Source organism: Saccharibacillus kuerlensis DSM 22868, assembly GCF_000378145.1.
GTDB lineage: Bacteria > Bacillota > Bacilli > Paenibacillales > Paenibacillaceae > Saccharibacillus > Saccharibacillus kuerlensis.
This window is the reverse complement of sequence record NZ_KB899286.1, coordinates 1-42,582: the sequence shown is the minus strand read 5'-3', so window position 1 is coordinate 42,582 and position 42,582 is coordinate 1. Positions and strand designations below refer to the sequence as shown.

Below are 42,582 nucleotides of genomic sequence, written 5' to 3'. Positions count from 1 at the left end.
TACCCGCCGCGTACAATTGTGGAAGTGGACCGCTTGAACCAAGACGACATCGTCGAAGTTGAAGGTACGTTCTATGCGCCTGAAGCGACCAACAACGCCTCTGAAAAAGAAGTTAATTAAGAAGCAGGCCTGACTTCGGTAGACATTTCTAAAATGTATGGTTTATTATCGAAATCTTCTTGTTTGCCATGCCGTCTTCTGCCGCATTTTGCGGCGGAGGGCGGCTTTTTGGCGTTGCTTTTCCTCCGGAAGCTAATCTTCGTGATCAGGGATTAGAGACCGCGCATCCCGGTTAAGAATCGATATAATGAGAGGAGGAGAAGTGATGAGGGGATTTCGCATGAAGAAAATCGCTCAGACCGCAGTGCTGACTTTGGCCGCTGCCGGACTGATTGTGCCGCTCGCAGCAGTTCCATCAGAGGCTCTGGCTGCAAAGCCCGATCCCACTGTGTACATAAACGGGAGAATAACGTCGGGAGATGTACTGGTCCGCAATGGCGTTACTTATTTGACGCTGACTGATCTTCGGGCGCTCGGCAGCTACACCTTTCGATATGATAAAACCCGGCGTACGGTGACCATTAAAGATGGGAGAGAAAACGACACGTATGTGCTGACGCTTGGCAGCGCGAATGCCAGACAAAACGGGGAAACTATCCGTATGAATGCCGCACCGCTGCTCTACGGAAACAAGACCATGATCCCTGTCCGAGCCGCCGCCGATCTGTTCGATGCCGAGCTGCAGTGGGATCAAAATGGCAACCGAGTGATGCTAACCAAAGAAAATGAATCCGGAAGCGGAGGTTCGACAACGATGCCTTCCCGGCCATTCCAGCCTCCAGTGTCGCCACCGGGCCCTTCCGGTCCAACCGTTCCGACACCGCCCAAGCCGCCAACGCTGCGATAATGAAAGGCTGCCAAATTAAAGACCGCCTCAATTCGGTTTATTCCGAATTGAGGCGGTCTTTTGGGTGAGCAAGAAGCGGTTTGTTTTGAATGCTAAGTTTGAATGTCAATTTGAATATCAAATAGGAACAAAAAAGGCTCTCCCAGAGGGAGAGCCTTTACTTTTACGTCCCAGGAGGGATTCGAACCCCCGACCGTGCGCTTAGAAGGCGCATGCTCTATCCAACTGAGCTACTGGGACAAGAAGTGAAAAACAGAACAGAAATTAATATATCATAAATGCTTGGTTAGTGCAAGTTTTTTTAGAAAAAACCTCTTCAATAAATAACGAGATATTTTTCTTACATCTTATGCTTTTTAATTCCGCTTTTTCACTTCAAGCGCAAGGGTAATGAATATGATATAATTTAGCCTCATAAAGATCTTGCGAGCGGAAGCTGGCTGGACGCTAAGGAGGGGTGACCTATCGATCCCACACACAAAAAAGGCAAAGGCGGCGTTGTTCTGCTGCCAAAAACGCTGGATCATTACCAGAAGCAGATTACCCGGTTGTTGGAAACCGAGCGTTACGGCGAAGCGATAGAGACACTGGAATTTCTGCTTGGCTGCGAAGGACAGAACGAGCAGCGGCGGGAAGAATGGAACACGCTGCTCGAATGGCTTCGTGTTGCTTTTCCGGGCGGTGCCACAGATGCTTATAACAATGAGGCGGTATTGGCTGGGCAAGAGGTGGAGAGCGAAGCGCAGGCGCTTAGACGGCGTACGTTGGAGAAGAAGCAAGAGAACGAAGGCTATGAACGTGAGCTTCTCCAAAGAGCAATGGAGCAGCCGCTGACAGAGCGGGGACAGATTGCCATGGAACAGCTGGCGTACCTTGACGATCCCGAGACGGATGTCCGGCTAAAGCATTGGTTGGAGACCGGAGACCTGCATCCGCTGATTCAATTTCGTGTGCTTCAGACCCTGAAGCGCCGAGGTGTTTCGGGGGTAATTCCCATGCTGCGCGACGGAATCCCGCTGGAGCTGGAGATCGAACGAACCCCGTTGGAACCGGCGGACTTCCCGCCTGCGGTAGACGAGGTACTGGAGCGGGTCGCCGATCAAGCAGACAGCGGCGATCCCTCGCTGTTTTATTTCGCACGCGAGCTGTGGATGCAGTTTATGATGGCGGCTTACGGAACAGCCGACTACGTTAACCTGGTCCGAGGCGAAGAAAGCGAATTGGATGCCTGGGCTGCAGCTTTGCATGCCCAAGCATCCGAAACCCTGGAAGGGGCAGGCCGGGCGGAACAAATCCGTGAGGCTTACGGTATTACGGGGGAGCTGCGTTTTCGCTGTGAACGGGCAGAACGGTCTCTCCGGGTATTCTCTCGCGGAGGCTCGAAACGATAAGGGACGGAAAACTGGTTGTTTTTTTGACAGAAAGCCTCCCCTTTGGCGCTGTATCGGCATCGACGCTTGAAATCCGTAGGGAATTTGGTTATGATGGAATGGTTATTGCGAACGTGGAAGTAGTATGATAAATTCACTTACTGATAGCTAATTGTTGGAGGGGAATACTTAATATGAAAGCAAGTTGGGAAAAAACGGAGAAGAACCTTGGTGTTCTTGAAGTCGAAGTAGAAGCGGAACGCGTAGCGTCTGCGCTTGATAAAGCATTTCAAAAGGTCGTAAAGAAAGCCAGCGTTCCGGGCTTCCGCAAAGGCAAAGTGCCGCGGTCTATTTTTGAAGCTCGCTTTGGCGTAGAAAGTCTGTACAATGATGCAATTGATATTTTGCTGCCAGAAGCTTATGGCGAAGCAGTAGAAGAAGCTGGGATCTTCCCAGTTGATCGTCCTGAAATCGATATCGAGCAGTTCGGCAAAGGCCAGTCGCTGAAATTCAAAGCGAAAGTTACGGTTAAACCGGAAGTGAAACTGGGCGAATACAAAGGCGTGGAAGTGCCTGTATCCGAAATCAGCGTAACGGACGAAGAAATCGCATCCGAACTGGAACGTCTGCAAAGCCGCCATGCCGAGCTGATCGTCGTAGACGAAGAAGCGGCAGCTAACGGCGACACAGTATCCATCGATTTCGACGGATACGTAGGCGACGAAGCTTTCGAAGGCGGAAAAGCAGAGAACTATTCTCTGGAACTGGGATCGGGTTCGTTCATTCCTGGATTTGAAGAGCAGGTTGTCGGAATGTCCACAGGCGATTCGAAGGACGTTACCGTAACATTCCCGGAAGCTTACCATGCTGCCGAACTGGCTGGCAAAGAAGCTGTCTTCAAAGTAAAACTGCATGAAATCAAGCGCAAACAGCTTCCTGAGCTGGACGACGAGTTCGCCAAAGACGTAAGCGAATTTGAAACGTTGGAAGAGTACAAGGAAGATCTGAAAAAACAAATCACCGACCGCAAACAAAACGAAAGCAACGCAGCGCGTGAAAACGCAGTTGTTGAAGCCGTAGCAGCAAATGCGGAAGTTGAAGTTCCGGAAGCAATGGTTGAAAGCGAAGTTGAGAACATGATGCGCGACTTCGACAACCGTCTGCGCCAACAAGGCATGAATTTGGAAATGTACACAAGCTTCTCCGGTCAAACGGCTGAAGATCTGCGTGAACAGATGAAGTCCGATGCCGAGAAACGCGTACGCAACAACCTGGTACTGGAAGCGATCGCGAAGGATGCAAACATTTCGGCTTCCGAAGAGGATGTTGAAAAAGAATTGCAGACGATGGCTGACATGTACAAACGCAGCGTAGAGGAAATTCGCGGCATCCTGGGAGCGAACGGTTCGCTTTCCGGATTGAACGACGAAATTACTCTGCGCAAAACAATCGAGTTCCTGCTGGAAAACAGTAAGGAAGTTGCGGTTTCGGCCGAAGAGTCTGCCGAGTAATAGGCAAAAGCGAATAGCTTGACTTGCATAGGCAAGGCACGTATGATCTTATGCGTGCCTTGTCCTTTTGTTTTTTTATGCAAAAATCAGGTTTTCTTCATTGGGTTTCGGCCCAGTGTGTGAATTGTTTCGCTGAAAAATGACATTGGCATTTGAAAATGGTAAACTAGAAGAGTACGATAAAAGCAAAGTCGATCAAGATCAATTTGCTTTAAGATAATGCCCTGATGAAAGAGAGGTTGATCGCATGAATTTAGTCCCTACAGTTATTGAATCAACGAGCCGCGGTGAGCGTTCTTACGATATTTATTCGAGACTGCTCAAGGACCGGATTATTTTGCTTGGCGATGCGATCGACGATCATGTAGCCAATCTGATCATCGCTCAACTGCTGTTTTTGGCAGCGGAAGATCCCGAGAAAGACATCTATTTGTACATTAATTCCCCCGGTGGTTCTGTAACTGCGGGCATGGGTATATATGATACAATGCAATACATTAAGCCGGATGTATCCACGATCTGTGTTGGTATGGCGGCAAGCATGGGATCACTTCTGCTGACGGCCGGAGCACCGGGTAAGCGCTTTGCGCTTCCGAACAGCGAAGTCATGATTCACCAGCCGCTTGGCGGTGTCAGCGGTCAAGCTTCGGACATTTTGATTCATACAGATTGGATCATCAAGACCAAGCGGAAGCTGAACCAGATTTATGTGGATACGACAGGTCAGCCCCTTGAGAAAATCGAGCGGGACACAGACCGCGACTTCTTCATGAGTGCCGAAGAAGCGAAGTCTTATGGACTGATCGACAAAATTCTTGAGCGACCGATTAATTCTTAAACCTCGAAGGGGTGGTTAGATGTTTAAATTTAATGAAGAAAAAGGTCAGCTGAAGTGCTCCTTCTGTGGTAAAACGCAGGAGCAAGTACGCAAGCTGGTTGCCGGACCCGGCGTATACATCTGTGATGAATGCATCGAACTGTGCACGGAGATTGTCGAAGAAGAACTGGGCCATGAAGAAGAAGTAGATCTGAAAGATATTCCTAAGCCTCAGGAAATCCGCGCAATTCTCGACCAGTATGTTATCGGTCAGGAACAAGCGAAAAAATCGCTGTCCGTTGCCGTGTACAATCACTATAAGCGCGTAAATGCGCAGAGCAAGTCGGAAGACGTCGAATTGTCGAAGAGTAACATTATGCTGATCGGACCTACAGGTTCGGGTAAAACGCTGCTTGCGCAGACGATGGCCCGTATTCTGAATGTTCCGTTTGCCATTGCGGATGCGACTTCCCTTACGGAAGCCGGCTATGTCGGCGAAGACGTAGAGAACATTCTGCTCAAACTGATTCAAGCTGCCGATTACGATGTGGAAAAAGCCGAACGCGGCATTATCTATATCGATGAAATCGATAAAGTAGCCCGCAAGTCAGAGAATCCTTCGATTACGCGCGATGTATCGGGTGAAGGCGTACAGCAGGCCCTGTTGAAAATTCTTGAGGGTACTGTCGCTTCCGTTCCTCCGCAGGGCGGACGCAAACACCCACATCAGGAATTTATCCAGATCGATACAACAAACATTCTGTTCATCTGCGGCGGAGCCTTTGATGGTCTTGAGCAGCTGATCAAGCGTCGTATCGGCAAAAAAGTCATCGGCTTCAATGCGGAAGGCGAAGGTCAACGCGAGCTTAAAGCAGGCGAATACCTGATGATGGCACTTCCGGAGGATCTGCTCAAGTTCGGTCTTATTCCGGAGTTTGTAGGCCGTCTGCCGGTTATCTCGACTCTGGCTCCGCTGGACGAAGAGACATTGGTTCGTATCCTGTCCGAGCCGAAAAACGCTCTGACCAAGCAGTATAAGAAGCTGCTTGAAATGGACAACGTTAATCTGGTCTTCGAAGATGCGGCACTGCTTGCTATTGCGGAAGAAGCGATCAAGCGCAACACGGGTGCCCGTGGTCTGAGAGCGATCATTGAGGGACTGATGCTCGACGTCATGTATGAAGTGCCTTCGCGCGACGATGTGACAGAATGTGTCATTACCGAGAAAGTCGTCAAGGAAAAGGTTGTTCCGGAACTTGGCGCCAAAGATAAAAAGCGGGAAGAGAGCGCCTAAGGCTCTCTCTTCGGTCACATAGGTCTCCTGCCGAGCCGGTCAACCTACATGGTTTGGCCGGTTTGCTGTGAGTATGGGGAAGTCGAGAGGACTTTGAAAGCTGCACTGCGCGTCTATTGCAGACGCTATCTTGCTTGTTCCGATTTGGAGGTCGAATGAAATGTATTTAAGACATCAGACACGGCCCGTAAAAGTGGGCAACCTGGTTATTGGCGGCAGCGATGAAGTTATTATTCAGAGCATGTGCACCACCAAGACGGCCGATGTGGAAGCGACGGTTGCAGAAATTCTTCGTCTGGAAGAAGCAGGCTGCCAGGTCGTACGCGTCACCGTCAACAACGATGAAGCGGCGGATGCGATCAAGGAAATCAAAAAGCGTATTCATATTCCTCTCGTTGCGGATATTCACTTTAACTATAAGCTGGCGTTGAAAGCGATCGAGAACGGCATTGATAAAGTCCGGATCAACCCGGGCAATATCGGCAAGCGCGAGAAAGTCGAAGCTGTCGTTAAGGCGTGCAAAGAAAAAGGGATTCCGATCCGGATCGGGGTTAATGCCGGTTCGCTCGAAAATCATCTTCTTGAAAAATACGGTTATCCTACAGCGGATGCGATGGTCGAAAGTGCCTTGTTCCATATCGGTATCCTGGAGGAACTTGATTTCCACGATATCATCGTCTCGCTGAAAGCGTCCGATGTACCGATGGCTATTGAAGCTTACGGAAAAGCGGCACAAGTGATTCCGTATCCGCTGCATCTCGGAATTACCGAAGCGGGCACGCTGCATGCCGGTACGATCAAGAGCTCTGCCGGCATCGGTGCACTATTGTCTATGGGGATCGGTTCAACGGTCCGTATCTCGCTCAGCGCCGATCCGGTTGAAGAAGTTAAGGTAGCCCGCGAGCTGCTGAAGACTTTCGGTCTGATTACCAATGCGGCAACACTTGTATCATGCCCAACCTGCGGACGTCTCGATATCGACCTCTTCTCGATTGCGAACGAAGTCGAAGAGTATATTTCCAAGATCAAAGTTCCGATTAAGGTATCGGTCTTGGGATGCGCAGTTAACGGACCGGGTGAAGCCCGCGAAGCGGATATCGGCATTGCCGGCGCGAGAGGCGAAGGCCTGCTGTTCCGCTACGGGAAGATGATCCGGAAGGTACCGGAAGAGATTATGGTTGAAGAACTGAAAAAAGAAATCGATGCAATTGTAGTGGCGTACGAAGCGACGGGGAAAATTCCGGGGCGAGAAGAGCGTCATCAACCGAAAGCGTCGAAAATAGAAGCGGAAGCTGCACAGTAAGGCGGCGGAAGCATGCAATACAGGCGGCATGCGGGATAAACCCGGCAGGCCGCCTTTTTTCACAGGAGCCGTTTAACCTTTCTGTTTTGCGGGGCGAAGCGGCAGTATGCTACACTGAACTCACGCGTAAGTGCCGCATGCCGTTTATTATATTGAGCGCATTCAATTTGGCTCGCTCAACGTATCATGCGCGATAAGCCTTTTGGGGGTGTGGAAACGATGGGATTGAACAAACAGAAAAACCGCCGTTTTCCGTTGCTTCCTTTGCGGGGACTGCTCGTCTATCCGAGTATGGTGCTTCATTTGGATGTCGGACGGGAACGATCGGTCAAAGCATTGGAAAAGGCAATGGTCGACGATCATTTGATTCTTCTCTGCTCGCAGTCCGAGGTGAATATCGAGGAACCGGCGCAGGATGATATATTCCGAATGGGTACGGTAGCAAAAGTCAGACAGATGCTCAAGCTGCCTAACGGCACGATCCGAGTGTTGGTAGAGGGCCTGGAACGGGCGGAAGTGTTGGGGTACGTTGAGGAAAACACAGAGTTCTACGAAGTGTATGCCCGAGAACTTCAGGAGCCCAATACGGAAGATCCAGAAGTTGATGCATTGATGCGCACCGTGCTGACTCAATTTGAGCATTACATCAATCTGTCCAAAAAAGTAACGCCGGAAACGCTGGCTGCCGTATCAGATATCGATGAACCAGGGCGTCTGGCGGACGTCATCACCAGCCATCTTCCGCTCAAGATCAAGGACAAGCAGGCGATTTTGGAAACCGTACCTTTTCGTCCGCGTTTGGAAAAGCTGCTTGATCTGCTCAACAACGAGCGCGAAGTGCTGGAGCTGGAGCGCAAAATTGGCCAGCGTGTGAAGAAGCAGATGGAGAAGACGCAGAAGGAGTATTACCTGCGCGAACAAATGAAGGCGATTCAAAAAGAGCTTGGCGAAAAAGAAGGACGGGCCGGGGAGGTCGAAGAACTGCGGGAGCAGTTGGAGAATGGCGAATTCCCCGAGAAAGTCTACGAACGTATCAAAAAAGAAATCGATCGGCTGGAGCGTATGCCGACAAGCGCTGCAGAAGGAAGCATTATCCGCGGCTATGTCGATTGGCTGCTTGCTCTTCCATGGGGTAAAGAAACCGAGGATGTATTGGATATTACCCGGGCTGAGGAGATCCTCAACGAAGATCACTATGGCCTGGAGAAGCCGAAGGAGCGTGTGCTGGAATATCTGGCCGTACAGCAGCTCGTTAAGAAGCTGAAGGGACCTATTCTCTGTCTGGTAGGACCTCCAGGCGTCGGTAAAACGTCGTTGGCCCGTTCGATTGCCCGTTCGCTGGGTCGTGAATTTGTACGCGTTTCGTTGGGTGGGGTGCGTGACGAAGCGGAAATCCGCGGTCACCGCCGGACTTACGTAGGCGCCATGCCGGGACGTATTCTCCAGGGTATGCGGACAGCAGGCAGCTCAAATCCAGTATTTTTGCTCGACGAGATCGACAAAATGGCTTCGGACTTCCGCGGCGATCCGTCTGCGGCGCTGCTTGAAGTACTTGATCCCGAGCAGAATAATACGTTCAGTGACCATTTTGTTGAACTTCCTTACGATTTGTCCAAAGTGATGTTTGTGACGACGGCCAATATGCTGCAGGGCATTCCGAGACCGCTGCTTGATCGAATGGAGATCTTAAATATTCCGGGGTATACAGAGCTGGAAAAGCTGGAAATCTCCGATCGCTATCTGCTGCCTAAGCAGAAGCGCGAGCACGGTTTGAGCGAAGAACAGCTGAATCTGCCGCAGGAAGGACTGCTGCAGATTATTCGCCAGTATACACGCGAGTCGGGCGTTCGTAATCTGGAACAGCAAATTGCGGCAATCTGCCGAAAGGCAGCCAAGCGGCTTGTATCCGGAGAGAGCGAACGAATCGAAGTAACTGCGGATTCGTTGAAAGACTATCTCGGTAATGCGAAATTCCGTTATGGGCTTGCCGAAGCGGAAGACCAGGTAGGAAGTGCAACAGGGCTGGCCTGGACGGAAGTTGGTGGCGAAACGTTAACGATCGAAGTCAGCGTTCTGCCGGGCAGCGGTAAATTGACGTTAACCGGCAAACTGGGCGATGTGATGAAGGAATCCGCTCAAGCGGCATTCAGTTACACACGTTCTCGGGCAGATCAGCTTGGGATTGACGGCAGCTTCTATGAGAAGAACGATGTGCATATTCATATTCCAGAGGGCGCTGTGCCGAAGGATGGGCCGTCAGCGGGGATAACGCTGGCGACTGCGCTGATCTCAGCGCTCACGGGCCGGGCTGTATCCAAGGACGTGGCAATGACTGGAGAAGTGACGCTGCGCGGGCGAGTGCTGCCGATTGGCGGGCTCAAAGAGAAGTCGCTCGCTGCACATCGTGCAGGGTACAAGAAAGTGCTGCTTCCAATGGATAACGAGCGCGACCTTCGGGATATTCCCGAAAGTGTAAAAGAAGCCATAGAGTTTGTACCGGTCTCTCATATGGACGAAGTGCTGGAGCATGCGCTGACACCTGAAGTGATTGAGCCGCCTGCGGCGGAAGCATCCGAGTTTCAAGCAAAAACGCATTAAAATTATGGCGATTGGGGCATTTCGATGATCGGAGCCCCGATCGATCCCAGAAGCTACAAGGGTTGCGGGGAGATTCTTCCGAGAATGGCCCCGCGAAATCCGGGAGAGGAATTTTTAAATCATGAATGTTACAAGTTCGGAATTCAAGCTCAGCGCCGTCGGACCGGCGCAGTACCCTGAGGATGGCCTGCCGGAGATTGCACTGGCCGGACGTTCCAATGTAGGCAAGTCGTCGTTGATCAATCGTTTGCTGCGGCGTAAAAACCTGGCGCGAACCAGTTCTGTACCCGGAAAGACGCAGCATATGAATTATTATCTGATTAACCAATCGTTCTTTTTTGTCGACTTTCCCGGCTACGGTTTTGCCAAGGTGTCGAAGCAGCAGCGCGAAGTATGGGGACAGATGATCGAACGCTACATGCTGGAGCGCGAAACGCTGAAGCTTGTGCTGATGGTAGTCGATCTTCGTCATCCGCCGAGCAAAGACGATATTATGATGTACGAATGGTTGACTCATTATGATCGCCCGATTTGCGTGGTGACGACCAAAGCCGACAAAGTGCCCAAGACCCGCTGGCAAAAGCACGCCAAAGTCATCAAGCAGGATTTGGGCATGCGTCCGGGAGATCCGTTTGTCATGTTCTCTTCGGAAACCGATATGGGCAAAGAAGAATTGTGGACGATTATTGAAGGTTACTTGGGCACACTGAAGACGCTTGAAGAGCGTGCGGTCGAAGCTGAAGAGGCGGCTGGTGAAGAAGAAAACGGTGAAGAGATCGGTTACGAAACAGAAATGGAAGAATAAAAGAGCAATTGGGAGCGAAAAGAAATAAAACGCTTTCAAAAACGGTTTAACAGCTTTGAATCGGCGAATATGCAGGGTAGACGGTTCCGCTAGTGGAGCCGTCTTTTTGCGTGGAATGGGTATAATAGTAATAAACTTCTTTGCCCATTCTGAGGAATCGAGGAGAACGCCATGGCGCAGCGATTAGCTACAGAATTTGTGAAAGCCCGTTTACTGCTGCCGGAAAGCCAAATGTCGAAATTCATTCAGCATATTCAAGATCCGCATGTTCATCATCGTGTTCGGATACTGGATAACGGAAGCCGTGAGATTGTGCTTGAAGATGAGAACGGTGAGGCAGCGAATCTGCCGCTTGATCGTTATCGCAACCTTTTTGTTTGCGAGCTCTCTTTTCGTCTCAGCAATCCCCGTCTGACCTCTCTCATCCGAAGACTGTTTGTTGCGTTCAAAGGAGACGGTATGGTTCGACGGATTTATCCGGGCTTCGTCATGCTCGATTTCTACGCGGAAGGTGCGGTACGTCGCATTATCGAATTGAATGCCGGCACAAGCCGGTTGGTGTTCGAACATCGCGATCAGATCCCGGAGCTTGAATATCGCTTCCGGTCAACCGATATTGAAAGGGAGATCGAGCGTATCCGTGCACGAGTGGATTTGCTGCTCGACTGCAGATTATCGGCTGTGGAAGCCGCAGAGATTATGGGCATCGATAAGCTGCTGCACGAAGAGTGCAGACGTTTATTTATATTGGAAGCGTGAATCAGCGGTTAAGCTTCGCTAAACATTCATAAACATTTCATTTAATTTGCCAAAATGAATCAAAGTGTTGTGATATACTTTATATAGTTTCCAGTTCAACATTCCAGTAACTACTCAGTAGCAATTTCAGATCAGGCGGTGAACTTTTTATGCACATCATGGTAGTCGGGTTGAATTACCGAACAGCTCCAGTCGACATCAGAGAACGGTTTACCATTGCGGAACAGGACCTTTCGGAGGCGCTGTGTCGGCTGAAAGAAACGAAAAGCGTCCTTGAAGGCGTTATTGTGGGGACCTGCAACCGGACCGAGTTGTACGTCGTAGTGGACCGGCTGCACATGTGCGCTTTTTATATTCGCAATTTCATGGAGCAGTGGTTCGGTATTCCCAAAGCCGATTTTACACAGCACCTTTATATGCACGAAGACGAGCGAGCGGTTGAACACTTGATGAAAGTAGTCTGCGGACTCGATTCGATGGTGCTTGGCGAGACGCAGATTCTCGGTCAGGTTAAGCAGGCGTTTTTGACTGCTCAAGCCGAGAAAGCGACCGGTACGTGGTTTAATATGCTCTTCAAACAGGCCGTCACATTGGGCAAGCGTGCTCATTCGGAGACGTCAATCGGTGAAAATGCCGTTTCGGTCAGCTATGCGGCGATTGAACTCGGCAAGCGGATTTTTGGTATGTTTACAGATAAAAAAGTACTGATCCTCGGCGCGGGAAAAATGAGCGAGCTGACGGTCAAGCATCTATATTCGAGTGGAGCGGCACAGGTGATCGTCGCCAACCGTACGTTGGAGAAGGCGCGTGAACTTGCGTTCAAATTCAATGGTATTCCCTGTACGCTGGACGAAGGCGTCGCCATGCTTGGGGAAGTCGACATTGTGATCAGTTCTACTGGAGCTTCGGACTATGTGCTGACTCGTGAGCAGGTGAAGGCTCTGTCGGCGGCAAGACGTTCGCGTCCGCTGTTTATGATCGACATCGCTGTGCCGCGTAATATCGATCCCAAGATTGCCGAACTTCCCGGCGTGTTCCTGTATGATATCGACGACCTGGAAGGCATTGTAGAAAGCAACATGGAGCTTCGTCGTGCCGAAGCAGTCAAGATTGAGCGGATGATCGCGCAGGAATCGGACCAATTCTACGGTTGGTTGAAGACGCTGGGTGTACGTCCGGTGATTCGCGCCCTGCAGGATAAAGCAACCGATATTCATCAAGAAACGCTCGAAAGTCTGTTCAACAAGCTGCCGGAGCTCGATGAGCGCCAGCGCAAAGTCATCGGTCGATTGATGAAGAGCGTAGCCAATCAGATGATGCACGATCCGATCAATCGGGTCAAAGAGATGGCGGCGGAGCGGGATGGTGCCGAAGCTCTCGATATGTTCACAAAGATTTTCGCATTGGAATCGAGGCTGGAAGAAGCTGAGCCGTCCAAAACAAAGGAAGCGGTAAAATCGACTGCGGACAATCCTGTTTTCAATCTGCGTTCGGCAGTCCTCTAGGCGGGTGAACGGCATGCTGCTGCTTGCGAGTTTAATTGAGTTAATGATTTACATTTATGCCCTGAGCCTTCTGTTCTATTTCTCCGACTGCGTAAGCCGCAGCGTGAGATCCCGGCGGATCGGCACAGGGCTTCTTGGTTTTACAGCACTGCTGCAGTTCTCGGTTATTATCGTACGTGTTGTACTTGAAGGCCGGATACCGCTTTTCTCCGTATATGACTTTTTGTTCTTGTTTGTTTTTGTACTGACAGCGGCAGGTTTTGGGCTTGCACTGACGCAAAAAGCGGAATTTGTTGTCCTGCTGCTCGGCATTGTTGGTTTTACAGCCAGTGTGCTAAACGAGTTTTGGTTTCCGGTCGGCGAGCATGCCGAACACATTGGCTATACCCAGCAGCTGCTGCTGATTTTGCATGTGGTACTGGCGAATCTCAGCCTTGTGGCGTTGACGATTGCGGCCGTATTCGGCATTCTTTATCTCTTTTTATATGCGATGCTTAAGAAAAAGAAATGGAATGACACGATTCGGCGGCTGCCAAGTCTTGAACAAACAGAGCGCTGGGCGCATGTATCCGTACTTACGGGAACGCCGCTGCTGATTGTGTCTCTGTTGGTCGCATTTTTGCTGATTGTGGCACAGAAGCGCTGGGAAATGCTGCTTGACGTGAAAGGGATCACGACTTTTGCGGCGCTTTCGGTTTACGGATTGTATTTTATGCTGAAGCGCACGCGCAAGTATTCCGGTTTTTCAATTGCAAAGTGGACGTTGGTCGGTTATGCGCTCGTCATTATCAACCTGCTGAGCAACGCATTTTCCGAGTATCACAAGTGGAATGGGGGCTGAGCAGCGTTGACGGAGTATATGCCAATTATGCTGGATGTACGGGAGATGAAGGTGCTGCTTGTCGGCGGCGGGAAAATTGCGGGCCGTAAGGCGGGACAGTTGGTCGCTGCCGGCGCGGATCTTACCGTGATCAGTCCTCATGCGGGGTCCGATATTTTGAAAATGGAGGAAGCCGGACAGCTGCGATGGATCAGACGGGAAGCTTCGGAAGAAGATATTTCGGATTACCGGATTATCTACGCAGCCAGCGGCGACGAGGCATTGAACGAACGTTTGGCTGAGGCGGCGCACCGGGTGGGAACGCTTGTGAATGTGGCCAGCCGCGCTCAGGCAGGGAATTTTATTCATCCGGCCGTACTGCGGAGAGGAAGATTGATTGTAGCGGCTTCGACCTCCGGAGCCGGGCCTTCCGCAGCGTCTGCGCTGATTCGGGAACTCGACGAACGTTTCGGCGAAGAATACGAAACGTACGCCGAGTTTCTTTATTTTATGCGCTGCAAGGTCAGAGAAACCGTGGATGAACCGGAAATTCGGCATCGTTTGATGCGAAAACTGACGGAAACCGATATACTGAACCAGATTAGACAAGACAGATTCGTGCCGTGGAGCGATATAGAGGCTGCCGCATGGATTGCGAGAGAGCGGGAGGAGTAGTGGGATGCGTACAATTATAGTAGGATCGAGACAAAGTGCACTGGCTTTGACTCAGACGAATCAGGTCATTGCGGCACTGGAAGAATTGGCAGGCGAATTGAACCTGGACGTTTGTTTCGAGGTGAAAAAGATTGTAACCAAAGGCGACCGGATTCTTGATGTTACCCTGTCCAAAGTTGGCGGCAAAGGGCTGTTTGTAAAAGAAATTGAACAAGCTTTGCTTGATGGAGAGATCGACATGGCGGTGCACAGCATGAAAGATATGCCTTCCGTGCTGCCGGAAGGATTGATCAACGGTGCCGTGCCGCTGCGCCAAGACCCGCGCGATTGTCTGATTTCCCGCGAAGGCGTCGATTTGGACGGTCTTCCCCTTGGGGCGAAAGTCGGTACAAGCAGCCTGCGTCGTTCCAGTCAGCTTCTGGCTTACCGGCCGGATTTGAAGTTGGATTGGATTCGGGGCAATATCGATTCCCGTCTGCGCAAGCTGGAGACCGAAGGGTTCGACGCCATTCTGCTAGCTGCCGCCGGTCTTAAACGGATGGGCTGGGAAGATCGGATTACCTCCTATATTCCTGTAGATGTCTGCCTTCCGGCCGTTGGTCAGGGGGCGCTCGGCATCGAATGCCGCGAGAACGATCATGAGCTGCTGGAGCTTCTCGGCCGTTATCAGGATGGAGATACAGCTCGTACCGTAGCGGCCGAACGTTCGCTGCTGGCTTCGCTCAATGGAGGCTGTCAGGTACCGATCGGCGCTTATGCTGTATTGAGCGAAGACAGACAATCGGTCCATCTCACAGGTATGGTCGGCAAGCCTGACGGTAGCCTGCTGCTGAAAGAGTCTGCAAGCGGAACTGATCCCGAAGCGCTGGGACGTGAAGTTGCCCGTATGCTGGCGGATAAGGGTGCGGACGAGATTCTCGAACAGGCAAGGGGCTGAGCGTATTGTTGAAGGGAAAAGTCTATTTGGTCGGAGCAGGTCCTGGGGATGCGAAGCTTATTACGCTCAAAGGACTGGAGTGCATCAAGAAAGCGGATGTTATCGTATATGATCGCTTGGCAAGCCCACGCCTATTGCGGCAGATGAAGCCCGGCGCACGTAAAATCTACGTCGGCAAGCGAACAGAGCGCCATACAATGAAGCAGGAAGACATCAACAAACTGCTGGTTGAATTGGCGCTCGAAGGTCATATCGTGGTTCGACTTAAAGGTGGAGACCCCACCGTATTCGGACGTGTCGGAGAAGAAGCTGAAGAACTGCGCAAACATGATATCGAATACGAGATCGTACCGGGCATTACCTCTTCGATTGCTGTTCCCGCTTATGCTGGTATCCCGGTAACGCACCGGAATATCGCTTCATCGTTCTCCGTTATTACAGGACATGAGCATCCTGATAAAATGGACAAAATGATTAAATGGGATAAAGTGACGAACGCGACGGGGACATTGGTATTCATGATGGGCGTTGCACAAATTGGACATATTTCAGCGCAGTTGTTGAAGCACGGCCGTCCGGCTTCGACGCCTGTGGCACTGATCCGTTGGGGTACGCGTGCCGAACAGGAGACACTGGTCGGCACGCTTGAAGACATTGCGGATAAAGTTGCCGAACGCGACTTCAAACCGCCGGCTGTCATTGTGGTCGGCGATGTGGTCGGTCAGCGGGAACGGCTGCAGTGGGCGGAGCAGATGCCGCTGTTCGGTCGTCGTATTCTTGTTACGCGTGCGCGCAGTCAGGCCAGCGAGTTGGTTGACCGGATTGAGGAGCTTGGCGGAGAACCATACGAATTTCCGGTCATCGAGACAATTATGCCGGAAGGCGAGGACAAACTTCGTCCGATCCGCGAAGCTTTTGATGCGATTGAAAGCTATGACTGGCTGTTTTTCACCAGCGTTAACGGCGTCGAATACTTTTTCCGCCACCTGGACAACGAAGGCATGGACGTCCGCTCGCTGCATCGCGCGCGTATCGCGGCTGTCGGTCCGGCAACGATTGAGGCTTTGAGAGCGCGAGGTATTCGCAGCGAAGCGCCGCCGGAGCAGTTCGATGCGGAAGGCATGATCGCGGCTTACGGCGAGCACCTGCTTGCCGGTCAGCGTGCTCTGCTTCCAAGAGGCGACCTGGCGCGCGGTTGGCTGCCGGAGACGCTGCGGAGCCGGGGGCTGAACGTTACAGAGCTGGATACTTACGAGACGATTTTGACCGGGGAAGACGATGAGGAACTGCTGGATCTACTGCAGGACGGCAAGATTCACGCAGTGACTTTTACCAGCTCGTCGACTGTGCGCAATCTGCTAACTGTTCTGAAGCGTATGGGCGAAGAGAATGCCGTAGAGCTGCTTAACCGGACAGCGATTGCCTGCATAGGCCCGCAAACGGCGAAAACGGCGCAGGAAGCTGGCTTAAACGTCGAATTGATGGCAGAGGAAGCGACAATCGAAGGTTTGATCCGCGTTCTGTGTGATTGGAAAACGGGTAAGTAGAAATGAACGTACCCGGGTCCGCGGACTCGGGATTCTTGATGAAAAAGGGGTCTTTTCACATGGCATTTCCAACAGTCAGACATCGTCGTCTCCGCCGTACGGCGGCTTTGCGCAGTATGGTACGCGAAACGGCGATCAGCGCGGATGATTTTATTATGCCGATCTTCGTTACTTACGGCGAAGGCGTCAAAAACGAAATCGGATCCATGCCGGGTGTATATCAGTTTTCGTTGGATACGCTGCGAGGCGAAGTGGATGAAATTGTGGAACTGGGTATCAAAGCGGTTATTTTGTTCGGTATTCCCGAAACGAAGGACAGCCTGGGAACGGAAGCTTATGCGCAGGACGGAATTATTCAGCAGGCGACACGCAAAATCAAGGGATGGTATCCGGATCTGCTGGTCGTAGCGGATACATGTCTGTGCGAATTTACCGATCACGGTCACTGCGGCATGGTGCATACGTTCGAACGCGACGGCCATATTCACGGTGACGTGCTGAACGACGAATCGCTGGATCTGCTTGTACGTACAGCGGTAGCGCAGGTGGAAGCGGGAGCGGATATTATTGCGCCGTCGAACATGATGGACGGTTATGTTCAGGCGATTCGCGAAGGTCTAGACGCCGCAGGATATGAGCAGATTCCGATTATGGCTTATTCGGTCAAATACGCTTCGGCATTCTATGGTCCGTTCCGCGAAGCTGCCGAATCGACGCCGCAGTTTGGCGACCGCAAAACGTATCAGATGGATCCCGCCAATGCCCTGGAAGCGATCCGCGAAGCGGAAAGCGATGTATTGGAAGGTGCGGATATGCTGATGGTTAAGCCGGCATTGGCTTATATGGACATTATTCGTACAATCAAAAACGAATTTGATCTTCCGCTTGTTGCGTATAACGTCAGCGGCGAATATTCGATGGTCAAAGCAGCTTCGGCCAACGGCTGGGTCAATGAAAAAGGCATCGTACTGGAGCTGTTGACCGGCTTGAAACGCGCGGGAGCGGACATTATTATCACGTATCATTCCAAAGATGCGGCCCGCTGGCTGCGCGAGGAACGGAATTGATCTTTGATCGCATCCTCTGATGAGCAGGGAACAAAAGCGATAAACAAACAATAAATCAACACAAGCCCGCTTCGGCGCGAATTGCGTCCGGGCAGAAGAACGGCGCTAGGCGTTCAGTCCGAAATGATTGGACGTCTAACGTCTATAAACCCGAAGGAGTGATCCTATGAGCGAATCCGTATCCAAGCGTAATGATGCCCGTTCAAGCGCCGCTTTTGAGGAAGCGAAAAAATACATCCCCGGCGGCGTTAACAGCCCGGTCCGGGCCTTTAAATCGGTTGGTCTGACACCGGTGTATATCGAGCGGGGCGAAGGCTCCCGTGTCTACGACATCGACGGCAATACTTTTATTGACTATGTAGGCTCGTGGGGACCGCTGATTATGGGCCATGCACACCCTGAAGTGGTTCAGGTACTGCAGGAGACGGCAGCTAAAGGTACGAGTTTTGGGGCGCCTACGCTGCTTGAAACGGAGATGGCCAAACTTGTCGTGGAACGTGTGCCTTCGGTCGATATTGTCCGTATGGTTAACTCCGGTACGGAAGCGACCATGAGTGCTATTCGACTGGCGCGCGGTGTAACCAAACGCGACAAAATTTTGAAATTCGAAGGTTCGTATCATGGACATGGAGACAGTCTGCTGATCAAAGCCGGTTCCGGCGTTGCAACATTGGGACTGCCCGACAGTCCGGGAGTACCCGAAGCGGTAGCGACCAACACGATCACGGTGCCCTATAACGATCTGGAGTCGGTACGGCTTGCATTCGAAAAGTTCGGCGAGCAGATCGCCTGCCTGATCGTCGAGCCTGTGGCCGGCAATATGGGTGTCGTGCCTCCGCAGGCCGGATTCCTGGAAGGACTGCGTGAAGTGACGGAACGCCACGGCAGCCTGCTGATCTTTGACGAGGTTATGACCGGCTTCCGCGTCGGTCTGAACTGTGCGCAGGGGCGTTTCGGCGTAACGCCTGATCTAACCTGTTTCGGCAAGGTTATCGGCGGCGGTCTGCCGGTCGGCGCTTACGGCGGCAAACGCGAAATTATGGAGCAGGTCGCACCGAGCGGCCCTGTCTATCAAGCGGGGACGTTGAGCGGGAATCCGCTGGCCATGGCGGCAGGTTATACGACGCTTAAGCTGTTGACGCCTGAAGTATATGATCGGTTGGAAACGGCAGGTGCGCGTCTGCAGGCCGGCTTTGAGAAAAATGCGCAGGAAGCCGGTATTCCGGTAACGATCAATCGGGTCGGTTCGATGGTTTGTCCGTTCTTCACGGAAGGTCCGGTCGTTAATTATGATTCAGCCAAAAACAGCGATCTGGATTTGTTCCGCCGTTATTTTGCAGCAATGCTTGATCGCGGTGTCAGCGTAGCTCCGTCGCAGTTTGAAGGGATGTTCATCTCCGGCGTACACAGCGACGAAGACATTGATGCCACGATCGCAGCGCAGCGCAGCGCGCTGCTGTCTCTCTGATGGCGCGTTCCTGGACGCGCCGGGGCGAATGGATCGAGACGGCGCTGCCTGCGGGAATCGCAGGCGGAGCAAATCCGGACATGTTAAATGAAGTGTCCGGAGAAGCAGCTGTACGCGAAGACCGCCCGGCACTTGAGGGGGCGTCCGCGCGGGACAGCCGCCCGGCGCCCAGCGCCGCCGGGCCCGAAGCTTCGGCCGCCGCTGCGCTCGGCGTGCCGGAAAAACTGGCCCGCCGCCTGCTGCACGCGGGCGAAGTACAGGTCCGGGGCGGCCGCGCACGGCTGCGGCTGCGCCCGGACGAGCCTTACGGCTTCGAGCCCCTCTGGACAGAGGAGGGGCTCGAAGCCCTGTACGAGGACGACTTCTGCTTAGTCGTCCACAAGCCCGCCGGGATGCCTGTGCATCCCGACGGCGGCGCGCAGCGCCTGACGCTGGCGAACGCAGTCGCCTCGCATTACCAACTGCACGGCGAAGCCTGCGCCGTGCATCACGTGCACCGGTTGGACGAGCATACGTCCGGGCCGGTGCTGTACGCCAAAGGCGAGTACGCGCGGCTGGCGCTTGATGAGCAGATGCGTGAGAAGACGATCGGCCGCGTCTATCTCGCGGTTGTGCAGGGCAACGTTCCACGTTCCCTGCGCATAATCGACGAACCAATCGGCCGCGACCGCCATCACAAGAGCCGCCGCCGGGTTTCTCCCGGCGGACAGGAGGCCCGTACGCGTGTTGAGCTTGTAGATACCTTGGGCGGCGGTCGTGCAAGCCTGGTCCGGCTTGTTCTGGAGACCGGACGTACCCATCAGATCCGCGTGCATATGGCACACGCCGGATATCCGCTGATCGGCGACGTTCTCTATGGCGGCAGTTCCGATCTCCTGAACCGGCAGGCGCTGCATGGCGAACGGCTCGAATTTACCCATCCTTTTACCGGAGAACGGATCGAGATTGCGGATCCTATTCCGAGCGATATAGAGACCCTGCTGAATCGTCTGACATGAGATGGCATATTTCGTGAACAATTATTGACGAGCAGGGGTCCGCACGGTATGATAAAGGATATTCATAAACTATTCAAAAAGACGTGGAACGGGAAGAGTAGGCAGCAGACCCTTCAGAGAGCGGAATCCATAGGCTGGAAGATTCCGTAGGACGCAAGCTGGCCGAAGTCGCCCGGGAGTCGTTTTCCTGAACCTTTTTCGGTATCCGATCTCAAATCGGCTGCGCGAGAGCTAGGGAAGACCGGTTTACGGCCGTTATCCGTACGAGTGCCGCAGCAAGCATTGTCTAAGAAACGTCGATTTCCCTACGGAGAGATACCGATAAGGATAGAGAGTTTTACAGAAATGCTGAGAAGGTTGCTGATTTTCCTCCGGAAGTGTCCTGACAAGGATGTCAATTTCCTGCGGAAAACGCCCAGCTGTGGAACAAAGGTGGTACCGCGAAAGCAAGTCCTTTCGTCCTTTGCGACGAAGGGCTTTTTTTATTGCCTTTTTTACAGAAGTGAGCATTTTTAAAAATTAATGAACTGAACCTAAAAAAACGAACAATGGGGGGCTGTCCAATGTCGGATATTCAAAATAACGAAAATCAAACGTCGCTGCCGACGACCTACGATCCGAAGTCCGCAGAGCAAAAGTGGTACACATACTGGATGGAGAACGGATTTTTCAAAGCTGGCCGGGTGCCGGAAGCGAAGCCTTACACCATCGTAATCCCACCGCCGAACGTAACAGGCGTGCTGCATATCGGTCACGCGCTTGACTTCACCCTGCAGGACATTCTGATCCGCACCAAGCGTATGCAGGGATTCGATGCGCTCTGGCTTCCGGGTACCGACCATGCCGGTATCGCTACACAAGCGAAAGTCGAGCAGAAGCTGCGTGAAGAAGGCGTAAGCCGCTATGATCTGGGCCGTGAGAAATTCCTGGAGAAAGCGTGGGAATGGAAACATACTTATGCGGCGAACATTCAATCCCAGTGGGCGAAAATGGGCCTGTCGCTCGATTACTCGCGCGAACGCTTTACGCTGGACGAAGGACTGTCTGAAGCGGTTAAGGAAGTGTTCGTCAAGCTGTACCAGAAAGACTTGATTTATCGCGGCAAACGGATCATCAACTGGGACCCGGCTGCACGCACGGCGCTGTCCGATATCGAAGTTGAATACAAGGAGACGCAGGGTCACCTGTATCATCTGAAGTATCCGCTCAAGGACGGAAGCGGTTCGATCACCGTAGCTACAACACGTCCGGAAACAATGCTGGGCGATACGGCCGTTGCCGTTCATCCAGAAGACGATCGCTACAAAGACATGGTCGGCAAAATGCTCGTACTGCCGATTATCGGCCGCGAAATTCCGGTTGTCGCTGATGAATACGTTGAAAAAGACTTCGGCAGCGGTGCGGTTAAAATTACGCCGGCCCATGATCCGAACGACTTCGAAGTCGGTCTTCGTCACGATTTGCCTCAGATCAATGTTATGGACGAAAGCGGCACAATGAATGGGGAAGCCGGACCGTATGCGGGTCTTGATCGTGCGGACTGCCGCAAAAAGATCGTAGCCGATCTCCAGGAACAGGGTGTTCTGGTCAGCATTGAGGATCATGTGCATCAGGTAGGACACAGCGAGCGGACCGGTGCCGTTGTCGAGCCGTACCTGTCCACGCAGTGGTTCGTTAAGATGCAGCCTCTCGCCGATCGCGCGATTGAGGCGCAGAAGTCGGAAAACGGCGTTCGCTTTGTACCGGACCGTTTCGAAAAAACATACCTGCACTGGATCGAAAATATTCGGGACTGGTGTATTTCCCGTCAGCTGTGGTGGGGACACCGCATTCCGGCTTGGTACTGCGACGAGACAGGTGAAGTATTTGTAGCGAAAACGGAAGAGGAAGCACGCCAATTGGCAGGCCGCGACGATTTGAGACAGGACGAAGACGTCCTCGATACGTGGTTCAGTTCGGCACTGTGGCCGTTCTCCACGCTCGGATGGCCGGAGAAGACCGAAGATCTGGAACGCTATTATGCGACGGACGTGCTCGTAACAGGCTACGATATTATCTATTTCTGGGTAGCCCGCATGATCTTTACGGCGCTTGAATTCACGGATGAAGTTCCGTTCAAAGACGTGCTGATGCACGGTCTCGTTCGCGACAGCGAAGGACGCAAGATGTCCAAGTCGCTCGGCAACGGCGTCGATCCGCTTGAAGTCATCGATCAGTACGGTGCGGACGCTATGCGCTTCATGCTGTCCACGGGGATTACACCGGGGCAGGATCTGCGCTTCCGCTTCGAACGCGTCGAACAGATCCGTAACTTTGCGAACAAGATCTGGAACGCTTCGCGCTTTGCCCTGATGAATCTCGAAGGCTTCACGTACGACGAGATCGATATCACCGGAGACTTGACGACGGCGGACCGCTGGATTCTGCATCGCATGAACGAGACATCACGCGACATCACGCGCTTGATCGATTCGTACGAGTTTGGAGAAACCGGCCGTCTGCTCTACAACTTCATCTGGGATGACCTGTGCGACTGGTATATCGAATTCGCCAAGCTGTCGCTGTACGGCGAAGACGCCGCAGCGAAAAAGAAAACGCAGTCGGTTCTGGCTTACGTGCTTGATCGGACAATGCGGATGATTCATCCGTTCATGCCTTTCATCTCCGAAGAGATCTGGCAGCACCTGCCGCACAAAGGCGAAACGATTACGCTGGCTCAATGGCCGACGTACGACGAATCGTTGGAAAACGCCTCGGCCGCGCGCGAAATGGAACTGCTGATGGAAATCATCCGCTCCGTTCGCAACATCCGTGCCGAAGTCAATGTGCCGATGAGCAAAAAAATCGAGCTTAACGTTAAAGCGACGTCGCCGGAAACGCTGGAGATCCTGACTGCGAACGAAGGATATATCCGCCGTTTCTGCAACACGTCCGAATATGTCAGCGGACTGGATCTGCAGGCTCCTGACAAAGCGATGACGTCGGTGATTACGGGAGCGGAGCTGTATCTGCCGCTGGCCGGCCTGATTGATATCGCCCAGGAAATTGCGCGTCTCGAAAAAGAAGTCAAAACGCTGAACTCGGAAGTAGAACGCGTCGACAAAAAGCTGTCGAATCCGGGATTCACGTCGAAAGCTCCTGCACATGTTATTGAAGAAGAACGTGCCAAGCAGGCGGATTACTCCGACAAACGCGACAAAGTATTGGCCCGTATTGCCGAGTTGAAAGGGTAAGGTGGGTCAGCGATGGACAACAACGATTGCGGCGCTTCGGCGCCTCTAACTTCTTATGCGGAAGCGGTAGAATGGATCAACGGACTTATTCCGTTCGGTATTCGGCCCGGTCTGGAAAGGATCGAAGCTCTGATGGAGCGCTTCGGTCATCCGGACCGCCGGCTTAAATTTGTTCATGTCGCGGGAACGAACGGTAAAGGCTCGACCTGTGCTTTTCTGACCAGCGTACTTATTCATAACGGCTATGACGTGGGGACGTTCACGTCCCCTTATATTACAAAGTTCACAAATCGGTTTCAGTACAACGGCAGAGACATTCCGGAAGAAACGCTGCTTCAGCTGTCGAATCGGCTGCATCCCGTTGTCGAGGAACTTGCGGCAACCGAACTCGGTTCGCCGACCATGTTCGAAGTATCGACTGCGCTGGCGATCCTTTACTATGCCGAAGTCTGTTTTCCGGACGTTGTAATTTGGGAAACGGGGCTCGGTGGACGGATGGACGTGACCAACGTTGTAAATCCCGTATTGTCGATTATTACGAACGTAGGTCACGATCATATGGATATTCTCGGGGATACGCTCGAAAAAATCGCGGCGGAAAAAGCAGGAATTGTTAAACCCGGTGTTCCGGTTGTAACGAGCGTCAGCCAGCCGGAAGCGCTGCAGGTGATCAAAGACGCCGCAAGCCGATGCAAAAGCACTTGCTACACGGCAGGCGAACAGTTTTCTTACGAGAAAACAGAGACCGGGGAAAATGGGCAGAGTCTGCATTTCGTAGGACCGTTTCGAGAATTTGATCTGTCTCTCTCGCTGCGCGGAGAATATCAGCTGGAAAACGCCGCAGGCGCTTTTATGGCACTTGAAGTGCTGCGTCAGTATATGGCTTTTCAGCTTGACGATGAGAAGACCGCTGCCGGTTTCCGCGAAACGTTCTGGGCGGGCCGGATGGAACTGGTCCGCCGGGAGCCTCGTATTCTGATGGACGGTGCGCATAATCCCGAAGGTGCTGCCGCATTGGCTCAGAGCCTGAACAGCGGATGGACGTACGACAGATTGGTGCTGATGATGGGCATGCTTTCTACGAAGAGCCACGAAGATTATTTCAAGGAAATTCTGCCGCTGGTCGACGAATTGATTATTACAGAACCGGATTTTCGCAAAAAAATGGATGCATCGGCGCTTGCTGATATTGCGGAAGGACTGCGGGCAGAGTACGCCAAGGCAGACCTGCGCATTGTCGTGCAGCCCGATTGGAAAACGGCTTTGGGAGAGTTTGAAACTTCGATTGGACCGAGAGATCTTGGGGTTGTCTCGGGTACACTATATTTGATTTCCGACGTGCGTGCGCAGCTGCTGCACCAGGCCGATTCTGAGAAAGGTTGGTGAAACACATTATGAAAAAGACAGAGCACATCCATTTCATCGGCATCGGCGGTTACGGCATGAGCGCAATCGCCCGGGTATTGCTGGAAATGGGGCATAAGATTACGGGGTCCGATGTGGCCGAACAAGGATTGACGAAAAAGTTGGTTGAAGGAGGAGCGCTTATTCACTACGGCCATAAAGCCGAATACGTGCATGGCGCCGATACTGTCGTTTATTCGACGGCGCTGCCTGAAGACAATGCAGAACGTGTGGAAGCACAGCGTCTTGGTATTTCGACGCTGCACCGTTCACAGATGCTGGCACGCCTGCTGAACGAGCGCAAAGGAATTGCCGTTGCCGGTGCGCACGGGAAAACGACGACGTCGTCGATGACCGCATTGGCGATGGAGAAGTGCGGAGCCGATCCGACCTATATTATCGGAGGCGAGATTGTAGGTCTCGGCACAAATGCGAAAGCTGGATCAAGCGAATTTGTCGTAGCGGAAGCCGACGAGAGCGATGGCACTTTCCTGCAGTATCATCCTTATATCAGCATCGTGACTAATATCGAAGCGGATCATTTGGAAAATTACGACGGCAGTTTTGAGAAAATTAAGGAAGCTTATGTGCAGTTCCTGAATCAGACGCGCGAAGACGGATTTGCGATTGTCTGCGCCGACGATGAAAATCTGCGGGAGCTTATGCCTCGCTTGAACAGCAAACTGATCACGTACGGAATGGGCGAAGATGCGGATTACCGGATTTCGGATATGGAGCTGGGCGATCGGCGTGCGGCCTTCACCGTGAGCAGCGAAGGCCGCGAACTGGGACGAGTAGAGCTTTTTGTTCCGGGCAAATATAATGTCTACAACGCAACAGCAGCGCTAATCGCCTGCATCAAAGCGGGCATTCCGTTCGAAGAAGCCGCAATTGGGCTTTCGCAGTTCCATGGAGCCAAGCGCCGCTTCCAGGTACTGGCCGATACGGCCGGCGTGCTGGTTGTAGACGATTATGCGCATCATCCGACGGAAATCGAGGCAACGCTGCGTGCGGCGAAGTCTACAGGCAAGCGGATTGTTGCAGTATTCCAACCGCAGCGCTATACGCGTACCTTCTTCCTGCTTGATGCGTTCAGCCGGGCGTTTGCGGAAGCAGACGAAGTCATTATCGTCGACATTTACTCCCCAGCGGGAGAAGAGCCGATTGAAGGCGTCAACTCGGCAGTGCTGACCGATCTGATCAAGCAGAACAGTAACTCCAATGCCCGTTATCTGGCAACGAAAGAAGAAGTGCTGGAAGATCTGACAGGCCGTATTCAAGATGGCGATCTGGTTATTACGATGGGAGCGGGTGACATTTGGAAAGTGTCGCATGCTTTTGCGGATGATTGGAAAGGTAAAGCGCTATAAGTCTTGGCCTGACGAATTACGACGGGATTAAAGAGCGATAGCCGCTCCGTGACTGCTGAAAGCGGTACGGAGCGGCTTTTTAATGTCGGGTTAAGACAGTAAATCTATTTAAGTTTGTATTGCCGCTGAATAGCACGTATAATAATGTTTGTTCAAAATGCCTAATTGCATTGTCTCGGCAGGATCTGTAATTTCTGCATATACGATCCGTATAATCGAGGAAGTCGGTTGACGACAAACGCGATATCGGAGAGAGACGATACACTCGGGCATAGAATAGTTATCCGGAGCTGCGCTTCGCTTTGGCGAAGGCTTGCCGCAGCTGTGTTCCGGTTGTGGAGCGGACCGTAAGACGGTTCGTCGCGTGGATGTCCAAGCCGTCCCGAAGCACCGGTTGAATGTGCCGCGAATCCGCAGCATCATTTCGATCGGCTAAAAGGAGTAATCTCCATTTTGAACAATCAATCGAATGAAAGAAAAACACGTCAAATCATACTTGCTTCTACCTCTCCGAGAAGACGAGAGCTGCTGGCTTCGCTTGGAGCGGATTTCATTGTGGAGCCAAGCGGCGCCACTGAGGAGATAGAGGGCTGCCGGACGCCCGAGCAAATTGTTGAAGAGCTTGCGCTGCGTAAAGCCGAATGGGTATTGAAGCGTCGCTTCGGCTCCGAGGGCGTTATTGTCGGCAGCGATACAATTGTCGTACTGGAAGGCACAGTACTCGGCAAGCCCACGGACGAACAGGAAGCGGTTCGCATGCTTACAAGACTGCAGGGTAGAGAGCACCTCGTGTATACGGGAGTGGCCTGCATCGATGCGGGGAACGGACGCCAAATGGTACGTCACCGGTTTACGCGTGTGCGGATGAAAGAATTGAGCGAACGGCGAATTGAAGATTATGTGAGAAGCGGAGAGCCGATGGATAAGGCTGGTGCTTATGGGATACAGGGTCTTGGAGCGCTGCTCGTCGAGTCGATCGAAGGCGATTATTTTACGGTAGTCGGTCTTCCGGTAGGTCTGTTGGGCGAAATGCTCGAGAGCTTCGGGATACATTTGATACCGTCCAATCCATAAGGTTCCGTATTTTCGGTTGTCATGCGATACATAATTGGATTTTGCTTATCATACGCATAAGGACCCGTTTGCGGATATCCGCGAAATGAGGGAAATCATGGAGTCTCATTTTACTCATCTGCTGCGCAACCTGCCGAGCGAAGAGCGGCCGAGAGAGCGCATGCTGCAGTACGGAGCGGGAGCGCTCAGTCATTCTGAACTGCTCGCCATTTTGCTGAGAACGGGAGTTCAAGGCGAATCGGCCGTTCAAGTGGCGCAGCGCGTCCTGAACGAATCCGGCAGTCTTAAGGGCTTGGCCGATCTTGGCATCGAAGAGCTGACGAAGATCAAGGGAATCGGACCTGCCAAAGCCGTGCAGTTAAAGGCCGGTATTGAGCTTGGACTGCGTTTGTCACGCAAGAGCTTCGGAGAGAAAGTGATCGTACGCAGTCCGAGAGATGCGTACGAAGCGGTTCGCGAATCTCTTCGCGATCTGCGCAAAGAGCATTTTATCTGCTTGTTTTTGAATACCAAAAATCATATCATCGGACAGGAGACGCTGTCGGTCGGAAGTTTGAACGCTTCGATTGTACATCCGCGCGAAGTGTTTCGCGCCGCGATCAAGACCAGCAGCGCCTCGATCGTCTGCGCTCATAATCACCCAAGCGGCGATCCAGCTCCAAGCCCCGAAGATATCGCCCTGACCAAAAGACTGGCTGAAGCGGGAAGAATCGTCGGCATCGAAGTGCTCGACCATATTGTGGTAGGAGACGACACGTATGTCAGTCTTAAAGAGCAGGGTCTAATGTAAACACCTCCGTCCATAGTCCATAACCGGACGGGTTTTATTTGCGCATGTACAAATAACAAACACATAAAAAGCGAATTTCGAACGAGAAAGGGAGTTAAGTAGAATGATGGGCAATAAGGATCTGGGAATCGATTTGGGAACGGCAAACACACTGGTATATGTACGAGGTAAAGGAATTGTAGTGAGAGAACCTTCGGTAGTAGCCATTCGTACGGACACAAAAACGATCGAAGCGGTAGGCGAAGACGCAAAAAAAATGATCGGACGTACACCGGGCAACATTCGCGCAATCCGACCGATGAAGGATGGCGTTATTGCCGACTTCGATACAACGGCGACAATGATCAAGTATTTCATCAATCAAGCGCAGAAGAAGCGTTCGTTTTTCCAGCGGCAGCCAAATGTTATGGTCTGCGTACCTTCCGGCATTACTGCGGTTGAACAGCGTGCTGTCGAAGACGCGACGAAGCAGGCGGGCGCACGCGAAGCCTATACGATCGAAGAGCCGTTTGCGGCAGCAATCGGTGCGGATCTTCCGGTTTGGGAGCCGACAGGCAGTATGGTTGTCGATATCGGCGGCGGTACAACCGAAGTTGCAGTCATTTCCCTCGGCGGTATCGTAACGGCTCGTTCGGTACGCGTTGCCGGAGACGAGATGGACGAGGCCATCATCCAGTACGTGAAGCGTCAGTACAACTTGATGATCGGCGAGCGCACATCCGAAATGCTGAAAATGGAGATCGGTTCGGCGATTCAGGTCGAAACGCCGGAAACAATCGAAATCCGCGGACGCGACCTTGTGAGCGGTCTGCCGAAGACCATCTCGATTACGGCGCGCGAAATTACGGAAGCTCTGGCCGATACGGTGAGTGCCATCGTAGAAGCTGTTAAGGTAACGCTTGAGAAATGCCCGCCTGAGCTTGCAGCGGACATTATGGATCGCGGTATTGTTCTGACAGGCGGCGGTGCGCTGCTGCGCAACCTCGACAAGCTGCTCGCAGGCGAGACCGGCATGCCGGTTATCGTAGCGGAGAATCCGCTGGATTGCGTAGCAATCGGTACGGGTCGAGCGCTTGACAACATCCACCTGTTCAAAGCTCGCGGCAATGGTTCGGGTCGCTCGAAGCGCGGTTGATTCGAAGACAAACGACGCTTGTGGACAATTCAGCAATGTTAGAGGGTGTTCAAACTGTTTAGAATATTAGGAAACCGCAAGCTGTTTATCCTGCTGATCGTACTCGTGCTTTTTGTCGCCCTGATGGGCGTCACGCTCGGGGACCGGGTCGGGCTGACCTGGCCTGAGAGGTTTGTAAAGGATACGGTCGGATTCACGCAGCGGATTGTCAATAAGCCGGCATCTGCAGTGTCGGGATTTTTTGAGGATATTGGGGATTTGAAGGCTGTTTATGAAGAAAATGAGAACTACCGAATTCAGATTGCTCAGTATCAACGAGAATTGATTGATTACCAAGAGATGAAATCCACTAACGAAAGATTGAAGGAAGATCTTAAATTTACCGAAAAACAAAAGTTGAACTCGAGCAAGCACTATCGATTCGCTCAAGTTATTTCAGTAAACGAAGATGTCAACAATCCGACTGTAAATATTGACGTTGGTTCACAGGACGGAGTTGAGGTCGGTATGGCGGTTACAAGTATTGAAGGCATGGTCGGAATCATTAGCACCACAACCGATTACACGTCGACCATTCAGCTTATTACTTCGTTGAGTCTGACTTCGCCCGACAGCTACTCAATTTCGGCAACTGCGACCGGAAAAACGGGAACGTTCGGTATCGTGGAAAGCTACGATAAGAAAGAAAATCGTCTGCTGATGACCGGAATTAAGAATGATGATCCGAACAAGCCGAAGATTGAAAAAGGGGACACGATTGTCACTTCCGGCAGCGGCGGTGTGTTCCCGGAAGGCATCGTGCTTGGTATTGTAAGAGATCTGGAACCGAGCAAGTTCGGATTAACAATGACCGCTAAAATCTTCCCAACTGCCAGCTTTGTGGAATGGAAAGAACTCTTCGTCGTCATTCCGGGACCTGAACCTCAAACGGGAGACGGTACGCCATGACTTGGCGCAAACAAATCCTGGTCCTGCTGCTGTTCGTAATGTTTCTGTTCCAAGGAAGTGTTCTGCCGTGGTTCCTGCCGGACTCCTGGATTCCGCATCTTATGCCAAACCTGGTCTTCGTATGCATCCTGTTCGTAGCCGTATATCGTCATCGTTATGCGGCCATGATTCTTGGTGTCGTATTCGGTATGCTGCATGACATCGTCTATTACGGCGCTATGTTGGGACCGTATGCTTTCACTATGGGCTTTACCGCCTATCTGCTGGGGCTGATCTTCCAGCTGCCGAAAGCTCCGCTGCCCGTCATGCTTACAGTCGTCATGATCGGCAGTTTTATGCTGGACAGCATGCTGTTCGGAATCTATACCGTATTCAAGTTCAATGAACAAACCTACGATTGGGCACTTATCCAGTACATTATTCCCGATCTGCTGTTCCGGTTGGTATTTGCGCTGATCGTCTACGTTCCGATCCGTCGACAGTTCGATAAAATGCCTATTCGTCCCAAAAAAGACGCAAAGGAATAAGCATTCCGGTAACTTTTATGCGATCTGTGCAGGAGAAAGGGCCATTTGTCTCGAAAGATTCAGACGAAGGGGGAGCGGGAGGAGATGTCCATCAAGCGTAATCTCATTACAATCAAGGGAGTCAAGGACGGCCTCGTGTTCCGGTTGGACGAACAATGCGATTTCGATGAACTGCTGGCCGAGATACGGGAAATGCTGGAAAATAGTCATCAGGCTATCTTGAGCGGACCGCTTGTTTCGATTGACGTGCGTTATGGCAGCCGAGAGCTTCAGGATGAGCAGAAGCTGCAAATTTTAGACGCGCTGCGGAGCAAACGTAATCTGCTTGTACGTTCGATTGAAGGTTCCAAATCTGCGGAACTGCGGGAAAATGCGGTGCTGCGCACGCCCGTTACAACGATGAGCGGTATGGTCCGTTCCGGGCAGGTGCTCCACCACGACGGAAATCTGCTGTTTCTGGGAGACGTTAACCCGGGAGGTTCCATCGTGTGCACTGGAGATATCTATATTCTCGGAGCGCTGCGCGGAATGGCTCATGCCGGTTCGGAAGGCAGTGAGCGTGCGATTGTCGGAGCTTCATATTTGGAGCCGACGCAGCTGCGGATTGCGGAAGTGATCAGCCGTCCGCCCGACAGCAGCGAGGAAAGAAGCTCGCATCCGCAGGAGACGCAGATGGAATTTGCCTATTTAAAAGATGGGCAGATGCAAATCGACAAGATGGCGAATATTGCCCGGCTTCGCCGGGATCTGAATGTGTTCAAAGGAGTGTAGAGAATGGGAGAGGCTATAGTCGTCACTTCGGGAAAAGGCGGCGTCGGAAAAACGACGACCACGGCCAATATCGGAACGGCGCTGGCACTGCTCGGCAAAAAGGTATGCCTGGTCGATACGGATATCGGCCTGCGCAATCTGGACGTCGTGATGGGACTGGAGAACCGTATTATTTACGATATTTGCGACGTGGCCGATGGACGCTGCCGTTTGCATCAAGCGCTGGTCAAGGACAAACGTTTTGAAGAGCTGTACATGCTCCCGGCTGCGCAGACCAAAGACAAAAATGCCGTGTCGCCGGATCAGATCCGCGATATCATTCTCGAATTGAAAAGCGAATTTCAGTATGTGCTGATCGATTGTCCTGCCGGCATCGAACAGGGCTTCAAGAACGCGATCGCCGGAGCGGATCAAGCAATCGTCGTAACGACACCGGAAAACGCAGCTGTGCGAGATGCCGACCGCGTAATCGGACTGCTTGAAAGTTCGGAGCATGTTGCCTCGCCGAAGCTTATCGTCAACCGCATTCGGCCGAATATGGTTCGAGCCGGCGAGATGCTTGATGTGGATGAAGTGCTGCAGGTACTGAATATTGATTTGCTTGGAATTGTTCCGGACGACGAGATGGTGATCAAGGCCGCCAATACCGGTGAGCCGACCGTTATGAATCCGGACTCCAAAGCATCGATTGCCTACCGCAATATTGCACGCCGCATTCAGGGAGACACGGTCCCTCTTATGCAGCTTGACGAGAAAAAAGGACGATTCAGCCTATTCCGAAGACTTTTCGGCGTCGGAAAATGATCAAACAGCTTTAACGCTGCAGACTCTTCGCTTTTCGGCGAGGAGTCTTTTTGTTGTCAATTTCCATAGAATGAAACTTTTAAATGTTAGACTGCGTCTACTGAAGTAAATATGGCCCGTGTATGCCTTGGCATGCCGGATACGACAAAATACAGGATAGGAGGTGACGAATGAAACAGCTGGTTGTGCACAATGAAGGGGAATGGACTCAAACGGCACTGTTGGAAAATGGAAAGCTGATCGAGTTTGCGGCGGAGCGCGTCCGTGACCATGGAGTAGCCGGAAGCTTTTACAAAGGAAGAATCGTCAATGTACTGCCGGGGATGCAGGCCGCCTTTGTGGATATTGGATTAAAGAAAAACGCCTTTTTGTATATCGATGATATGCTGCCTGCTAATTTGGAAAAGCAGCCCAAAGTCAAGCCTTCGATAGAGCAGCTTGCCCGTAAAGGACAGCAGATCCTTGTGCAGATTACCAAAGAACCCTTTGGCGGAAAGGGAGCGCGGGTAACGACGCATTATTCGCTGCCAGGTCGCTATATCGTTTATATGCCTCAAGCGGATTACGTCGGCGTTTCCAAAAAAGTCGAACCAGAGACAGAGCGTGCCCGCCTGAAGTCTCTCGGCGAGCATCTTCGGCGTCCTGGCGAAGGAATGATTCTTCGTACGGTAGCCGGTGGGAAAGAGGATGAAAGATTAAGCGAGGATTTGGCGGCTTTACGTCGGCAGTGGGAAGAGATCACGGAGGCAGCCAAAAATTCGGAAGCTCCTAAGGAGTTATATCGGGACCTTGATCTTGCGCAGCGTATGGTCCGCGACATATTCGATCCGGCTGTCGATGAACTGATTGTAGATAGTCTTGTCCAGCAGCAGAAGATCGGTGCTTATCTGGAAAGTATAATGCCGAACGTTCAACTGCGCCTGCATCTTCATACCGATTCTACACCGTTATTTGAAGCTTATCCGGTCGAGATTCAACTGCATCGGGACTTTGGTCGGAAAATTTGGCTGCCGGGCGGCGGATATCTCGTTTGGGATCAGACTGAGGCGCTCACTGTCGTGGACGTCAATACTGGGAGGTTTACGGGGGCGGACGACAGCTTGGAGACGACCGTAACGGAGACCAACCTCGAAGCAGCGGAAGAAATCGCCCGGCTTTTAAGGTTGAGAGACGTTGGAGGAATCATAATTGTCGACTTTATCGACATGAAGGAAGAACATAATCGAACGCGCGTATTGAACCGTCTTGAGGAACAGCTGTTGAAAGGCCGTACACAATCGCATATTGTCGGATGGACAAAGCTGGGACTGCTCGAAATGACCCGAAAAAAAGTGCGTGAAAGCGGTGCTGGCCTCTTTTACGAAGCTTGTTCGACGTGTGGAGGAACGGGTCGGATTATGATTCGGTAAACCGTTGACTTTTATAATTGTGTATGCTAAAATCATCAAGTATGTGTGCCGGTGTACTCACCTTGCACATGCTGTAACCGCACAGGCCGGGTCGAAGCGATCCCTGTTTTACAGGCGGTCCACCCGAACCAGGCGAGTCTGAGACATGAGGAGGTGCAAGAAGATGTACGCAATTATCGAAACAGGCGGTAAGCAGTACAAAGTCCAAGAGGGCGACGTATTGTTCATCGAGAAGCTGGAAGCCGGAGACGGCGAAAGCGTGACGTTTGACCGTGTCCTGGCCGTATCCAAAGAGGACGGACTGGCAATCGGCGCACCGATGGTATCGGGAGCAACCGTAACGGCAAAAGTTGAGAAACACGGTAAAGGCCAAAAGGTTGTTGTATACAAATACAAACCTAAAAAGAACTACCACAAGAAACAAGGCCATCGCCAACCGTATACTAAGGTAACGATCGAAAAAATCCAAGCGTAAAAATGAGGGAGATAACTTGGTTATCGTCCAAATTGTAAGATCGCCTGACGGGAAAATCACCGGTTTTTCGGTCAAGGGTCATGCGGGTTACGCCGATCGCGGCGAGGATATCGTCTGTTCCGCCATATCGGCCATTACGGTCGGTACGGTGAACTCGGTCGAAGTTCTCACCGGAGCGGTGATGAAGACCCGAATGAAGAACGGTTTTCTCAGTGGAAGCCTTCCACCGATGAAATCGGACGAACTCAAAGCCAAAGCCGAACTGATTCTTGAGTCGATGGTGGTCATGCTGGAAACAATCGTGACTTCTTACCATGAATATATTCGGATTGATCAGGTTACACAATAATTAAAGAAGGAGGTAGACCACCATGTTGAAATTGGATCTCCAGTTATTCGCTTCCAAAAAAGGTGTAGGTTCGACGAAAAACGGACGTGACAGTCACTCGAAGCGCCTTGGCGCTAAGCGTGCAGACGGTCAAGCCGTACGCGGCGGCGGTATCATTTTCCGTCAGCGCGGAACGAAAATTCACCCGGGAACGAACGTAGGTATCGGCAAAGACGACACTTTGTTTGCCCTCATCGATGGCGTTGTAAAGTTTGAACGTCTCGGCCGTGACCGCAAAAAAGTCAGCGTCTACCCGGTGCAAGTTGCTGACGTAGCAGCTTCCGTAGAGGCCTAAGACCTAACGGGTAATCAAGAAGCCTTCGGTATTCGTACCGAAGGTCTTTTTTTGTTGAGAGGCCATTTAAGCTCTAGCGTTGTAAACAGTCTGCTTAAGAGCTTCGCTGCTTGGAATTTTGCCGGATTCTGGGTATACTCAAATTTAGTAGATCCTTGCAGAACTCTGTAAAAGACGTATGTTGACTATGATCAGAAACGGAGAGGGCCGATGAGAAAGTGGAGGGAGTTATCCTTATTAATGCCGCTGTCTGTCGCCGTTCCTTTGATTCTGGCCTGGATTTTTCCGAGAGCGGTTATGTTCGTTCTGCTCGCGGTCTGGCTTGCCGGTGTATTTCTGCTCATGTCTGGGCAGGAAAGACGGCGCAGAAAGCGGGAACTTGAGGAATTGAGACAATCGCTGCAGCAGTTTTTTCTTGATGTTCTCAGTCACCAGCGGCATGATTGGATGAACGAACTCCAAGTGATTTTCGGTTACGCCAGAATGGGTAAGACGGAGCGCGTTGGAGAAATTGTCGAGCGCGTGAGCGAAGACATGCATAGAGAAAGTCGCATTGCCAAGCTTGGACTGCCGGAACTCGTATTCTACCTGATGACTATTAAAGGGGAGAATAGGGAGATTGCGCTTCGTGTCGAGGTAGATGAAGACCTTCATTATGCAGGAAGTTTGACTTTAGAAGAAGAAGCGGCTCTTGTTCGGGCTCTAAGAGCAGGAATGGCGGCTTATCGCTATTCGGGAATGGCAGAGCGATCCATGGAGCCGGCGCTCCGAATCGTATTTGGCGAACAAGGCGGAGAAGCCACTTTGTTTATCGAAACAGATACGGATACAGATGATGATTCGGAAGCAGCCCCTATGCTCCATCATGCGGTCAAAGAAGCGCTTAAGCCCTGCACACTGCCGATGGAACTTATCGATGGGGGTACGCTGATTCGTTGGAAGCTTCCTGTTTAAACTTAAAGTGCGTATGCCCAAACTGATCGTCTCTGTTTCAATCGCGGCAGCTTCGATACGTGGCGAGGCTTTCGTGAAGCGGAAGGAAGAAATACCGTTTTCGAGTCTGAGCTGATTTGCAGTTTGAGTATACGATTTAGAAGAGGTGAGTTCATGTTTGTAGATAAAGCGAAGATTTATGTAAAAGGCGGCGACGGAGGCGACGGTATCGTTTCGTTCCGGCGTGAAAAGTACGTGCCGAACGGCGGTCCTGCCGGCGGCGACGGAGGCAAAGGCGGCGACGTCATCTTCCGTGTGGACGAAGGTCTGCGTACACTGATGGACTTCCGTTATCAGCGCCACTTCAAGGCACAGCGCGGAGAAAAAGGGCGCAATAAGAGTCAGCACGGTGCGAATGCCGAAAGTATGGTTGTAAGAATTCCGCCAGGTACACTTATTATTGACGACGATACACAGGAAGTGCTGGCAGATATGACGCGAAACGGCCAACAGCTCGTTATTGCCCGCGGCGGACGCGGCGGACGCGGCAATATTCGTTTTGCGACACCGAACAATCCGGCTCCCGAGCTGGCGGAAAACGGTGAAGAAGGTCAAGAACGTTATATTGTGCTTGAGCTTAAAGTCATGGCGGATGTAGGCCTTGTCGGTTTCCCGAGCGTAGGCAAATCGACGCTGCTGTCGGTTGTATCCGGTGCGACACCGAAGATCGGCGCGTATCATTTCACGACCATTACTCCGAACCTTGGTGTAGTTGGCGTAGGGGAAGGCCGCAGTTTCGTAATGGCCGATCTGCCGGGTCTGATCGAAGGCGCGCATGAAGGTATTGGTCTGGGACATGAGTTCCTTCGCCATGTCGAGCGGACGCGGGTTATTATCCATGTGGTGGATATGTCCGGTTCCGAAGGACGTGATCCTTTTGAGGATTGGGTGAAGATCAATGAAGAGATCAAGCTGTACAATGCAGAGCTTGAAAATCGTCCACAGATTGTAGCCGCCAACAAAATGGATATGCCGGATTCCGAAGAGAATCTGCGTATTTTCAAAGAGAAGGTAGCGGAGGTTAATCCAGAACTCGAAATCATGCCGATCTCTTCTCTGACTCGTCAGGGTGTACAAGAGTTGATGTACCGAGCTGCCGATGTTCTGGATTCCATTCCGGAAGCTCCGGCAATCGAAGAAACGGCAGACCAATCCGAGCGTAAAGTTTATCGCGCCGAAGAGGTTGAGGACGAAGGATTCACGATTCGCCGTGAGAATGAGATGTTCGTCGTGGAAAGTGCGAAGATCGAGCGTCTGATGAAACGGATGCAGCTGAATACTCACGAAGCAATCCTGAAGCTGGCCCGTACCATGCGTCATATGGGCGTGGACGAAGAGCTTCGCAAACGCGGTGCGAAGGACGGTACGATCGTACGGATCGGGGAGTTCGAGTTCGAGTTTGTTGAGGGTAGTAGTTATTATTAAGCGTGCTCGCGGTTTGCGAGTGTCGCTCCGGGTTGTTTTCCTCTCCGGACTCTAATCGATTCCGGGAGTAGAAGGAAAGCCAAAAGTCGCTCCAATCGCAAACCGCTCGCTGAGGTGGGGGAGGGGAATATCCCTCGCCTGCATGTCGGCTCGGGGATTGGGGAGGCTTCTTTTTTTATAAAAAAAGAAGCCTCTAAGGAAGGGATCGCAGGCGCGGCTTTATGAGCCGCTGTGCGATGGATAAGGGATCGCAGGCGCGGCTTTATGAGCCGCTGTGCGATGGATAAGGGATCGCAGGCGCGGCTTTATGAGCCGCTGTGCGATGGATAAGGGATCGCAGGCGCGGCTTTATGAGCCGCTGTGCGATAGATAAGGGATCGCATACGCGGCTTTATCAGCCGCTGTGCGATGGATAAAGGATTGCAGGCGCAGCTAAATGTGCTGCTGTGCGATGGATAGAGGATCGCAGGTGCAGTCTTATGGACTGCTATGCGATAAGGGCGGGTATCGAATCTCTTGAATTCGATACCCGTCTTTTTTATTTTATTGAAAGAAGAACGGTGAAGATTTGACGCTCTATGTAACTTTTTTGCTGTAAAGGGTTGACGCTGAGTTGATTTCTTCGATATAATGTCCGCTATACGAAAACAGCAGTCTTTAAGGAGAGGACTTTTATGAAAGAGCGTTATTATCTGGCTAGAGAAGACATTTTACCCGAAGCGATTTTGAAAACACTGCACGTTAAGGAGCTGCTGGCCGGCGGTCAGGCGAAGACGGTTAACGAAGCGGTAGCAATCGCAGGAATCAGCCGGAGCGCTTTTTATAAGTACAAGGACGGCATTCACCAGGTTAACCAGTTGGATCGGGAGAGATTGGTGACGCTGTCGCTGCTTCTAGAGCATAAGGCAGGCGTTTTATTCAAAGTATTGGGTCTGATTGCGGAAAGCGGCGGGAATGTACTGACCATCAATCAGAGCATCCCGCTGCAGGGAAGTGCGAATGTGGTATTATCGGTAGAAACGTCAAGACTGCAGGATGAACTCAGCCAGCTGACCGCATCACTTGAATCGGTGGCTGGTGTCAGCCGCGTTGTTGTCATTGGACAAGGATAATCGAAGGCAGCACAGTTTTTGAAATCGGAACAGGCAGCAGATGCGGCAAATCATTGCCATAGCAAGGACTGCATAGGGACGGGGAGGAAATTGTACGTGAGTAATAAGCCGGTAAAAGTAGGACTGCTCGGTCTGGGAACAGTAGGAACGGGTGTTGTGCGAATTGTGGAAATGCATCAGGAAGATTTGAGTGGGCAGGTCGGCTCGCCGATCGTAATCGAAAAGATTTCCGTCAAGGATCGTGAGAAGACGCGCAACATTCCGATCGACGCTTCCAAATTGACAGATGACCCTTGGGAAGTCATCCGCGATCCGGAGATCGATGTGATTGTGGAAGTGATGGGCGGCGTAGAACAGACTCGCACTTATATTCTCGAAGCGCTCTCCCAAGGCAAGCATATTGTCACGGCAAACAAAGATTTGATGGCGCTGTACGGCACGGAAATTTTGGCTAAAGCTCAGGAAATGAAATGCGATGTGTTCTACGAAGCAAGTGTAGCCGGCGGTATTCCGATTATCCGAACGTTAATCGAAGGATTTTCCTCAGATCGAATTACCAAAATCATGGGGATCGTCAACGGAACGACTAACTACATGCTCACAAAAATGAGCAAAGAGGGTGTCTCCTACGAAACAGTGCTCAAGGAAGCGCAGCAGCTTGGATACGCCGAGTCGGATCCCACTTCGGATGTCGAAGGTCTGGATTCGGCACGCAAAATGACCATACTGGGGACACTCGGTTTCCGTACAAACGTCGAATTGGCCGATGTACAAGTCAAAGGAATAACGAGCGTTAGTCAGGCCGACATCGCTTATGCCAAAAATCTCGGATACGAGATCAAGCTGCTGGGGATCGCCGACCGCGAGGATGATGCAATCTCAATCAGTGTCCAGCCGACAATGGTCAAAACTTCGCATCCCATCGCTTCCGTAAGCGGCGTATTCAACGCGGTATATGTCTATGGAGAAGCAGTTGGAGAAACGATGTTCTATGGAGCTGGAGCCGGAGAGATGCCGACTGCTACATCTGTCGTTGCAGATTTGGTTTCGGTTATCAAAAACTTGCGCCTCGGTGTTAACGGACTGAAGCAGATCGCGCCTAACAAGCCGAAAAAGCTGAAGAACGACTCTGAAATCATGTTTAAAAACTTCATTTTGCTGCATGTGGACGATAAAGCCGGGGTGTTGGCACGCATTACACAAATTTTCACCGAATACGAAGTCAGTCTTGCTTCGGTGGTCCAGCAGCCGAATGAGCTAAACCCGGATGCGGAGATTGTAATTGTCACACACCAGGCCAGCAAGGAAAGCATTGATAAAGTATTGAAGCGTTTCGGAGAACTTGAAGTGGTTCGCCGGATCGTCAGCGTGTATCGGGTGGAAGGCTAAGTACCGGAAGGAGCAGAAACATCATGGTAAACGAAAATGTCGGATCGGTACGTGTCAGAGTGCCGGCCAGTACGGCTAATCTGGGTCCCGGATTCGATACGCTCGGCATGTCCCTTTCCTTATACCTTTGGCTCGAAATGCGGCAGGCAGAGCAGACGGTGGTGCATTTTGCAGGGGAAGGCTTTCAAGGGATCCCTGCGGATAAAGAAAATCTGATCTATAAAGTGGCGCAGCTTGTGTTCGACGCAGCAGGCGTGCAGGTTCCCGAGCTGGAAATTGGCATGCGTTCGGATATCCCGCTCACGCGTGGCTTGGGAAGTAGTGCTTCAGCGATCATTGCGGGTATGGTAGCGGCCAACGCACTAATTGGATACCCTCTTTCCAATGATCGATTGTTCGATCTTGCGACAGGGCTTGAACGCCATCCCGATAACGTAGGGGCATCGCTGTTCGGTGGTATTATAGCGGCTGCTTGGGATGGAGAACACGCGGATTATGTGCGAATCGAACCTCCGCGCAATCTGAAGGTGCTGGCACTTATCCCCGAATTCGAACTTGCGACGACAGCAGCCCGTGCAGTACTTCCTCAGCAGTTGAGCTTACAGGACGCCGTATATAATATCAGCCGTTCTTCTCTGCTGACTGCGGCTCTTTCTTCCGGACGATTGGATCTGCTGGCTTCTGCTATGCGCGACCGACTTCACCAGCCGTATCGGGCGGCACTCGTACCCGGGATGGAGAAAGTATTGACGGAAGCTTCGCAGCGCGGCGCTCTTGGCGCAGCTCTTAGTGGAGCAGGACCGACCTTGCTGGCTTTAGTGGATCGCGATGGAGGACGGGACGAAGAGCTCGAAGCATTTATGCAGAGTGTGATGAGGGAAAACGGAATTGAAGCACGCACAGTATGGTTGGAACCGGATTTGGAGGGCGCCGTTTGCGAGACCGGAATCCATCCAGACCTTTTTCTGGAATTGATTAAAGGAGAACTTTCATCATGAAACGTATTGCACTGCTTCCCGCTGGATCGGTTTCTCATGAAGCGGTTGAGTATTTGCTCGGTGCAGAACCGGTCGAGCTTATACACTACAAAGTGATCTCCGATGTCTTTATGGCGGTTGTTAAAGGAGAGGCCGATTACGCGGTAATTCCAATTGAAAACACAATCGAGGGCTCGGTGAGTCTGCATATGGATTGGTTGGTCAATGAAGTGGATATTCCAATGCGTGCTGAATGGGTATACCCGTCACTTCAGAACTTGGTTGGCCGACGAGAAGAGTTTGTTGAGGAGAATGGAGAAGTCGACTTTTCCAAAATCGTCAAAGTGCTTTCTCATCCAGTAGCAATTGCGCAGTGCCGAAACTTTATTGCCGAACACCTGCCGCATACCGAACTCGAAAATGCCAGCAGTACGGCCGAAGGCGCCGCTCGAGCAGCTGCTAATCCCGGAAGCGGTTGGGCTGCATTCTCGACAAAACTCGGTGCAGAGCGCTATGGGCTGGATATATTGGCGGAACGAGTAACGGATCATGATAACAACTACACGCGTTTTGTACTGATCGGACATACACCGCTTCAAGTGAAGCAGGCCAGCGAAGGTGAGAAAACGAGTATGCAGGTAATTCTGCCTGAAGACTATGCGGGTGCGCTTCATCAAGTGCTGTCGGCATTTGCATGGAGAAGGCTGAATCTGTCCCGAATCGAATCGCGTCCAACCAAAAAGAAGCTCGGCAATTACTACTTTTATATCGATGTTCTGGAATCGGGGGATGCACTCCTCTTGCAGGCAGCAATTCAAGAAATTGAAGCGCTCGGCTGTCAGGTGCGTCTTTTGGGATCCTATCCTTGTTTTGCTTACGAGAATGCAAGTTCAAAGGTATAGGATGGAACAGAGAATAAAATGAATGACGTTTGTTGTATCTTACTAGGTTACAGAGGATAAAGGAGGCGGATATCCGTCTCCTTTATCTTTTTCAATAAAGAATGTGCGTCAGTAGTTAAACGTACTTAAACGGAAAGCACCAAATGGGATTGGATGGAAAAGCAGAAGAGTAAGAGCGAATATGTTTCCCGACGTAAAAAATATTGGTAAAGGGGTTGAACTTGTTCGAAGGCAATGATATACTAAAAGTCCAGTTGAGCTGAGGCGCTTCTGGGATGTTCGAAAGAGTAGCAAGTTGAAATTGTAATCAGGATGGATGCTTCGTAAGAAGCTGAAAAAAAGATTTAAAAAAAGACTTGTAAAACGAAAGCGAACATGCTAATATATAAGAGTTGCTGCTGCGAGCGAAAGAGTGACCGGCGGAAAGAAGCATTACTGAGTTTGTTCTTTGAAAACTGAACAATGAGTGAGTTAGAAACGAAAAACACTTATCCCAGCCGGGCGTAGTGATTTGGAGTTTCCGCGACAAGTGAAAGTCTTCGGGCCGTAACTTGAAGCGAAGAGAATATAGAGAATGAAAATTCTCGCCACGTTTTAACGAGCACAAGGTGCTTTCTTTAAAAAGCAAAGATCAAGGGATCGCTTGGTTCATTGCTCTAGCCCGAAGGGGTCAGGCAATGAAGTCGCGGTCGCAAAAGTCTTTGCGACTTAATGGAGAGTTTGATCCTGGCTCAGGACGAACGCTGGCGGCATGCCTAATACATGCAAGTCGAGCGGAGT

General features: G+C 51.7%; 37 protein-coding genes, 1 tRNA gene and 1 rRNA gene. 38 read left to right on the top strand and 1 reads right to left on the bottom strand.

The window, feature by feature from the left end; genetic code table 11:
- Positions 1–325: 325 nt before the first annotated feature.
- Positions 326–907, top strand: a complete 582-nt coding sequence (locus tag F456_RS22460) for a copper amine oxidase N-terminal domain-containing protein (RefSeq protein WP_018977260.1) — start codon at positions 326–328, stop codon at positions 905–907.
- 166 nt (positions 908–1,073) lie between these two features.
- Here the strand turns inward: F456_RS22460 and F456_RS0111900 are convergent.
- Positions 1,074–1,147: transfer RNA gene (locus tag F456_RS0111900), tRNA-Arg, on the bottom strand.
- Between the two features lie 308 nt (positions 1,148–1,455).
- On the opposite strand from F456_RS0111900, the gene F456_RS0111895 reads away from it, so the two are divergent.
- The 37 genes from F456_RS0111895 to F456_RS0111710 form a co-directional block, all read left to right on the top strand.
- Complete coding sequence (locus tag F456_RS0111895; RefSeq protein WP_018977259.1) at positions 1,456–2,298, top strand: hypothetical protein; 843 nt, start codon at positions 1,456–1,458, stop codon at positions 2,296–2,298.
- Positions 2,299–2,471: 173 nt separating this feature from the next.
- Complete coding sequence (gene tig, locus F456_RS0111890; RefSeq protein WP_018977258.1) at positions 2,472–3,788, top strand: trigger factor; 1,317 nt, start codon at positions 2,472–2,474, stop codon at positions 3,786–3,788.
- 247 nt (positions 3,789–4,035) lie between these two features.
- Positions 4,036–4,626: an ATP-dependent Clp endopeptidase proteolytic subunit ClpP gene (gene clpP / locus F456_RS0111885; RefSeq protein WP_018977257.1), complete on the top strand. Its 591-nt coding sequence runs from the start codon at positions 4,036–4,038 to the stop codon at positions 4,624–4,626.
- A gap of 19 nt (positions 4,627–4,645) precedes the next feature.
- The gene (gene clpX, locus F456_RS0111880; RefSeq protein WP_018977256.1) at positions 4,646–5,899 is read left to right on the top strand and encodes an ATP-dependent protease ATP-binding subunit ClpX; all 1,254 of its coding nucleotides are present in this window, start codon (positions 4,646–4,648) and stop codon (positions 5,897–5,899) included.
- A gap of 160 nt (positions 5,900–6,059) precedes the next feature.
- On the top strand, positions 6,060–7,202 hold the full coding sequence (ispG, locus tag F456_RS0111875; protein WP_018977255.1) for a flavodoxin-dependent (E)-4-hydroxy-3-methylbut-2-enyl-diphosphate synthase: 1,143 nt from the start codon (positions 6,060–6,062) through the stop codon (positions 7,200–7,202).
- A gap of 219 nt (positions 7,203–7,421) precedes the next feature.
- Entirely contained in the window at positions 7,422–9,800 is a 2,379-nt protein-coding gene (gene lon, locus F456_RS0111870) for an endopeptidase La (RefSeq protein ID WP_018977254.1), read from the top strand.
- Positions 9,801–9,921: 121 nt separating this feature from the next.
- Complete coding sequence (gene yihA, locus F456_RS0111865) at positions 9,922–10,605, top strand: ribosome biogenesis GTP-binding protein YihA/YsxC (protein WP_018977253.1); 684 nt, start codon at positions 9,922–9,924, stop codon at positions 10,603–10,605.
- 171 nt (positions 10,606–10,776) lie between these two features.
- Positions 10,777–11,364, top strand: a complete 588-nt coding sequence (locus F456_RS0111860; protein ID WP_018977252.1) for a hypothetical protein — start codon at positions 10,777–10,779, stop codon at positions 11,362–11,364.
- A gap of 149 nt (positions 11,365–11,513) precedes the next feature.
- The gene (gene hemA, locus F456_RS0111855; protein ID WP_018977251.1) at positions 11,514–12,869 is read left to right on the top strand and encodes a glutamyl-tRNA reductase; all 1,356 of its coding nucleotides are present in this window, start codon (positions 11,514–11,516) and stop codon (positions 12,867–12,869) included.
- A 13-nt stretch (positions 12,870–12,882) separates the two neighbouring features.
- Positions 12,883–13,710: a cytochrome c biogenesis protein CcsA gene (gene ccsA, locus F456_RS0111850; protein ID WP_018977250.1), complete on the top strand. Its 828-nt coding sequence runs from the start codon at positions 12,883–12,885 to the stop codon at positions 13,708–13,710.
- Between the two features lie 6 nt (positions 13,711–13,716).
- Positions 13,717–14,364, top strand: a complete 648-nt coding sequence (locus F456_RS0111845; RefSeq protein WP_018977249.1) for a precorrin-2 dehydrogenase/sirohydrochlorin ferrochelatase family protein — start codon at positions 13,717–13,719, stop codon at positions 14,362–14,364.
- 4 nt (positions 14,365–14,368) lie between these two features.
- Positions 14,369–15,301, top strand: a complete 933-nt coding sequence (hemC, locus tag F456_RS0111840) for a hydroxymethylbilane synthase (RefSeq protein ID WP_018977248.1) — start codon at positions 14,369–14,371, stop codon at positions 15,299–15,301.
- An 8-nt stretch (positions 15,302–15,309) separates the two neighbouring features.
- Entirely contained in the window at positions 15,310–16,848 is a 1,539-nt protein-coding gene (cobA, locus tag F456_RS0111835) for a uroporphyrinogen-III C-methyltransferase (RefSeq protein ID WP_026293838.1), read from the top strand.
- Positions 16,849–16,907: 59 nt separating this feature from the next.
- Positions 16,908–17,915, top strand: a complete 1,008-nt coding sequence (gene hemB / locus F456_RS0111830; RefSeq protein WP_018977246.1) for a porphobilinogen synthase — start codon at positions 16,908–16,910, stop codon at positions 17,913–17,915.
- Positions 17,916–18,081: 166 nt separating this feature from the next.
- Entirely contained in the window at positions 18,082–19,383 is a 1,302-nt protein-coding gene (gene hemL, locus F456_RS0111825; RefSeq protein WP_018977245.1) for a glutamate-1-semialdehyde 2,1-aminomutase, read from the top strand.
- On the top strand, positions 19,383–20,381 hold the full coding sequence (locus F456_RS22455; protein ID WP_018977244.1) for an RluA family pseudouridine synthase: 999 nt from the start codon (positions 19,383–19,385) through the stop codon (positions 20,379–20,381). The genes hemL and F456_RS22455 overlap by 1 nt, the downstream gene beginning before the upstream one ends.
- Positions 20,382–20,944: 563 nt before the next feature.
- Positions 20,945–23,614 carry a valine--tRNA ligase gene (locus tag F456_RS0111810; RefSeq protein WP_018977242.1) on the top strand — a complete coding sequence of 890 codons (2,670 nt, stop codon included), beginning with the start codon at positions 20,945–20,947 and terminating at the stop codon, positions 23,612–23,614.
- A gap of 12 nt (positions 23,615–23,626) precedes the next feature.
- On the top strand, positions 23,627–25,000 hold the full coding sequence (locus F456_RS0111805) for a bifunctional folylpolyglutamate synthase/dihydrofolate synthase (RefSeq protein WP_018977241.1): 1,374 nt from the start codon (positions 23,627–23,629) through the stop codon (positions 24,998–25,000).
- An 8-nt stretch (positions 25,001–25,008) separates the two neighbouring features.
- Positions 25,009–26,388, top strand: a complete 1,380-nt coding sequence (gene murC / locus F456_RS0111800; RefSeq protein ID WP_018977240.1) for a UDP-N-acetylmuramate--L-alanine ligase — start codon at positions 25,009–25,011, stop codon at positions 26,386–26,388.
- A gap of 453 nt (positions 26,389–26,841) precedes the next feature.
- Positions 26,842–27,462, top strand: coding sequence for a Maf family protein (locus F456_RS0111795; RefSeq protein ID WP_018977239.1), 621 nt, complete (start codon positions 26,842–26,844; stop codon positions 27,460–27,462).
- Between the two features lie 97 nt (positions 27,463–27,559).
- Positions 27,560–28,252: a RadC family protein gene (gene radC / locus F456_RS0111790; protein WP_026293837.1), complete on the top strand. Its 693-nt coding sequence runs from the start codon at positions 27,560–27,562 to the stop codon at positions 28,250–28,252.
- Positions 28,253–28,355: 103 nt separating this feature from the next.
- The gene (locus F456_RS0111785; protein WP_018977237.1) at positions 28,356–29,387 is read left to right on the top strand and encodes a rod shape-determining protein; all 1,032 of its coding nucleotides are present in this window, start codon (positions 28,356–28,358) and stop codon (positions 29,385–29,387) included.
- Positions 29,388–29,432: 45 nt separating this feature from the next.
- Positions 29,433–30,335, top strand: coding sequence for a rod shape-determining protein MreC (gene mreC / locus F456_RS0111780; protein ID WP_018977236.1), 903 nt, complete (start codon positions 29,433–29,435; stop codon positions 30,333–30,335).
- On the top strand, positions 30,332–30,862 hold the full coding sequence (gene mreD / locus F456_RS0111775) for a rod shape-determining protein MreD (protein ID WP_018977235.1): 531 nt from the start codon (positions 30,332–30,334) through the stop codon (positions 30,860–30,862). The genes mreC and mreD overlap by 4 nt, the downstream gene beginning before the upstream one ends.
- A gap of 84 nt (positions 30,863–30,946) precedes the next feature.
- A complete protein-coding gene (minC, locus tag F456_RS0111770; protein WP_026293836.1) occupies positions 30,947–31,633 on the top strand; it encodes a septum site-determining protein MinC in 687 nt (228 codons plus the stop codon).
- A 3-nt stretch (positions 31,634–31,636) separates the two neighbouring features.
- Entirely contained in the window at positions 31,637–32,437 is an 801-nt protein-coding gene (gene minD / locus F456_RS0111765) for a septum site-determining protein MinD (protein WP_018977233.1), read from the top strand.
- 170 nt (positions 32,438–32,607) lie between these two features.
- A complete protein-coding gene (locus F456_RS0111760; RefSeq protein ID WP_018977232.1) occupies positions 32,608–33,846 on the top strand; it encodes an Rne/Rng family ribonuclease in 1,239 nt (412 codons plus the stop codon).
- A 163-nt stretch (positions 33,847–34,009) separates the two neighbouring features.
- On the top strand, positions 34,010–34,321 hold the full coding sequence (rplU, locus tag F456_RS0111755; RefSeq protein WP_018977231.1) for a 50S ribosomal protein L21: 312 nt from the start codon (positions 34,010–34,012) through the stop codon (positions 34,319–34,321).
- A 16-nt stretch (positions 34,322–34,337) separates the two neighbouring features.
- A complete protein-coding gene (locus tag F456_RS0111750) occupies positions 34,338–34,670 on the top strand; it encodes a ribosomal-processing cysteine protease Prp (RefSeq protein ID WP_018977230.1) in 333 nt (110 codons plus the stop codon).
- 22 nt (positions 34,671–34,692) lie between these two features.
- Entirely contained in the window at positions 34,693–35,004 is a 312-nt protein-coding gene (gene rpmA / locus F456_RS0111745) for a 50S ribosomal protein L27 (protein ID WP_018977229.1), read from the top strand.
- A 210-nt stretch (positions 35,005–35,214) separates the two neighbouring features.
- Complete coding sequence (locus F456_RS23625) at positions 35,215–35,958, top strand: Spo0B domain-containing protein (RefSeq protein WP_083923638.1); 744 nt, start codon at positions 35,215–35,217, stop codon at positions 35,956–35,958.
- Positions 35,959–36,111: 153 nt separating this feature from the next.
- Positions 36,112–37,422, top strand: coding sequence for a GTPase ObgE (obgE, locus tag F456_RS0111735; protein WP_018977227.1), 1,311 nt, complete (start codon positions 36,112–36,114; stop codon positions 37,420–37,422).
- A gap of 674 nt (positions 37,423–38,096) precedes the next feature.
- A complete protein-coding gene (locus F456_RS0111730; protein ID WP_018977226.1) occupies positions 38,097–38,534 on the top strand; it encodes an ACT domain-containing protein in 438 nt (145 codons plus the stop codon).
- Between the two features lie 96 nt (positions 38,535–38,630).
- On the top strand, positions 38,631–39,923 hold the full coding sequence (locus F456_RS0111725) for a homoserine dehydrogenase (RefSeq protein ID WP_018977225.1): 1,293 nt from the start codon (positions 38,631–38,633) through the stop codon (positions 39,921–39,923).
- Positions 39,924–39,946: 23 nt separating this feature from the next.
- Positions 39,947–40,921 carry a homoserine kinase gene (gene thrB / locus F456_RS0111720; RefSeq protein WP_018977224.1) on the top strand — a complete coding sequence of 325 codons (975 nt, stop codon included), beginning with the start codon at positions 39,947–39,949 and terminating at the stop codon, positions 40,919–40,921.
- Positions 40,918–41,802 (top strand): prephenate dehydratase, encoded by an 885-nt coding sequence (pheA, locus tag F456_RS0111715; protein ID WP_018977223.1) that lies wholly within the window; start codon positions 40,918–40,920, stop codon positions 41,800–41,802. Before thrB ends, pheA begins: the two co-directional genes overlap by 4 nt.
- Before the next feature lie 708 nt (positions 41,803–42,510).
- Positions 42,511–42,582, top strand: a 16S ribosomal RNA gene (locus F456_RS0111710); the annotation flags it as partial.

Bases quoted from the DNA above. Each gene is read 5' to 3' on its own strand.
- F456_RS0111810 (WP_018977242.1), top strand. From the start codon at position 20,945: ATGTCGGATATTCAAAATAACGAAAATCAAACGTCGCTGCCGACGACC.
- F456_RS23625 (WP_083923638.1), top strand. From the start codon at position 35,215: ATGAGAAAGTGGAGGGAGTTATCCTTATTAATGCCGCTGTCTGTCGCC.
- F456_RS0111785 (WP_018977237.1), top strand. From the start codon at position 28,356: ATGATGGGCAATAAGGATCTGGGAATCGATTTGGGAACGGCAAACACA.
- yihA (WP_018977253.1), top strand. From the start codon at position 9,922: ATGAATGTTACAAGTTCGGAATTCAAGCTCAGCGCCGTCGGACCGGCG.
- F456_RS0111805 (WP_018977241.1), top strand. From the start codon at position 23,627: ATGGACAACAACGATTGCGGCGCTTCGGCGCCTCTAACTTCTTATGCG.
- F456_RS0111760 (WP_018977232.1), top strand. From the start codon at position 32,608: ATGAAACAGCTGGTTGTGCACAATGAAGGGGAATGGACTCAAACGGCA.
- pheA (WP_018977223.1), top strand. From the start codon at position 40,918: ATGAAACGTATTGCACTGCTTCCCGCTGGATCGGTTTCTCATGAAGCG.
- thrB (WP_018977224.1), top strand. From the start codon at position 39,947: ATGGTAAACGAAAATGTCGGATCGGTACGTGTCAGAGTGCCGGCCAGT.
- clpP (WP_018977257.1), top strand. From the start codon at position 4,036: ATGAATTTAGTCCCTACAGTTATTGAATCAACGAGCCGCGGTGAGCGT.
- hemB (WP_018977246.1), top strand. From the start codon at position 16,908: ATGGCATTTCCAACAGTCAGACATCGTCGTCTCCGCCGTACGGCGGCT.
- hemA (WP_018977251.1), top strand. From the start codon at position 11,514: ATGCACATCATGGTAGTCGGGTTGAATTACCGAACAGCTCCAGTCGAC.
- clpX (WP_018977256.1), top strand. From the start codon at position 4,646: ATGTTTAAATTTAATGAAGAAAAAGGTCAGCTGAAGTGCTCCTTCTGT.
- radC (WP_026293837.1), top strand. From the start codon at position 27,560: ATGGAGTCTCATTTTACTCATCTGCTGCGCAACCTGCCGAGCGAAGAG.
- tig (WP_018977258.1), top strand. From the start codon at position 2,472: ATGAAAGCAAGTTGGGAAAAAACGGAGAAGAACCTTGGTGTTCTTGAA.
- ccsA (WP_018977250.1), top strand. From the start codon at position 12,883: ATGCTGCTGCTTGCGAGTTTAATTGAGTTAATGATTTACATTTATGCC.
- obgE (WP_018977227.1), top strand. From the start codon at position 36,112: ATGTTTGTAGATAAAGCGAAGATTTATGTAAAAGGCGGCGACGGAGGC.
- minC (WP_026293836.1), top strand. From the start codon at position 30,947: ATGTCCATCAAGCGTAATCTCATTACAATCAAGGGAGTCAAGGACGGC.
- F456_RS0111860 (WP_018977252.1), top strand. From the start codon at position 10,777: ATGGCGCAGCGATTAGCTACAGAATTTGTGAAAGCCCGTTTACTGCTG.
- murC (WP_018977240.1), top strand. From the start codon at position 25,009: ATGAAAAAGACAGAGCACATCCATTTCATCGGCATCGGCGGTTACGGC.
- rpmA (WP_018977229.1), top strand. From the start codon at position 34,693: ATGTTGAAATTGGATCTCCAGTTATTCGCTTCCAAAAAAGGTGTAGGT.
- hemL (WP_018977245.1), top strand. From the start codon at position 18,082: ATGAGCGAATCCGTATCCAAGCGTAATGATGCCCGTTCAAGCGCCGCT.
- lon (WP_018977254.1), top strand. From the start codon at position 7,422: ATGGGATTGAACAAACAGAAAAACCGCCGTTTTCCGTTGCTTCCTTTG.
- F456_RS0111730 (WP_018977226.1), top strand. From the start codon at position 38,097: ATGAAAGAGCGTTATTATCTGGCTAGAGAAGACATTTTACCCGAAGCG.
- F456_RS22460 (WP_018977260.1), top strand. From the start codon at position 326: ATGAGGGGATTTCGCATGAAGAAAATCGCTCAGACCGCAGTGCTGACT.
- mreD (WP_018977235.1), top strand. From the start codon at position 30,332: ATGACTTGGCGCAAACAAATCCTGGTCCTGCTGCTGTTCGTAATGTTT.
- ispG (WP_018977255.1), top strand. From the start codon at position 6,060: ATGTATTTAAGACATCAGACACGGCCCGTAAAAGTGGGCAACCTGGTT.
- F456_RS22455 (WP_018977244.1), top strand. From the start codon at position 19,383: ATGGCGCGTTCCTGGACGCGCCGGGGCGAATGGATCGAGACGGCGCTG.
- hemC (WP_018977248.1), top strand. From the start codon at position 14,369: ATGCGTACAATTATAGTAGGATCGAGACAAAGTGCACTGGCTTTGACT.
- rplU (WP_018977231.1), top strand. From the start codon at position 34,010: ATGTACGCAATTATCGAAACAGGCGGTAAGCAGTACAAAGTCCAAGAG.
- minD (WP_018977233.1), top strand. From the start codon at position 31,637: ATGGGAGAGGCTATAGTCGTCACTTCGGGAAAAGGCGGCGTCGGAAAA.